Origin of the sequence: Marinitoga sp. 1135 (assembly GCF_013363245.1) — a bacterium.
Lineage (GTDB): Bacteria > Thermotogota > Thermotogae > Petrotogales > Petrotogaceae > Marinitoga > Marinitoga piezophila.
Genome location: NZ_LBEZ01000001.1, coordinates 1 through 57,671, shown reverse-complemented (window position 1 = coordinate 57,671; position 57,671 = coordinate 1). Strand labels below are relative to the sequence as shown.

The following is a 57,671-nucleotide window of genomic DNA, read 5'->3' as shown; positions in this document are numbered from 1 at the left end:
TCGCAAATCATATAATCCTTTTGCAGTGGCTGAATAACCTAAAATGGCAACCTTATCTTTAAAATCATAATTGTCATATTTATTGGTATACACTAAATCATAAAAAGAAATAGTATCAAAAACTTGAGGACCTTTTCCATAAAAACTTAAAAGAAAAAAACCATTTTTATCTGTTTTAATCTTTTCATTTTCAATTTCAATTGTATAATTTTTTGGATCATAAATAAAATTTTGAAGATTATAACCTTTATAATTTGCGTACAACATTAGATCCATATGCGGAAATAATCCTGTATTAAACCCATTATCTGCAGCCCATTCTTCTTTAAATAATAATGGAAGACTTCTTGCAACTCCGTCAGGATCGAGCTGCCCAATTTCATATGTTGAAGCAGGTACCAATGAAGAAAATTCTGGAATAGGAGGTATTATCTTATATGCAGTTAACGGAAAAAACAATGATAAATACTCTGGATTTTTTAATTTAAATGAATATTTTAAATAAAATTTATTTTCTTCTAATTGCTTTTTAAATTCAGGATTATATTCATCAAAATTGCTTTTTTCTACCGTTAAATACGTTCCTAAAACAACTTTATTGTATCTTCTTAAGATTGCTGCAAGCAACATATCGTCCTTAGATTTTCCATTACTCATTATATTACTTTCTGAAGGAGTAGTAAAAGACACATCAAATCCTATAGTTTTTATTCCAAGTTTAAAAAGTTTAGCTATCATTCTTGCATAATGTTCTCTATTCCAGGGCCATTCATCATTAAATCTTGTAGACATATTTACAAGAGAATTTTCATCTATAGCTATTACAACAACCTTTGGAGTTGTTTTTTCAATTCCTCTTATTCTATATCTTAAATCCAATGTTTTTAGTTCAAAAATTTCTATCCAGGGATTGTTTAAACTGTATGTAATAAAATATATCGCCAGAAAAAACAGTACTAATAAAAAGGTAATTCTTATTTTTATTTTTTTCATTGTATTAATCACCTTCATAAAAATAGTTTATTTATAGTTTAATTATAACATATTTTCATCATTTTTTACAACCAAATTAATAATAAACAAACAACTATGTTAATAAAAACTCCCTTCAAGAATTGAAGGGAGTTTTATGTTTGATGACTATACCCGTCTTTTATATATAATTATTTGTATTCTATCGGAAACATCTTCGGATGTATCGGATATATCAGCTATTCTGTGAACTAATTTTTTTAACTGCATTTTATGCGCTAGGCTAATATCAAGATCATAAATCTTCCTTATTGTATCTCTTTCTATTTCATCAGTTTCATGCTCAAAATGCTCTGTTTGAATTATTAAATCATTGGCCTTTTCAAAATTTTCAAACATTTCTTTTGCTGCACCTTTTACAGCAAGATAGGTATTATATGCCTTTTCACATAATCTAACAAGATTTTCTCTTATTTCTTCTGGCACTTCAAGACGCTGCAATTCAATTTCATCAGCTACACTTTCCGCTTTGTTTGCTATTCTATCCATAGCTTCTACCGTTCCCAATAAATCACCTCTAAAATTTGGTAAAAAAGCTCCTGAATACATTTCGGATTCAACATTTCTTCTTATGTTGTCTGCATAAGATTCTGAATTTCTTACATCATCTGCCAATTTTAAAACAATTGATGTATCTTTATCAAGATTTTTTATTAATTCTTTTAGTTTCTGGATAGTTGTATCCACAGCATCCAGATGTTGATTAAATAATTCTATTATTTTCTTTTCTTTTCTTCCAAAAAAAAGACCCATATTTTCACCCCCATTATATTAATTATACTATAAAATTATTATTATTTTTAAAGATTTATTTTAAATATCCCCTTTAAAATAAAATATATTAAAGCTGTTATTATTCCTGAGGAAACAGGGGTGTTTACCCATGCGCCAACTATTTTAAATAAAATTTTTTTATTAGTTAATCTTGAGCCTCTTGCATATCCTGCCCCTATAACCGCTCCAACTATAGCCTGAGATGTAGAAACAGGAATTCCTAATATTGCATAAATCCATACTGTTATAGATTCACCTAAAACAGCAATTGCAGCTGAAAAATAATCTAATTCCATTATTTGAGTACCAACAGTCATCATAACCTTATAACTATATGTTAATACACCAAATGATATGGCCAATCCTCCAACCAATGCCGCTGTATTTACTCCTATTGTACTTGCAAATACTCCTGTAATATTTGCAACATTATTTGCTCCTAATGAATAAGCTCCATAAGCTCCAATTAAAAGCGTTGCAATTTGGACCGTTCTTTCTTTTGCATAAATAGAATTAATTTTATTAAAAGGTATTGCTAACAATTTATAAGATAAAAAGCCAAATATTGCACCGCCAATAGGCGTTCCAACCCATGCTAAAACTAATTTTAAAATTATTGCCCAATTAACTCCACCTTCTATTAATCCCACAGCCATAATTGAACCAACTATGGCCTGCGAAGAAGATACCGGAACTCCTAAATATGTCATAACAGTCATTGTTAAAGCCGCTGAAAAAACGGAAATAGAACCTGAAATTAAACTTTGCGCAGTTACGCTACTTATAGTCTCAATTCCTTTTGCTCCACCAGTTAAAGCACCTATTAAAATGAAAATAGCTGAAATAATTGTCGCGGTTCTGTATTTTACTATCCTATTTGAAACAGCAGTACCAAAAATATTAGCAGCATCATTTGCACCAAGAGACCACCCAAAGAATATAGCTGGCAACAAGTATATAAACATATAACCCCTCCACTACTATAATATAATAAAAAAGACGTATCATTGATTGTACTACAAAATACGTCTTTTTTAAAATTCAATAATATGTAATCTAAAATAATTAAATTGTAATAGATTTAATTACTTTCTATTATTGCTTTAAATTAAAAAAAAGAGGATTTAAATCCTCTTTTAAAAACCTTTTATATCCGGAAGATCTTCTTTTCTATTGAAAAATTCTTTTAAATTTCTTAATTCGCTGTCTATAACATCGGGATTTGCAGCAACTTTAAAACTTAATCCTATTAAGAATGTTTTCATTAATTCTGCAGTGTTATCAATATTATTCATTCCAATTTCGTGCAATTTAAGAAATTCTTTTATAGTATTGGTAAACTGCATATCCAAAAATCTAGCTTTTTTTGATACCTCTTTTTGTCTATACGGATATGTCAAAATCTGTGAAAAGGCTATCATATATTTTGGAGGTGTAAAAATTTTTCTTATTTTTTCTTCTGCAGTCATTGTTTTCTTTTTAAATATTTCATTTATCCATTCTTCCAATATCCCTTCGCCTGTAGCAACAAGCGCTTCATCTTTAGATCCAAAGTAATAATGCAAAGAAGCAATAGTTAAATTTGACATTTCACATATATGTCTTGTTGTTGCTTCAGAAATAGATTCTTCATTAATTATTTTTATTATAGAATCCATTAAATTTTCTTTTCTTTTTGCTCTTAAGGTTGGATTCGGTCTTCTTGCCATAAAATTTAACCTCCTTTTTATCAACTCATACTTGAATTATATCATCATTTTACCTTATTGTCAAATCATTGATATAATAAAAAGGTTAATTTTTTGTAAAGCACATTTGTGTATAAAAAAGGTGGGCGATTTTAAATCACCCACCCTTAAAATTTTAATTATTTTGAATATTCTTCATTTTCCATTAAGAGATTTTTCATTTCATTAACCATTCTATTATATGCTTCTTCTGCTGTTATTTTATCGTATAAGAAATCAGCTGTTATAGTTCCTAATGCTTTTCTTATATCATACCATGCTGCTGGTTTTGGATCAGGAACAGCTGTTTTTAATGAATCTAATGCAATTGCCGGTTTATCATCATTTGCAACATATGCTTTCCATTGTGCTGTTTCAACTACGTCTTTTCTAACAGGTACATATCCTGTATTTACTGCCCAATATGCCTGATTTACTTTTGTTAATAAGAAGTTCATGAACATCCATGCTGCCTGCTTTTGTGCTGGTGATGCCCAAGCAAACATAATTAAATCAGTACCAGCAATTGGTGAATGTGGAACACCATCTACTGAAGGTAATGGAGCCCATGACCATTCATATTTTCCTTTAATTGATTTTTCTACATATGGTTTTCCTGCAATTGTTCCCATATACATTGCAATTTGTCCATTTCCAAATGGATCATTTAAGTATCCACCCTGAACAAATGCAACTTCATCTGATTTTAATTTATGCATATATTCTAAAGTTTTTATTGTTAAATCTTTGTCGAGAACAATTTTCCATTTTCCATTTCCAGCATAATCAAGAATTTTACCATTCATTGCATATAAGAATACCTGGAAATCATCTACTGTAGTTCTATAACCCAATCCATACTGATCAATCTGACCGTCACCATCAATATCATCTGTTAATTCTTTTGCTACTTCTGATAATTCATCTAATGTTTTTGGTGGTTCTACACCGTATAAATCAAATATATCTACATTGTAATATGTTGTATATACACTTTTGTTGAAAGGAATTGAGTAAATTTTATCTCCCCATGTACATAATTTCTTGAAAACATCATATATTTGATTATCCCAAACATTTTTAAATTCTGGATCACCGTAGATAAATTTGTTTAAAGGTTCAACTATTCCCTCACTCTGTAAGTACTTTGATGTCCAGTTTGAGTATGCCTGTGCTAATACAGGAAGATTATCTCTTGTACCTTCGTTGTATGCAACAACTGTACTCAATAATTTTCTTGATAATGCACCATAATTACCTACATATACAGGAACTACTTCAATTTCGGGATTTTCCCTGTTAAATGCAGCTACTAATTCTTCTAATGCCTTTCCATGGCCCCCACCCATAGCATGCCAGAATTCAACTTTGATCTTTTCACCAAAAGAAAAAACCATAAGTGATAATACCAATAATACTAATAAAAGCTTTTTCACAAAAGACACCTCCCATTAAGATTATTAAAAAACTTCAGCATTACATTATACTATAATTCACTTAGAAAAATCAAATTAAAAAATTTTAAGTATTTGAAATAATTCGTCTTTAATTGCATTTAGTTCCTTTTCTGTGTTGATTTTGTAATGATAATTTAATTTTAAACTTTTTTGAGCATTAATAATATTTTTAGCTTTTTCTGGATCCATTTTTCGAAATTCAGTTAATCTTTTAAAGCGTTCTTTATCAGAAGCTTCTACTAATAAAATTATATCACATATTTCATTTAAACCTATTTGATCAATTAAAGCACCATCTATTATTACATATTCATACTTATCCTTTTTATATTTCTCTATTAATTCTGAAACAAATTCTTTAATTTTTGGATGAACCACAGAATTTAAATAATCTAAATTTTTTTTATTTGTAAAAACTATCTGAGCTAATTTGCTCCTTTGAATTTCATTATTTTCTAAAATTTTATCACCAAATTTTTTTACCAGTTTTTCTTTTATATCTTTTTCAAACAACGCTTTATGACCAAGCTTGTCAAGATCAATTATTGGATATCCCTTTTCCTTTAAAAGACTGGCAATGGTACTTTTACCACTGCCAGCCAATCCTGTAATTCCTATTATTTTCATAATTCGAATTTTTCCTTTTTTGAAACTTTTTCATTTACTTCTTTTGCAAATTCTTCATATCCTTCTCTACCCATTAATGCGTATGTAACCTTCTTACCAAGTTCAACCCCTGGTTGATCATATGCGTTTATTTCAAGTAATTTTGCCATAATTGCTGTTTGGAATTCATAAAGGAAGAAGAATTCACCAACATTAAATGAATTTATTTCAGGGAATATAACCTTCATATTTGGTTTTCCGTGTTCTGTTAACGCATATTCAGTTCCAAATAATTCTGTATTCAACAATTCTGATAATGTTTTCCCACCTAAATAGGATAATGCGGAATATTCTTCATGCACTTTTGGTATTTTTATATCTCTTTCAAACTTTTCAAGTTTTAAGAATGTTACTACTTTATCATCTGGGCCTTCATTATATAATTGAACCTGTGAATGCTGATCAGTTGCTCCCAATGCCTTTACAGGAGTTTGACCAACATTTACAATTTCTCCATTTATATTATATTTCTTTCCCAAACTTTCTGCCCAGAGCTGTCTATACCAATCAGCAAGTAATAGTAGTTTATTTGAATATGGCATCATAACAGAAATATTATATCCTTTTTTATAATATAAGAAGTGTAAAAGTGCATTTAACGCTGCTGGATTTTCTTTTAAATTTTTATTTATCACTTTATCCAGCATGGATTTTGCACCATTTAATAAATCTATAATATCAATACCACCCGCTAATGCTGAAAGCAATCCAACTGGTGTTAATACACTAAATCTTCCGCCAACTTCTGGTGGAATTTCCAATGTTTTTATACCTTCTTCTTTGGAAATTTTTCTTAAAATTCCATTTTCAGGATCTGTTGTAAATATTATATGTTCTTTAGGATCAAGCCCATAACTCTCTATTATTCCTCTTGCTATAAGATAATTTGACATTGCTTCAGCTGTTGTTCCGGATTTTGATATAACATTAAATAATGTTGTATGAGGATCTATTTGATCTAAAATAGATGCAACAAAATCGGGATCTACATTATCAATAATAAATATTTTTGGTGTTTTTCTATTTTTCATATAATTATAATTTAATGGATTTAATGTTGTTTGTAAAGCAATATTTCCTAATGCTGAACCACCTATCCCAAGAACCACAAAACTTTCAAATGATTGTATCCAATCCTGTAAATCAAGAATTTTATCAAGAAATTTGGTATCTTGAGGAAGTTTTACAAACCCTGGCTTTTCATTTAATATCTCATCTATGATTTCAGCTATTTTTCCCTCATATTCAATCAACTCTTCTTGTTTTATACCTTTTTCAATATTAGGAAAAAACATATTTGTAAAATCAAATTTTAATCCTTTCATTTTACCCCTCCCATAATAAAATTTATAAAGATTTTAATATTTCAAAATACTTTCTACTCTAACATTATCTAACTTTTCTCTTGGATTTAAAAATTCTAATTCAATTAAACAAATAATCCCTGAAACTTCAGCTTCTAATTTTTCTACCAATGTTTGAATTGCTTTTATTGTTCCGCCAGTTGCTAAAACATCATCAACAATTAAAACCTTTTCTCCTTTTTCAAGTGCATCTTTATGCATTTGAATCTTAGCTTCACCATATTCTAACGCATATGAAACTTCAACTACTTCATAAGGTAATTTCCCAGGTTTTCTAACAGGAACTAATTTTTTTCCTAATTTATATGCTAATGCTGAACCAAATAAAAATCCTCTTGCTTCTGGAACAAGAATTGCATCAAATTCTATATCTTTAACTTTTTCAGCCATTTCATCTATTACACCTTTAAAAGCTTCTGGGTCTGCCAATAATGGTGTAATATCTTTAAAAATTATCCCCGGCTTTGGAAAATCTGGAATGTCTCTAATAAATTTTTCAAAGTTCATAATCAATTCCTCCTTAATTAATATAAAATATTGACAGCATTATTTTACCATATTTTTTTTAAAATACAACATCATTTTTTATATAAAATTAATCATGCCCCTTTTATGGGGCATGATTATTGTTTATACCTACTATTATATTTATATGAATAATTTAATAATATTGATATTTTCTTTTCTAATTCTATCAAAGTAACTTTATTTCCTTCTTTTAGAGTTTCAAACGCCGCTTTTATTACAAGAATTCTTGGATATTTATCTAAAGTGACCTTAATCGGGTCAACAATTTTAAAGTTTTTTTTACTTTCAACATCTAATGTTTTCATTTTTTTATCACTCCCTTCAAAAAAAATACTTGACAAAAATAATTTTAGATGTTATAATCTAAACGCATTAAGTGAGAAGGGCTCGTAGCTCAGTTGGTGAGAGCTTCCGGCTCATAACCGGGAGGTCGGTGGTTCGAATCCACCCGAGCCCACCAGATGCGAGGTTTTTAACCTCGCTTTTTTTTATACCTATATTAATTTTAATATATTTTATTTTTTTTGTCAAGTTTTTTTGTTTTTCAGGTTAATTTTTTAATCTTCCAATTTTCTTTTATATACATCGTTCCAGAACGTTACTTTTTGTTAATGAATTCTTATCATTTTCTTTTCACTTTTTTGATATTTTTTATTTTTTGTAATGAGTACTTTTATGATATAATAATTAATGTATCACTTGATATATTAATAGAATGAGGTGTTTTTATGAAAAAAATGTTAACTTTTTTATTTCTTATGTTTTATTCCCTGATATTTTCCATTACAATTGATACACTTGATAATCAAAATTATACAGGTACATTTCTTTCTATGAATCGGGCTCTTGTTTTTATAAAAGATCATAATAATAAGATTCAAAAAATTTCATTATCCATGATTAAAGATATGAATTTCACACGCGAAGAAAAAGAAAATATGTATTTTTCCCTTAATAACACCTATACTTTTAAGGGTGCTTTTGAAAGAATCGATGGGGATTATTTTATTTTTAAAAATGATAATGCTATTTTTTATATAAAGAACAGCGATTTAAAAATCGTCGTCGTTAAAAAAAGAGTTTTATCTTCTTATGTTGCCACGATATTCGGTGAATTTAGATTTAATTCTATAAAGATCATTTCTGATAAATTATGGAAGGTTTCTACAAATTATGGAATTATTGAAATTCCTTCAAATTATATTCTTTCTTATTTCAGACCCAATTTAAGTAGCAAAAATAAAAATATTGTATATTTTAAAAACGGGGATTTTCTTTTTTATGAAAATATAGAAATAAAAAATGGTCTTTTCATTTTTAAAGCTCTTGATTTTTCTTTTTATGCCTCTGCAGAAGATATTATTTTTCTAAAATCTAAGAATTACATTCCTCAAATTGATTCTTTTAAAGAGATGTATAAATTAACTATTAATGAAAAAGAGTTTTACACAAAAAGCTTTAAGATAGTGAATAATTCTCTGGTTTTTGATAATTATTCTTTTAAAAATCCAAAGATTGATTTTATTTCCAGGTCTATAGTTAATTTATTTGTTTCAGAAGATTCTTTTATTGGTGGTATTTCAGTAAACAATAACAGGATTTATGTTTCTGCACAATCAGGTTTATTTTATATTTTCGATTTTTATGGTAATTTAATTAAGAAATTTTCTTTAAAATCCTTTGCAGTTGATCCTCCAGTAATCTATAAAAATAAGGTTTTTGTTTCAACAATTAGAAAAAGTTTGTATGTTATATCCAATGATTCAACCATAACTAAATTTGATTTTGATACAATTAGTGCAGGAGTATCTATAAAATCTCAAAATACATTATTATTACCAACGTGGTACAGAGGTTTTTTTATATTGGATCAAAATCTCAAAGTGTTAAAATCTTTTGATACTAAAATGTCAAAATTTTCATCTATTATTGATCATGAAGGAAATATTATTTTTCTTGATGCTTATTCTAATATTATGAAATTGGATAAAGGTTTTAATATCCTTTTTTCAAAACAATTTGGCGACGAAGCATTAACAACATATTTTAATATTGATAAAGATAATAATATTTATGTTAACGGTCCATATGTCACTTTTACTGTATTTGACAAAAACGGCAATATTTTATGGAAAGTTGATTTGGATGATTTACCTTATTCATATCCATTAATTGATAAAGATAAAACCGTTTATGTTTCAAGTAAAGGAAAATATTTATATGCTTTAAAAAATGGAAAAATTTTATGGAAGAAATATATTGGTTATATTCCCGGAACAGGAATTCTAACAAAAAATATGATTATTCTAAATGCTCTTGATCATAATGTATATTTTATTGACAAAAAAACAGGAAATATTATTAAAAAATATCATTTAGGGTATTCAAAAATGCTATGTTCTGATGATAATAATAATATTTTCTTTGCCGGTTCAAATGGAGTTATTGCAATTTTATATTTAAATGAAGATATAATTTCACAATACAAGTTTTCTTGCAAACATACTAATAATCCTTATATAAAATAATTAAAAGCCCTGATTTTCAGGGCTTTTGTATTTACAAATTAATAATATTTTCTGCCATTTCAGAAAAAGTGCCATCATGTGTAACTATAAAAGCTTGCTCAATATTTTTTAACATTTTCTTCAAATTCTCTGCTAATAGATTTTTTCTTTCCTCATCTAAATTACTTGTAGGTTCGTCTAATATATAGAAATTTGCATTTGACAAAAAGGTTGCCAATGCTATCCTGATTGAAATAGCTACACTTACCTGTTCTCCGCCTGATAATATTGAAAAATCTCTATCTCCTTTTATCTCGTCACGTAATATGACTAAATAATCCCTCGATGAATCCCAGATTATTACTTCATTTTTTCCAGTAATTTCTCTATAGTTATTAGTTGCATATGTAGAGATAATATTTGTAACCCTCTCACTAACATACTTTCCCATAGCTTTTATATTTTCTCTAAATTCCTTTGTTAATTTTAATTTTTTCTTAAAATACTGAACTTTATCTATATATTCCTTTCTTTCTTTTTCTTTTTTATTCAACTCGTTTAAAATATTTATTAGATTTTCTCTTTCATTTCTTTTTCCACCAAGTATTTTATTCATTTCCGATATATCAGTATATAATATTTTTATTTTTTGATTTAACTCTTTTAATTCCGCTTCTAACTTCTCATCTTTTTCAAAAGATAGTATTTTTTCTTTTACTTCTTGTATTGTATTTTTTAAATTTTCTAAATTTTCTTCTTCTATTTGTTTTGCTACTTTTAATTCTTCAATTTTATTTGATAATTCTTTATTTTTCAAATAATTATCATAATCTATTTTGTATCTTTTTCTCTCTGTTTTTAATCTCTCTATTATTTCCCTAATTTCTTCTATTTCTATTTCAATATCACCATATGCTTTCAATTCGTCTATCAATGAAATCCTTTTTGATTTTATATTTAATATTTTACTTTTATACTCTTCTGTTTTTCTAGTTATTTCCAGTATAAAATTCTGTTTTTCATTAATTTCATTTCTATATTTTTTTATATTTTTAAAAATGTTATTGAGTTCATTTTTTAATTCCGCATTTTTAGCTGAAATTTCATTTATTTCAGCAGTAATTTTTCCTCTTTTTTCACGTATATCGCCATATTTTTCCTTTATTTCATTTATCTGATTTTCTATTGTTTTGTTTTCTAATTCAATATTTTCAATATTTTCAATCTCTTTTTTTATTGCAGAAATATTCGATTTTATTTCTATTACATTACCATCATTTTCAGCTATTTCATTTTCTATATTTTTATGTAATTCTAATTGTTTAACATATTCATTCACTGTTTTATTTAATCTTTCAATTTCAACATCAAAATAATTATTACCTTCTTTTTTTTGTTCCAAATTTAGACACTTTTCATTTAATATTGGACAAATTCCATCTTTCAATTCTTCTTTTGAATTTTTTAGATTTTCAATTTTTATTTGAATTTCCCTAATTTTATTTTTTAGTTCTTCCTTTTCTTTTAGCTTATTTGTCAGATATTCTTTATTTTTTTCATATTCTAATAATTTTACTTTTAACTCTTCTAATTTTTGTAATTTCTTTTCCTTCTCAGTAATAATTTCTAAATTATTCTTTCTTTTTTCCAATAATATATTGTAACTATCATATTCATTATCTATTTTTTCCTTTATGTTCATTTGTTCCTTTAATTGTTTCTCTGTTTCTACCAACTCAACATTTATCTTTTGATATATTTCATTTAATTTTTCTAATTCATCTTTTTTATTATTAATGATCTCTTTTTCTTCTCCAACTCTTTTTTCTGCAGTTTTTAATTTTTCAGATAACAGCTCTTCAGAACTTTCCAACCTTTTTATTTTCTCTTGAATTTCTCTTTTTTTCTTTTCTCTCAGTATTAACTCTTTTTCCTTTTGTGAGTTATTTTCTATTTCATATTCTAATTCTTTATACTTCCTATAGCCTTCTTCACTTTTCATTACTATTTCCTTTGCTTTTAAAGATTGATCAATATCTTTTTCCAACTTTAAAATTTTTTCTTGCAAAACTTCTTCTTTTAATTTTAATGAATCCAACTTATGTTCATATTCTTTCAGTCTATTGATTTTTTCTTCAAGAGATTTCTTTTTTTCGTCATATCGAGCCGCTTTTTCTTTCAATTTTGATAATTCATTTTCCAAATTTTCTATTTCCTTTTTTACTTTTTCCAATTCCAAATCTTTTCCTGCATATTCTTCTATTTGCTTTTCCAATATTTCTACTTTACTTTCAAAAGACAATATTTGTTCATTATATTTTTTTTCTGAAAGCTGCAAAATCGAATACAATTGCTCATAAACTTCCGTATCAAAGATTTTATTAAACAACTCCTTTCTCGATGATGGTGTTTCATTAAAAACTCCTATAATATCATTTTGATTTGCACTAATTACATTTCTGAATATCTCTTTTATATTTTTACCTTTTATTCCTGCAAGAACACCTATTTTTCTAATTACATCATCTTTTCTTTCCGAAAGAACCATCCCATTTTTCTCTTTCAAAATCACTTTGCTTTGTCCGCCTATCTTGCGTTCTACAATATATTCATTATCATCATTACCAATAAATTCAACTGTAATTGTAGCTGTTTTAGCCCCTTTATTTACCGCATTTTTAAGACTTTTATCCCTCGGTTCTATATCAAACATAGCTATCCCCAATGCTTCAAATATTGAGCTTTTCCCCGTTCCGTTTTTACCCAACAATAGATTTATTCCTTCCCTGAACTCAACGATTTTTTCTCTATGATTTCTATAATTTTTTAATTGTATTCTATTTATTTTCATTATTTTCACCTTCTAAAATACCGCTTAAAAAATTATCAAATATTTCGTTTATAAATTCCTGATTACCTAAATTTTCTTTCATTAAACCTATATTTTTAATCACCTTATCGCTATTTGAAGAAAAAATATTCCCCCAGGATTCTATAACCCTTTTTTCTATTTCCTCTTTGTTTATATTTTTTATATTATCTACTCCACTGATATAAGATGTATATTCAACATTTATAAATACCTTTAAAACGCCCTTGTTTTCAAGTATTTTCTCTATTTTTTCGGTATCCACTATTTTATTGTTCAAATTCTTGATCTTTAATTTTACAATATCTCCCTCATTTATTTGAATATTTTCTAATTCATCATATATTTCATCTGACATATCAAATGCATATGTTTTAACTTCACGCTTATTGGAAGGAAAAAATTCATATTTATTTGTTTCAGTATCAAATATAATAAATCCTTTTTCATCTCCTTCACCAAAATCCCAGTATTCTGGTGAACCAGGAACAAAGAAATATGGATTTTCTTTTGGAAACTTTCTATATGTATGCAAATGCCCACCAGCCATATACAATACTTTTCCTTTAAACTTTTCTATTGTTTCAGCTTTTACACAACCAGGAAGTATCTCTCCACCTATTCCAGTATGAACAATCACTATATTTTTTTTGTTGCTATCAAGCTTTTGGGCTAAATCATCTAAAATTTCATCTATTATAACTCCTTGATATGGAATACCATAAAAATTAATATCTTCAATTGTTATGGGATTACATATACATTCTCCATCTTTTCTTTCAAATTCCGGAATTTTTACCAATTTTCTCTTTTCAAAATATTTTATCCATGAATCATTATCGGAATATATCCTGTCGTGATTACCCTCTATTAAAAAAGTAACTATATTATTTTCTTTCAATTTTTCTAATAACTTTTCAGTTTTATATAAAATAGCCGGTAATAAAGAACTTCTATCAAAAATATCTCCAGCTATTATAAATACATCAACATTTTTTTCTATTCCCTGTTCTATTATATATTCTGCTGCTTTAAAATAATCATCATACCTAACCTTTGAAAAATTTCCAATTCCTCCTGCCGGTCTTCTTCCAAGATGCCAATCAGCTGTGTGTAATATTTTCATATTCCATTCCCCCTAAAACTCTTTGCTTAATTGATTTATAAGTTGAAAAAATTCTGGAAAGGATATTTCAACATCTTTTTCGTTTTCAATGTATATACCCTCTTCGCTAATTAATCCCGCTATACCAAACATCATAGCTATTCTGTGGTCGCCAAATGTTTCAATCTTTCCACCTTTTATTCTCTGTTTTCCAGATATTTCAAAACCGTCAGGATATTCTTTAATTCTAATTCCTAAATTCTTGAAATTATCAACTATTGATTTTATCCTATCGCTTTCTTTTACCCTCAACTCTGTTGCATTTCTTAAAATTATTTTCCCATCAACATTTGTTCCAACCAAAGCTAAAAGTGGCAATTCATCTATTGCCGCAGGAATTAATTCTTTAGAAACTTCAATTCCTCGCAATTTTTTTGATGTTTCAACATAAATATTTCCATATGGTTCCGGTTCATTTTCAATAATTTCATATTCAATATTAGCCCCCATTGATTTTAATATTTCAATATATCCCATTCTTGTATTATTTAATCCAACATTTTCTATTGTGATTTTAGCATTTTCATGCAATATTCCAAGGGTTATAAAAAATGCTGCTGAAGATATATCACCAGGAATATAAAAATTTTTTAATGGATATAATTCCGATTTTTGAATTTCTACATAATTCTTACTAACCTTTATATTAGCTCCCATATATTCTAACATTCTTTCAGTATGATCCCTTGAACTCTTATCTCCTCTAATTATTGTTTTTCCTTCCGCATCTAATCCTGCTATTATTATCGCTGATTTAACCTGAGCACTTGGAATAGGTAAAGTATAATCTATCCCTTTTAATTTTCCTCCTATTATTTTTAATGGCAATTTATTATTCCGAGTCTCAATATTCGCTCCCATTTGTCTTAATGGTTCTACAACTCGTTTCATAGGCCTTTTGGAAAGGGATTGATCCCCAGTTAACAAAAACAGCCCGTTTTTTGACGTAAAGTATCCACTCAGCAAACGGGCTGTTGTTCCTGAATTACCACAATATAATTCATATTTATCTTCTTTTATTTTTTGAGGTATTATCTTAAGTTTATTAAAATCTCCTGAAAAACGCATTCCTATTTTCTTCAATATTTCAAATGTCCTTTTTGTATCCTCTGATAATAATAAATTATTGATAATACTTTCATCTTTTGCCAGTGAAGATAATATCAACGCTCTATGTGTAATGGACTTATCAGCTGGCATACTCAATTTAGCCCTTATCTTTTTTATTGGCATTATCCTCATATAATTTCAACTCCGAAAGCCTTTGATAATTCTCTTAATTCTTTCACAACCTCTTCAAATTCTTTGAAAGTTAAACTTTGCTTCCCATCGGAAAGGGCTTTTTCTGGTTTAGGATGTACTTCAACCATTATTCCCATTGCTCCAACAGCAAGTGAAGCTCTTATGAGATCAGGAATTATATCCCTTCTTCCAGCCGCATGGCTTGGATCAATTATAATTGGTAAAAAAGTTTCGTTTTTCAATACTGGCACAGCAGATATATCCAGAGTATTTCTTGTCTGTGTTTCAAAGGTTCTAATACCTCTTTCGCACAATATTATATTTTTATTTCCTTCAAGGGCTATATATTCCGCAGAATATAGAAACTCTTTAATTGTCATCATAAAACCACGTTTTAACAACACCGGCTTAGACATTTGACCAACTTTTTTTAAAAGTCCATAATTCTGAGAATTTCTTGAGCCTATTTGAATTATATCTGCGCATTTATTTACAATTTCAAGACTCTCTTCCTCAAGAGCTTCTGTTATTATTTTCAAATTATATTTTTCAGAGGCAGACTTTAAATATTCCAATCCTTTTTTGCCAAGCCCCTGAAAAGAATATGGAGAAGTCCTTGGTTTGAAAACTCCTCCACGCATTATTTTTATTTCCAGTTCTGAAAGGAAATGCGCAGTTTCTTCAACAATCTCCTTGCTTTCTACAGAACATGGTCCAGCAATTATTGTAAAATAACCTTTTCCAAAAAATACATCTTCTGATATATTTACTTTATAATCATCCAAGATATTCTCTTTTGAAATTATTTTTATGTCCATATCTTCCTCCTGGAATCTATTTAATACTGCTTATAATTAATTATAACATTTTTTGTTGAATTTTCTGATATATTGCGTATTAAAAATCTTTCATAATACTTAATATATTAATTTAAAAAAGGGCATATTTAAATGCCCTTTACTTATTTTTGAGAATATCAATTACTTCATCTAATGTTATATCAAATATATTTTCAGCCAGATTATTTAATTCATCTAGATTCATGTTTTCAAGTTTATCCAGATAAATTTTTATATCTTCTCCAAATTTTTTTAACAATTGAACCCGTAATAGCGTTATCGCTTTTCTTCTTTCACCTTCTAATATTCCCTGTTGAATTCCCTGTTGAATTCCCTGTTGAATTCCCTGTTGAATTCCTTCTTGAATTCCTTCTTGAATTCCTTGTTGAAATCCATCTTTTTTACCTTTTTCCATTCCTTCTTCATATCCCTTTTCTAGAGCATCATGAATCGCTTCATTTACCGCTTTTACAAAATTCTCAAACATATTTTCCACCTCCTCTTCAAAAACTTCTTCAGGAAGTTCCAATTCCCCATTCCTTTTGACGAGAGTTTTTATCACTCCGTTCACATAATTTCTAAATTTTTCCTTTTCTTTATCAGGCAATTTTTCCAACTCTTCTTTTATTTCATATATTATTTTCTGAATTTTATTTCGTTCTGCTTTATTTAAAGCTAATAATAAACCTAATGCATTTTTTATATTTATTAATTGTTCCTCAGAAATTTGGCTTAAATCAATTACTTCATATTTGAATTTTGGCGTATATTCATCAAACATTTCCCAATTTTCTACTTTTTTCATAAACCAATTTTCAGCCGTCCATTTTCTTTTTCCTGTATAAAATACTATAGGCATTATTGGTATTAATTTAAATCCTTTTGTTCTTGATTCTTTTTTATGTTCATTTATATAATTTTTCCATATTCGTACCATATATTCGAGTATTCTAAATTGCATTAAATAATCTACAGTTGATTGATGTTCTATCAATAAATATAGATATACTTCATTTTCAAAATATTTTACTTTAAATAGTAAATCACTTTCCTTATCTCCGTATTTTATATCTGTAAATTTTGTATGTTCTATTGTTATATCTTCTACTGAAATCCCATAACTTTTTAATTTAGGAATAAACATATTTATAAATTCAAGTACCATTTCTTTATCGGAAAATATTTCCTTGAATAATTGATCGTATATTCCCATCTTTCCTTTTCCCCCTTATTCTTTCATATATATTATATCATAATCAGATTTTTGGATTAAATTTATTATGTTATAGATTCCTTAATGCTTGTTTTTATAATTTTTTCAAGTGCCTTTACTATATTTTCCAATGACATACTTGGAAGATTTCCTTTTTTATCAATAATTTGTTCAGGAAGATAAGGAACATGAATAAATCCACCTAAAGTTTTTTTAAAATCCCTTTCAATATAATACATCAATCCATACAATAAATGGTTGCAAACAAAGGTTCCTGCGCTGTTTGATATCTCTGCTGGAATACCTATACCTTCCAACTCCTTTTTTATCTTTTTTATAGGAAGATTGGAAAAATATGCATTTTCACCATCAAAGAATATAGGCTTATCCTCTGGTTTTTGCCCTTCATTATCCGGAATTTTGGCATCATCGATATTTATTGCCACTCTTTCTATTGATATTCTTGCCCTTCCACCAGCTTGACCAACACATATTACTATATCCGGTTTCTCCTCACACATTTTACTTCTTAATGTTTCTATGGATTTATAAAATACCGTTGGGATTTCTAACCTTATTATCTCAGCACCATAAATACTGCTTGATAATCGCTTTACCGCTTCAAAAGATGGATTAATCTTTTCACCATCAAATGGTTCAAAACCTGTCACTAATACTTTCATTATTTCACCCTTCCTTTAAATTATTCATTAAATTATATCATAACAATATCCCCTTCCAGAAAAACGGAAGGGGATATTAACTAAAAATGGCTGTCTTGTGGTATTTTAAATATTTATTTTACCTTTAATATACTTTGAGGTTGTAATGTTTTGTCTATTCTTTTTACAAGGCCTGTCAAAACCTTTCCAGGTCCAACTTCATATACTTTTTCAACACCTATTTCCTTCATCTTCTTTATTGATTCAACCCATCTTACAGTACCGGTTATCTGTTTTATGAGATTCTCCTTTATTTTTTCCGGATCTTCCTCAACCTCTGCGGAATAATTCTGAATCACCTTATACTTTGGTGTTTTGAACTCTATTTTTGCCAATTCATCTGCCATTTTTTCCTGGGCTGGTGCAACTAATTTTGAATGGAAAGGACCACTAACATTTAATTCAACTACCTTTTTCGCACCTTTTTCTTTCATTAATTCTAAAGCCTTTTGTACTTCCTTTTTATCTCCGCTTATTACTATCTGTTCAGGAGAATTATGATTTGCTACATTTATATTTTCAAATTCCTTTAAAACTTCATTTATTTTTTCTATATCAAGTCCTATTATTGCCCCCATACCTCCTACACCTGGAGGACATGCTTCACTCATGTATTTTCCTCTCAACCTAACCAATTTTACTGCATCCTCAAAAGATAATACTCCAGCTCCTGCTAACGCTGTCCATTCCCCTAACGAATGTCCAGCTACTACATCTGGAACAATATTTAATTTTTCAATTGCATATAAATACATTATATAAGATATAGTTAATAATGAAGGTTGAGTATTTTCTGTCAAAGTTAATAATTGTTCATCATCACCAAATATTATCCCTTTTAAATCAACACTTATGCTTTCTGATGCTATATCTAAATATTTCTCATATTCAGGATATTTTTCAAGTATTTCTTTTCCCATTCCAAGTGTTTGTGAACCCTGGCCAGGAAATACAAATGCTATCATTTTTCAGCACCTCTCTCTTTTAAAATTTTCTCAAATTCCATACCAAATTCTTCTACAATTTCTTTTACACTTCTTATTTCATTTATTAATCCAGCACTTTGCCCAGCCATGAAAGAACCATTTTCTAAATCCCCATCAACAAATGCTTTTCTTAAACTACCAACCATCAATTCTTCTGCTTCCTCCGGTGATGCAACTTCAAGTTTCTTTATTTTCTTTGCAAACTTTGTTTTTAAAACTCTTGCTGGATGTCCCATTGTCGCACCTGTTACAATAGCATCTCTAATTCCAGCTTTTAAAATAAGATTTTTGTAATTTTCATGTGCCTCACATTCATGAGTAGCGACAAAACGTGTCCCCATTTGTATTCCTTCGGCACCAAGTTCTATTACGGCCTTCATTCCCCTAATATCCGCTATTCCGCCAGCTGCAACTACAGGAATATCAAGAACTTCAACTAATTTTGGTATAAGAACCATCGTAGTAACATCACCTATATGGCCACCACATTCCATTCCTTCTCCAATTATTATGTCCACACCAGCTTTTTGAAGTCTCAAAGCGAGGTTTTCAGAAGAAACTACAGCCATAACCTTTATATTGTTTTCTTTTAATTCTGGAATATATTTCCCTGGATTTCCAGCACCGAAAACCAATACAGGTACTTTCTTTTTTATTGCTATTTCAACTAATTGATCAGCATATGGATTAACGAGAATTATATTAACCGCATATGTTTTATCGGTTAATGTATTTATTTCATCTATTGCTTTTTCCAATATTTCCGGTGTCATACTTCCTGCACCAATAGTTCCCAAACCACCTGCATTTGATACAGCTGCTGCAAGTTTTGGCGTTCCTACCCAGGCCATACCGCCTTCAAAAATTGGATATTTTATATTTAGTATTTCTGTAACTCTATTCATTACCACACCTCCATGCAATTCCTGATGCCGTCATCCCACCACCAACCGATATAAATAAATAATCCTTTAACGATATTTCATTATTGCCATATTTTACAAATAAAGATACCGGTATACTGGCTGCTCCCGTATTTCCATAACCTTCTATTATATCTATAAATTCAGTGTTTTTATAATATTTTTTTACACTTTCCAGTATCCTTTTGTTTGCCTGATGAGGAACTACTATCTTTTCTCCATATTCCTTAAAATACGCATCTATCATTTTTCTCATATTATTGACTGCAAATTTATATACCCTTTTACCATCCATTTTTATCTTTTTATTTTCATTTATATTTAATGCATCAAGATATTCTGGATCATAATGAACCCTATGATCACATACACAATTGTCATGATTTTCCAAAATCATGGCTACAGCCGCATCAGAAAATAAGATGGCAGTATTTATATCATCAGGTTCAACAAGATCCGACAATTTTTCCGATATAATCATCAATATTTTATTGGCTATATTTTCTCTAAACATTGAATTTGCAATATGCAAAGAAGTAATGAAACCAACAAATCCGTTTGATATATCTATTCCGTATCTTGGCGTTGCTATTTTCAATTCTTCAAATGCTCTTACATAATAAGGAACATAATGTGCTCCTACTGAAGATACAAATAATACAGTATCAACACCATTTAAATTTAAACCTTCTGTTGCCTTCATTCCCATTTGAAATATATCCAGTTCGGATACAAACCTTTTTTTTATTCCTGTTCTTTTATATATCCATTCTTCAGAAACATTAAACCTTTCTGCAAGTTCTTTATTATCCAACACTCTTTCAGGAATATATGCATTAATTTCTTTAATTTTCATGTTATCCCTTCTTTATTCCAACAAGTATTTCAGCACTTGTTACTACTTTTCCATTCACCTTTCCTTTTCCACTTAATTTATACATACCCATTTTCTCCTGAATCAATTCAACTTCATATACAAGCTTATCTCCAGGACGAACCTCTTTTTTAAATCTTGCCTTGTCTATACCTAAAAACAATGGTATTGCATCATCTTTTAAATCCTTCATCAATAATAATCCGGAAGTTTGTGCGAGGCCTTCTATAATAAGTACCCCCGGCATTATTGGATATTGTGGAAAATGCCCCTGAAAAAACGGTTCATTTACCGACACATTTTTATATGCAATTATTTTATTTTCTGAAACTTCTTCCACACCATCAACCAACAAAAAAGGATATCTATGTGGTAATATTTTCATTATTTCATCAATATTCATTACTCCCATTGTGTTATCACCCCTACCGCTTCAGGTCCTAAATGAGTTCCTATTACTGTATCCAACATTGAATAAACTATATCTTCATCTTTTATTCCCCTGTTTCTTAATTCTTCTAACAATTGGCCACCATATTTTAAATTGCCAGTATGAATCACTGCCAATCTCTTTAATCTCATGGAATCAATTCTTTCAAGTCCTAAATTTGCCAATTCCTTTACCATCTTACCAATACCTCTCACATTTTTTACAGGTATAATTTCCCCTTCAGTCAATGAAAGGACTGGCTTCATATTAAGCAATCCACCCATTAATGCCTTTGCTTTACCAATTCTACCACCCTTGTATAAATAATCTAAATTGGTAACGCTAAAATATATTCTTGTAGACTTGTAAAATTCCCTTGCATATTCAACAAGTTGTTCGACGCTATACATTCCACTTTTTATTCTTTCCATTAATTCCAAAACAAGAAAACCTAAACCGTAACTGGTTAATTTTGAATCCAGTAAAAATATTCTTTTTTCATCAACCATAGAAGCTGCTAATCTTGCAGAATTTAATGTCCCACTTAATTTTTCAGAAATTGTAACTGTAATAAGATAATCATATCTTTTTAACATATCCCTGTATACCTCTTCAAAATCCTTTACAGAAGGTTGAGAGGTTAAAGGTACGTATGATCCAACTTTTAAGTCCTCATAAAAAGTTGTCTGGCATAAATCAATTGCTTTTACATGATTTCCGTTTCTTAAAATATATAATGAAGCATATCCAATATCGTTTTTTTCCATAAATTCCTGTGTTAAATTACACGTATTATCGGTAACTATACCTATTTTCATATAAAATCACTCCTCTTACAAACTTTTATACACTATCGATGCATTATGTCCTCCAAATCCAAATGAATTCTTTATGGCATATTCTACCTTTTCTTCTATAGTTTCTTTTGGGAAATTCAAATCTTTTAATTCATCATTGGGTTCAAATAAACTTGGCATTCCATGAATAAATCCTTCTTTCATCTGCAATACCATACCTATAAATTCTATTGCTGCTGCTGCACCTAATCCATGTCCTACCAATGATTTTGTTCCCTGGATATATATTTTTTTAGCATGTTCTCCAAATGCACTTCTTAGAGCTCGTGTTTCAGCAATATCTCCAGCAGGTGTTGAAGTAGCATGACAATTTGCAAGTTTTACCTTTTCTGGATCAACCTTTGCATCTTCAAGAGCTAATTCCACAGCTTTAGCTGCACCAGTCCCATTTTCATCAGGAGCACTTATATGATAAGCATCACCTGTCATACCAAATCCTTCTACATATCCATAAATATTTGCATTTCTCTTTTTAGCGTGTTCTTCAGATTCAAGCACAATAACCCCTGCACCTTCAGCCATTACAAAACCATCTCTATCTTTATCAAATGGTCTTGATGCAGTCTTAGGATCATCATTTCTTGTTGATAATGCCATCATATTAGCAAATGCAGCTATTGGCATTGGATCTATTGTTGCTTCAGTTCCTCCAACTATTGCAACATCTACATAACCATGTCTTATTAACATACTTCCCATAATTATTGCATGTAATGATGATGCACAGGCACTTACTGTATTAAAATTAGGACCTTTTAATCCAAATTCTATTGAAACAACACCTGAAGCCATATCAGAAATCATCATTGGTATCAAGAAAGGACTAACAACTCTTGGACCTTTCTTTTCCATTTTCAAAAATTCCTTATATAATGTTTTAAATCCACCTATTCCTGATGCAACAATTACTGCTGCATTTTCCTTCCAATCTTCTCCTTCAAGATTACTATCTTCCAATGCTTCTTTTGTTGCTGCAATTGCAAACTGTAAAAATCTGTCATATCTTCTTGCAAGCTTTTTATCCATATATAACGTTGGTTCAAAATCTTTAACCTCTGCTGCAATCTTTACCTTATGATCTGTTGTGTCAAATTGAGTTATGTGATCAATACCTATAGTCATCTTTTTTAATTCTTCCTTAAATTCCTTTGTGTTTTTTGCTATTGAATTAATAGTTCCTAATCCTGTTACTGCTACTTTTCTCATTTTCATACCTCCCACTGTATTTTTTATTCCATTATTATTATTAGCAACACCGTGCCAACTTATTTTTATACGAACATTTGTTTGCAGTTTTAAAAATTTTTATACCCTGAATACATAAACTATATAAAACATATACAAATCTTATACCCTTTTATAAAAAAATCCCTTCCGAAAAATTCGGAAGGGATTTGTTCATATACTAATTATTTTCCCATGTAAGGAAATGTAGTTTATAAGTTCATCAAATAGTGGATAATTTTTCAGTGTTGAGATATCACCTATTATTATCAGTTTTTTACGGGCTCTGGTTATTGCTACATTTAATCTTCTTTCGTCTTTTAAGAATCCTATTGTTCCTTCATCGTTGCTTCTGGTTAACGAAAGGATTATTACGTCATTTTCTCTTCCCTGAAAACCATCGACGGTATTGACATAAAAATCTGTCTTTTCTTTTAAATATTTCATCTGGTCTTTGTAAGGTGTGATTATTCCAAAATCGACATTTTGTTCTTTTAATATGGTTGCCAGTTCAATTACTATTTTTGCTTCCAATGGATTGTATTTTGATTTTGAACCTTTTTTATATATTTCAAACCTTTCTGGATTTGAGGAGGTATCTACAAAAACAATTGGTGTTGTATCAAGAATTTCCTTTGTTTTTTCATCATTTACTTCTGAAAGATCAAGAGTTAAGGTTTGATTATAGACATTATCTGCACTTCTTAATATTCCGTTATAGAACTTTTGATTTGAGAATTGCATTATTTTGTCATTCATCCTATATTGAACCTTTAATATCGCGGAATGCGATGGATATTTGTTAATCATTCTTTCAAAAAGCGTTTTTGAAAGAATATTTTCTACATCTTTATTTAATATTGTTGGTGGCAATTGTCTGTGGTCTCCGCCCATAATTACTTTTTTACCATGTGTAATTGCTATATAACATGAAGGTTCTGTTGATTGGGATGCTTCATCTATTACCACAACATCAAAGGTTATATTTTCTAACTCATCTATTCCTGATGTACTGTTTGTGCTTACTATAATTTGATATTCTTCAATTATTTTTTTTATTAACTCTTCTTCCATTTCCCTGGCTTTGTCAAAGAGTTTTTGAACTTCATTGTTTATTTTTATCCATTCGTACATTTTTTTCATTACATCTGGAAATATTCCTCTTGTTCCTCTGTCTTTTAAAGCATATTTTTCAATTTGTTCATCTGTTAACCCCCTTCTGTTTTGTGGAGTTGGTTTTATTCCTGTTTTGTCTCTTTTTTCAGATAATTGCATAGCTTCATCTCTGATTTTTACAATTTCTTTGTATTCTTCATGGTTTTCTGCTATGTAATATAATGAATGTTTTTTTAAGTCTTCGTCTACACGCCCTGGATGTCCAAGCCGGCAGATTTTAAAGGTTTCATATTTTATTAGATTTCCAAGTATATTATCTGTTGCAGCGTTTGAGTCAGCAGTTACAAGCACTTTCTTTTCTTTTTTAGCTTCCTGGACTATAATTTCTGTTAATGTTCTTGTTTTTCCTGTTCCAGGTGGTCCATGAATTAAAAATATTTCTTTGCTTCCAATTGCTTTTTCTACTGCTTCTTTCTGAGATTTGTTCAATGAGTTATCAAAAAACTTTATTTTTTCTTTTTTAATGGGTGTTGGTTTATATTTCCCGGTAAATATGTTTTTTAATATTTTTAATTCATTTTCAGCATAATTCATTTTTAAAATGGCTTTTTGCATTCTTTTAAAGGTTATTTCATTTAAGAATAAATCAAGTCTTATGTTTTTGCTTTTATATACCCAAACAGGAATTTTTTCAGAAAAGGATACGATAATATACTTTTTCCCAACTTCTGTAACCGTCGCTGTTAAATCACTTTTTAATGGATCGCCTTTACTTACCAATACAATATCTCCAGAAGAAATCTCTGTTTTTATATCCTTTTTTCTGCCAAATTTTACTATGTATAAGTTACCTATTTCCCTTCCAAGATATTTTCCAGAAAGGCCTGTTATAGCCCTTCCCATTTTTTCCCTTTCTTTTTTGTACAATTTTATTTCATTTTTCATAGCCTGTATTTCTGCTTCTTTTTCCAGTTCTATTGCTTCATACAGTTTTTCAAAAAAGTTCATCGCATCACCTCATAATTGATTATATATTTAAATTTTATGTTATAATATTTCTGAAAAAAATAAAGGAGTTGAAATTTTGATTGGTGAATATCCTGAAAAGTCATGGTCTCTTTCAAAACATAAAATTTTGAATAAATGCCCTCGTGAATTCTATTTCACAAAGTTTTATAAATGGCGTGGTTGGGAAGATACTGTTGAGTACAGAAAAAAACTTGCGTATAGGCTGGATAAAATCACTACAATTGAAAAATATCTTGGTAATGTAGTTCATGATTTTATCACAATAAATATTACTACATCTTCTTTAAATAACAAAAGAGATGCTGTTAATTTCATAGGAAATAAATTTAATATTGCCATAAAAGATTCGTATAAACATAAAAAGCAATGGTTTGAAAGACCTAAGGATTATGTTATGTTCCATTCTGTTTATTATAACACGAGAAAATTATTTGATGATAATTTTGGAAGAAATTTAAAAGAAAAAACTGAAAAAATAATTAATAATTACTTTTCTTCTGATACTTATCAGCGATTAAAAGAGGAACATATTAAATATGAAGTTGATGAAACTAATTTCCCTCATTTTTTTATAAATGATTATAAGATTTACAGCATTATCGATTTAATGTTCGAACAAAATGGAAAGATTTATATTGTTGATTGGAAAACAGGAAAGCCTTCTAAAGATGATGAATTTCAATTAAGGTTATATGCATTATATGCTTCTTTAAAGTATGGATTCCCACTTGAGGACATTATCTTGATTAATGAATATCTTCTTTATGGTTATGCAGAAGAAAGAGTATTTAAAAATGAGGATATTATAGAAGTTGAAGAGTTTATAAAAGAACAGATAAAGGTTTTAGAAGGTTATCTTAAGGATTCATATTTAAATATTCCAAAAGATGAAGAATATTTTGTAGCAAATCCATCTATAAATAATTGTAAATGGTGTAATTTCAAAGAAATATGTCCTGCATATAAGGAAATGAGGGAAAAGAACAAAATTTAAAATGGATTTCTTGACAATTTAAACTTTATATTATATAATAATTTGTGATGTGGGGTCGTGGCGCAGCTGGGAGCGCGCTACCATGGCACGGTAGAGGTCGTGGGTTCAAGTCCCATCGACTCCACCAGAAAATGGGGAATTTATCCCCATTTTTTTGTTTTTTTGTTAAATGTATGATATAATTTAAGGGGTGAGAAACTTGCATAATAAAACATTTATCTTCGATCTTGATGGAACATTATTAAATTCAAATGAGTCCATTTCCCAAAGAACTGTTGAAAGTATTAAAAAAATATTTGAAATGGGAAGTTTTATAATTATTGCAAGTGGTCGAATGTATAAATCTACAAGATTAATTGTAGAAAAATATATGCCTTTTTTACATAATAACATCCCTATTGTTTCATATAATGGTGCATATGTTGTAAGTCATACAGGGGAAGTTGTTTTTGAATCTGATATTTTAAAGGATTTAGCTATTAAGGTTATTGAGGATTTAAAAAAACACGATACACATGTGCAAATATATTTAAATGATGATTTAATTACCGATAAAGACAATGATGAAATAAAACAATATGCCAAACATTCAGGTGTTGAATATAAGATTGTAAAAGATATTGTTGAGCATATAAAACAACATGGAGAACCAACAAAAATTCTCGCTATAAATCAACCAGAGAAACTTGATATTATTCAAAAATCCATGACAGAAAAATATGGAAATACCTTAAATATAGTTAGATCATTTAGTATTTATCTTGATTTTTTAAATAAGGATTCATCCAAAGGTCTTGCTTTAAAGAAATTAAAGGAAATTTACAGATTTAATCTGGAAGAAGCATATATATTCGGAGATAGTGAAAATGATATATCTATGCTTTCTCTGTCAAAGAATTCTTATGCAATGGCCAATGCAAATGAACATGTTAAAGAATCTGCAAGAAATATAACCCTATCAAATGATGAAGAGGGTGTTGCTATTGTCCTTGAAAAGATTATTTCTAATTTTAGTAATAGTAATTAATTTTATTTATGTTTTTTCTGAAAAAATACCAATTGAAAAAGAAAAAGTAATAATAGGTTATTTAAATACCTCTTTAGAAGATTCAGTCAATAAAGAGGCTTTTTATGGTTATTTGCTAAATTTACATGAATTAGATAAAGAATTGGATTATTTTGTTTTAGGCACATTAAACTCTTATGACTTGATATTTGAATTTTCAAAAAGTATAGGCTCTTTTTTAAAAAGAAAAGGATATGATTTTGTTGTATTTGGTAATTTAGCCACATTAAAAAAAGGAACAGAAAATTTTTTAGAATATATTGCAAGCTCCCCATATATAGTATCCCAGGTTCTTTATACTATGATACGCGGGTTTGAAACATCAGGCATTTTTCCTGTTATCTACCTCAGACAGGATTTTGATTCAGATGTAAAGAATTCCTTAGAACAAAAGGCTGGAAAAGTTTTTTATTATTCTAATACATATGATAAAACCTTTATGTTTTATGATAAAATAGAAAAAAAGGTATTTTTAAATAATGATATTTATCCAGAATTAAACTGGGAAATTTTTAATTCTGAAAATTATAAAGAAATAATAAAAGAAATATATGAAAATTCTATTATTGTTACAGGCTGGATAGGAAAAAACTATAAAAAATACTATAGAAAACTTCCTGAAAACAGTAAAGAAAAAAGTATAGTTTATTTTTCAAAAAGCGTTGAAAATCTTATAAACGATTTTATCAACAATAAAACTCCTATATATTCTGCAAAGAAAAATTGGAGTTGGTAAAAAATAAGGGGGGAATAAAATGGATTTTGAAAATAAGGTAAATCAATTAGAAAAAGAGAATAATCAATTGAAGGAAAAAGTTGATCAACTTGAAAGTACAATTGATAATATGAATAAACTTATTGAAGAATATAATACTTTTACTAAAGAAGAGATAGATGCATATAGTGATTTTGTAGATGATATTATCACACGTGATTTTATTGATCCATCAACAAGGGTATATTCAAGAAAATTTTTTGATAAGATTTTTTACCTGTTACTTGAAAAGGCTTTCGAAAGCCAGAAAAATTATGGTCTTATTATTCTAAAATTACCGGAATTAGCTGAAATAAAATACGAAGGTGAATTGTATAAAGGTCCTGAAATGGAAATAGGAAAAATATTAAGAAGCAATGTAAGATTGCCGTTGGACTTAGTGTTGAGATATTCAAAAACAACATTTGCCATAATTATACCAGACATTACAGAAGATGTATTGTTTAAAGTTTCCGACAGAATAAAAAGTCAAATTGAAAAACTTGATTTTATAAACAATTTAGAGATATACAAATTTTATTTACCTCAAGATTTAACATCTACGGGAGATTTAATAAAATATTTTGAATAGCGCTATTCATATGAATGGAGGAAATAGAATGAAACATAGATTGGAGATTGAAACCATGGGTAAAATGAAAGTTGCCGGACCTCAATATGCAAACGGTGAAATCACCATATCCGGTTCAAAAAATTCGGCATTACCTATATTAGCTGCAACAATTCTAACCGATGAAAAGGTTATATTGCATAATATACCAAATCTTGCTGACGTTAATACAATGATTGAAATATTAGAAAACACAGGTAAAAAGGTTACGTGGGAAAACTCAACATTAGTTATAGAAAAAGGCGAAGAAAAAATCAATTCTATTTTACCCTATGGTCCTGTAAGAAAAATGCGAGCTTCATTTAACGTACTTGGCCCACTTACCATAAGAAATGGTTATGCAAAAGTTGCATTACCTGGAGGTTGTTCAATAGGTGTAAGACCTGTTAATTTTCATTTAGAAGGTTTAAAAAAATTAGGAATTGAATCAAAAATCGAACATGGTTATACAAATTCAAAATTTACAGAAAATAATCATCAGAAAAAAATACATATTTCATTGCCTTTCCCAAGTGTTGGTGCAACTGAACATTTAATTACAACAGCAGTAATGTTAAAAGATACTGAAACAATATTGACCAATTGTGCCCAAGAACCCGAAATTGTAGATTTATGTAATTTCCTAATTTCAATGGGAGCTAGAATCGAAGGTCAGGGATCATCTAATATCAAAATTTATGGCACCGATAGATTATACGGAACAGAATATACTATTATTCCAGATAGAATTGAAGCTGGAACTTATGCTATATTAGGAGCTATACTCGGGGGAAAAGTTACTTTAAACAATGTAATAGAAGATCATCTTTTCTCCTTACTTGATATTTTTGAAAAACTCGGAATTCATTATGAATTTAAAAATAATACGTTAATTGTTAGCGGTATTTCAAAAATGGAATTAACTCCTGTTGATGTTGAAACCTCGACATTCCCTGGATTTCCAACAGATTTACAACCTCAACTAATGGTATTGCTTAGCTTAATTCCTGGAAGATCATCTATAACAGAAAATGTTTTTAAAACAAGATTTAATCATGTTGATGAACTTAACAGAATGGGTGCAAAAATTTTTGTTGAAAGTAATACGGCAATTATTACAGGAGTAACAAAGTTATCAGGCGCTCCACTTGAAGCAACAGATTTAAGAGCATCAGCAGCATTATTAATTGCTGCGTTAGCAGCTGAAGGGGAAACTGTAATTAATAATGTTGATCATATATTTAGAGGATATGAAAAATTATTTGACAAATTAGAAAAACTAAATTTAAGTGTTGAATACTTTGAATAAGGCAGTTCTTTTAAAGAACTGCCTTATTTTTAATTTATAAGATTAATGGAAAATAAATGAGTATAATTATCATCTTGCCATTTTCTTAACATAAATACAGCATAATTGATATTGAAATTTTTTTCATAAAGCGTTAGAATACAAATGACACAATATTTTATTTTGGAGGGATTATTTTGATATCAAAAATTATAAAAAGTATTCAACCATCTATTACTCTAGAATTAAATGCAAAAGCTATAGAGCTTGAAAAAAGTGGAGAAGATGTAGTTAAATTAACTGCTGGAGAACCGGATTTTATAACTCCTAAAGAAATTATTGAAAGTGCTTATAAAGCTATGCTTGAAGGAAAAACAAAATATACTGACTCAGCTGGTATTTTGGAATTGAGAGAAAAAATTGCTGATTTTATTAATAGTAGAAGAAACACAACATATACTCCAGATAATATTGTTGTATCCAATGGCGGAAAACAGGCATTGTACAATACGTTATTGGCATTATTAAACCCTGCAGATGAAGTTATAATGCTTGATCCTGCATGGGTAAGTTATGAAGCTCAAATAAAAATGGCCCGTGGAATTCCTGTTCATGTTCCATTAAAATTCAAAAATAATTTTATTCCAAAAGCTTCTGATATAGAACCTTATTTAAGCGAAAGAACAAAAGCTATAATTATTAATTCTCCAAATAATCCAACTGGTGCCGTATATCCCGAAGAAACATTTAAAGAAATTTATGAATTAATAAAAGATAGAGAAATTTATATTATAAGTGATGAAGTATATGAAAAATTAGTATTTGAAGGTGATTTTTTCTCACCTACACAATTAGAAGAATTAAGAGAAAGAACTATAATAATTAATGCTTTTTCAAAAACATGGTCAATGACAGGGTGGAGAGTTGGTTACTCAGTAGCTCCAAAAGAAATTTCAAAAGAAATTAAGAAAATACAGAGTCATCTTTCTTCAAATATCAATACTCCTGCTCAATATGGTGCATTATCAGCATTTGATGTAGATATTGATTATTATATAGAAAAATTTGATGAAAGAAGAAAATTTGTTTTGAACAAATTCAATCAAACAGATTTACCTTATGTTTATCCAAAAGGAGCATTTTATCTATTTATAGATGTTTCAAAATACGATACTAATGACTTAAATTTCTGTAATCAACTATTAAAAACAAAAAAATTAGCTGTTATACCTGGTAGTGGTTTTGGAGCTAAAGGGTTCATAAGAATTTCTTATGCAAACTCTATAGAAAATCTTGAAAAAGGAATCAATAGACTTATTGAATATATCAATGAGGTGAGATAATGAAAATTGATTTAGTTACTGCAGAAATTGGCAGTACAACAACTATAGTAACCTTATTTGATAAAATAGATACTAAAAAGCCTATTATTCTTTCTCAAGGAGAACATTACACAACTATTAATGAAGGGGATATAACAATAGGTATAGAACGAGCATTGAAAATTGCCGAGGAGCGTTTAGGAGAAAAGGTTGAATGGAATAAATTCCTTGCAACGTCCTCAGCCGCCGGCGGTTTGAAGATGACCGTTCATGGACTTGTATATGATATGACTGTAAAAGCTTCAAGAGAAGCTGCTCTTGGCGCTGGTGGTGTAATAAAATATATCACCGCTGGCAAAATGAGAAAATCTCATTTAAAAAAGATTCTTGAAATAAAACCAAATGTAATTTTTCTTGCTGGTGGTGTTGATTATGGTGAAGAAGAAACTGTATTACATAATGCCGAATTATTAAGGAATTTACCTATAAATGTTCCTGTAATTTACGCAGGAAATGTTGCTGTTGTTGATGAAATTAGAGAAATTTTCGAAGGTAGCGGAAAAAAATTATATATTACCGAAAACGTATATCCAAAGGTTGATCAATTAAATGTTGAACCGGCAAGAAAGGTAATTCAAGAGGTTTTTTCTGAACATATTATCCACGCGCCAGGAATGGAAAAAATAGAGAAATATGTAGATGAAAAAATTATTCCTACACCTGCAGCTGTAATGAGAACTACACAACTATTAAGTGAATTATATAAAGATGTTTTAACAGTAGATATTGGAGGAGCAACTACAGACGTTGACTCTGTTACTGAAGGCGATCCAGAAATTCAAAGTATTATGATTAATCCTGAACCAGTTGCCAAAAGAACCGTAGAAGGGGATATGGGAGTATTTGTGAATGCACATACAGTAATAGAACTTATTGGCGAAAAAGAATTAAGAAAAAGATTTGAAAATTTTGATAAACTTGTTGAAGAAATTTCTCCATACCCCAAAACCATTGAAAATGAAAAGTTTATGGCAGCATTAGCTGAATATTGTTTTGTTGAAGGAATAAGAAGACACGCTGGAAGGAAAAAACATATCTATACACCTTTAGGGAGAAAAACTATTGCTCAGGGAAAGGATTTAACAGCTATAAAATATATTTTTGGAACTGGTGGTGTTCTTACAAGATCAAAATTCAATAAAACTATAATAAAATCAATTATCGGCCAACATAAACATCATCCTGATGAATTGTTGCCAAAAGAAATCAAAAAAATTGGTTATGATAAAAATTATATTTTCGCTCCTATTGGAGTAATTTCAACTATTGACAAAGAAATTGCTATTAATATATTAAAAGAAGATATAGAATTTTTTAATATTGATTGAAAAAACGCAAATACCCTGATATAATATAAATATAATAAAAATTCTATCAGGGGGCGAAATTATGAAGAAATTTCTTTTCTTATTTTTTGTTTTTGTATTATCGTTATTAGTATTTTCCGAAAAATTCTATCTTTTAAATGGTAAAGTTATTGAAGGTAAATTAGTACACTATTACAATGGTATATACGATGTGCAATTGAAAGATTCTTTAATTCAACTTAATGAAAAAGATATCGTAAAAATTATAATTCCAAAGCACATTGAAAAATATGTTTATCCTTTTATTGAAAAATCAAATGAATGGAAAATAGGAGGAAGAAGACAGGGCGGTAGCTTAATATATGTAGATACTGTGGATGGTAAAAAATGGTTAAGAATACATAAAGACGGTTTTTCTGAAAACAATTTATATAAAGATTTCAAACTTCCATATGGAAATAGAACACATGTTAATTTATCTGTTGATATGATGGGATTCACTTCAAGTACAAAAAGTACTGATGAAAAAGAATATTCTTTAGCAGGATTATTAATTGTTTTTATGGATAAAGATGGATATGAAGTTGGAAAAACATCATATGTATGGGGAAATAATTCCTATCCTTTTGAAAAACATAAATGGATTAATCGATTATATGCTACAATGTATACGCCATTTGAATTAAACTTTGATGTATCTAAATTTGCAAATGAAAAAGCTGATAAAATGAGAATTGTATTCTGGACATATTGTAGTAGTAATAAAAAGGATTTGGTTGCCGATTTATGGATTAAAAATTTCAACTTGATTTTATCGTATCCAACATTTGAAAAATAATCTCAAGTCTCCCTAACGGGAGGCTTTATTTTTAGAATATTATATTGAAGGGGGATAATATGAAAAATATCGAAAAATTTTTTAACACCATAAAAATTAACTTTGACATTAATAGATTACTTAAAAATGAAAATCAAAAAATAGCTGTAATGTGTTATGCTGAAAATGAATATGGTGAAGTTTTAATGCTTGAAAGATATAAAGAACCATTTGCAGGAAAATTAGTTCCGCCTGGTGGAAAAGTAAAGGATAATGAAGAGATTATTGAAGCAATGAAAAGAGAGTATATGGAAGAAACAGGTTTTAATTTAGAAAATATTGAACTAAAAGCATTTACTTCCGAAGAAGGTCCAGAACATTATAACTGGATATTATTTATATTTTTAGCGAAAATAAAGAAAGAACCTCTGCCAGAATGTAATGAAGGTATTTTAAAATGGATAAATAAAAAGCATTTTCAAAAAGAAAACTTAACGGATATAGATAAAAAGATTATTCCATATCTTTATGATGAAAAAGACTTTATTTATTTCTTTGAAATCAATTATGATGAAAATAAAAAAGCTCAAATAATAAATATTCAGGAAATAAAAAAGCCTTATTCTCCTTAGCTCTGGAATAAGGCTTTTTTTTTATTTTCCATATTTTTTAAATAAATAATTCATTATTATCCCGCTAAAAAACGCAAATAATATTATAAAGAAGTTTAACAACAAGACATATTTTACATCTAATAAGCTCAATGCAAGCGGCATCCATTGAATCTTAACTGACCATGCAGCAATTGTTGCTGCAACTACCCCAACACTTGCTCCTTCTTTTATTAGTTCAGCAAAGAAAGGATAAAATGCAAATGCTGGTCCAACCATCATTGTTCCAAAAACTACTCCTAATGACATTCCTTTTAATCCACTTTCATGGCCAATAAACTTTGATATAGTTTTCTTGGTTACTACTTCTGAAATGTATCCAGTTAAAAATGCAACACCAATTATTACCAATGAAAGATTTAATAATGTTTTTAACGCATAAATAACTCCATTTATCGCTTTATCTGGATTAATTATTATAAGAACAATTGCAATTATTAAAAGAATAAATTCCATCATGAAATTTTTTATAAATTGCTTCATATTATCATCTCCATAATAATGGAAATTATAATAATAGAAATAACTGCAAGAGTATTTCTAATCAATGTAAATTTTTTACCCAAATATTGAAATTCATAAGTTATAAACATTATCCCAAGCATAACCCAGGATAATAAAAACGCTGTTACAAGAGATACAGTTGCATTATTCTGGAAAAGATATTGGGCTATTGGATAGCCGCTGGCAGGTGGCCCCATCATAATTGAACCTGTAATTAATCCTGCTACTACTCCTTTTATACCTGAAAAATTCAATAAAAATTGTCCAACTTTGTCTGGAGCAAGAAAATTCTGCAACATTCCTATAATCAAAAATATTATGAATAACCTTAAAACATTTTGAATTAAGTTCTTCTTACCTTTCTTCAATGCCTTTTTAAACTTTTGTTTTTCATTTTTCCTCAATAAAGAAATATATAACCCCATAACAAATAAAACAAAAATTCCACCACTAATTATTGTACTCATACTATCATAACCCCTTAAAATATTTATTTATTATATCTATAGTTTTATCTATATCCTCTTTTTTAATCCAATAATGGGTTACAAACCTCCATATTCCCTCTTCTGGAGGATTAATTTTTATACCGTTTTTTCTCATATAATCAATAAAATCTATATTTTCAAAATCCCTGTTAATTTTAAAAAAGGCCATGTTAATATGAACCTCTTCAACTATATTGATAAAATCAAATTCTTCAAGCTTTGATTTTAAATATTTGGCATTTTCATGATCTTCATCCAGTCTTAATCGCATTTTTTCAAGTGCAACAATTCCTGCTGCAGCAAGAATCCCCGCCTGTCTTAATCCACCACCCATAATTTTTCTTCTTTTTTTAGCTTTTTCAATAAAATCTTTGCTTCCAACTACTACAGATCCAACTGGAGCACATAATCCTTTAGAAAGGCAAAAGCTAACAGAATCGGCATATTTGGCAATTTCTGACGCTTCGACTTTTAAATAGGTCGCTGCATTAAAAATCCTTGCACCATCAAGATGAATGGGAATACTATATTCATCAGCTATTTTCCTTATTTCTTTAAAATTTTCCAGAAGTATTACTCTTCCATTGGAATGTGCATTCTCAAGACATATTAAACCCGTTTTTGGATAATGTATATCTTCTTCTTTTCTAATCTTTCTTAAAACCTCTTCAGGTGGTAAAGCACCTTTATCAGAATTCACAGTTCTTAACTGAACTCCTGCTATTATAGATGCTGCACCTGCTTCGTGCTGAACAATATGACAATCATCACCAACAATTACTTCATTACCGCGTTCACAATGTGTAAATAAAGAAAGTTGATTTCCAAAAGTACCGCTTGGCACAAAAAGCCCTGCTTCTTTTCCTAATATATGCGCTGCCATTTCTTCTAATTTTTTTATTGTAGGATCTTCTTCGTAAACATCGTCACCAACCTCAGCTTTACACATTGCTTCTCTCATTTCTTCTGTTGGTTCAGTTACTGTATCGCTCCTTAAATCTATAAACTTCACAAAAATTCCCCCTCAAAGTTATAAATGATTAACTAAATTATACTATAATTCTTATTGAAATGTCAAAAAATGGAGGTAATGGATTATGGTCGAAACACCGCCAATTGAAATAATTGAATATTTTAATGCTCCAATAGAAAAAGTATGGAATGTTTTTGTTAATGAAAATGGTTGGAGTCCATGGTTTACTGATAAAATGTATATGGAATTAAGAAATGAAGGTAAAATCACATTTTTATGGAAGCAATTAACCCTTGGTGAAATTGTGGAAGATGAAGGATATATTGAAGAAATAATAGATAAGCGGTTAATAATATTCTGGTGGTATAAAGAAGAAAGAGGATATCGTTCAAAGGTTGAAATGTCTTTTTCTAAAGACGAAAATAACGGAACCTGGCTTAAAATAATTGATTATACACAGGTATATACTCTCGATGAATTACAAATAAAATATGGTTGTGCATTAGGTTGGGGGCAAATGCTAACCCTTGCAAAATTATGGATAGAAAAAGGAATTACAATTATATAAGAAATTCCAGCTGAATTCTCAGCCAGAATTATTAAATTTTAAATATTAAGTTTAATTCCCTTTCCAGTCCTTCCACAAAATTTTTAATAATTTTATTTTTTTCTTCTGCCATTTTTTTAGCGGTTTTTGTGTGCATTAAATCTCCTAACTTTAGTATTTTTTCATAAAAATGGTTTAATCTTTCCTTCATATCGCCACCATTTTTATGCATAAATACCCTTGCTATACCGATATTGCCTAAAGCATCAAGTCTATCTGCATCCTGTAAAATTTTTGCTTCAAGTGTTTCAGGAATTAAACCTTTGCTAAATCTGTGAACTTCTATACAATATTTTACTTCATTAACATATGGATAATTTATTTCTTTTAAAAACCTTTCTGCTCTCAAGGCCCCTTCTATTGCATGATCTTCAATTAATCCTTTTAATTCATCTGCTCTTGCAATATCATGTAAAAGAGCAGAAATTATCACAATTTCTTTATTGGCATTTTCATTTTCTGCTATAATTTCAGCATTTTTCGTTACCCTTAATATATGCCCAAAATCATGCGAATGTTCGTGCTCTAAGTTTAATACATATTCATATATCTTTTTTATATAATCCATTTATCTTCCTCCATAATATCTAACTCTTTTTTATAGATTATCCATTCATCTTGAAATTCAAACAATAACGGATGAACTTTTACCCCTTTATTAATTGCTTTATAGAATGTTTTAGCAAATAATTTATCGGTTTTAAAATTTGGAGAAAAAACTTCTGCTTTTGAAAATACTAAAATATAAACTTCTGTTTCATAGCCTTTTTCTTTTAATTCAATTAATTCATTTAGATGTTTAGTTCCTCTTTTTGTTGGAGCATCTGGGAATAATGCAATTCCATTTATAGATAAAGTACATCCTTTTACTTCAATCCATGTTTTCTCATTACCTAAAAAATCTATTCTGCTATTATTGTACTTTACTTCTGCCTGTAATTTCTCAAACCTTTTTTCAAGCATTTTTTGAGCAATATATCTATGATACATTGAATTAACAAGTACATATTTATTATCTTTTTTAGCAGCAATTAAATCCCACTTTGTTTTTCTTTTTTTATTTGAGACAGATTTTATCAAAACCTCATTTCCAGAATATAATAACTCCTTTAATCTTCCTGGATCATGAACGTGAACTTCATGAATTTCATTGTTAATTTCAATTTTTGCAAGATACCTATTTGGTCTGTCAATAAAAGTTCCTGTTTGAAGATTTTCTATTTTTATTACTTTCATAAATTCCTCCTAACCGCTTTTTATAATATTATATCAAGAAAATATTTTTGTCCAAAATTAATATATTCATATTAATAAAAAAACACTATTTTATTAATAATCAAGAAAAGAAATTTTTTTATTATTATTGTAGAATGAATATGAAAACATATAGAAAGTGAGATGATTAAAAATGTCTAAAAAATTAACTCTTCACGAACTCTTTAAAACTATTTCAAATCAAACAAGAATTGAAATATTAATATCTATCCTTGATAATCATTTAACTACTTCAGATATAGCCAATAGGTTAGGCTATGATATTTCGACAGTGTATAGACATCTCACACATATGAAAAAAATTGGAATTCTAACTTCTTCAAGAAAAAAAGGTATTGAATATTTTGATTTTGCATCAACTAAAATATTTCGTATTTTAGAGTATGCCATTGAATTTGTTTCCGAAATAAATGGAACGGGAATAATTGATTGTTCTGATTCTACAATATGTCCATTTGATCAAAATAAATTAAATATAAAACCTGATATTATTCTTGATATGCGTGGAGAAATATGCCCTATCCCTGACATAAAAACAAGAAAAGTGCTTGAAAATATGGATAAAGATAAAATCTTATTGGTAATTGTAGATTATCCATTATCTGCAGAAAGGATTCCTATTTCGGTAACTAAAGAGGGCAATACTGTTTTGGGAAAAATTAGTGAATTTCCTGGTGAAATAAAGATATATATAAAAAAGTCCTGACAACCTTTAAATATATGTCAGGACTTTTTATTATTGGATATCTTTAAATATGTAAAGCCATTCCTTCAGCGTCTTCAAATGCTCCAAGTATTGTTTCTGTTAGAGTTGGATGTGGATGTATATCATTTTCAATTTCTTCAACAGTCAATCCATGTTTAACAGCAAGCACACCTTCCATTATCATATCAGTTGCTGATGGCGATACCACTGCAAAACCAAGTACTTTACCTGTTTCTTTATCGGCAATAACCTTTGCAAATCCTTCCCTTTCTTCCATTGTTCTTGCTCTTCCATTTGCAGAAACAGGGAATTTCCCTATAACGATTTTTTCTGGATCGAGATCTTTTTCTTTTAAACCTGTTGAGGCTACTTCTGGTGATGAGAAGATTATTGATGGAACTGCTGAATAATCCATTTTCATTTCTTCGTCAGCTATATTATGAGCAGCAACAATTCCTTCAAACATTGCAACATGTGCAAGCATTATCTGTGCTCTTATATCTCCAATTGCATATACATTTTCTATATTTGTTCTCATTCTTTTGTCTGTAACAACACCTTTTTCTATTTTAACTCCAAGTGCTTTTACATCTTCTGGAATATATGGTCTTCTTCCAACTGCAAGTAATACTTTTTCACCTTCGATGATTTCCTCGCCTTTTTCTGATTCTATTGTTACTTTATATATTTCTTCTTTTGAAACTCCCTTTACCTTTGTCTTTTCAAGAACTTTTACACCTTTTTTGGTTAAAGCTTTTTTTACTTCCTGTGCAATATCTGCATCTTCAAATGGCAATATATGGTCTGCAAGTTCAACAATATATACCTTTTTTCCAAGCGAAGAGAAGAATGTAGCAAATTCAACACCAATAACTCCTCCACCAACAATAACTATACTTTCTGGCAATTCTTTCATATTATTAAATACATCATCACTTGTCCATATTCCTTCAACTTCGCTAAATGGTGGAAATATAGCTGGTACTGAACCATGGGCTAATACTAAATTTTTTCCTTCAATAACTTCTCCACTTTCTTCGATTTCTACATGATTTTTATCTTTTATAATAGCATTTCCTTTCATTACATCTATATTATTCTTTTTCATAAGATATTCTATACCTTTTCTTGACATTGTAATGGATTTATTCATGTGTTTTAGAATTCCTGCAAGATCATAAGACACATTATCTACTTTTATACCAAACTTTTTTGATTTACCTATAATATCTGAATAAAGATGTGCAGCAGTCAATATAGCTTTTGTAGGAATACACCCCTGATTTGTACATGTTCCCCCAAGATTATTTTTCTCAATAAGGGCAACCTTTTTCTCAAGTTGTGCCAATCTAATTGCTGCAACATATCCTCCTGGTCCTCCACCTATTACAATTGCATCATACATCCTTACCCCTCCTAACCTTTTATATTCAGATATAATTTTATCCTTTTAAAAAAAATACTTATTAACCTTTAGATTAACAAAAAATAAACTCTTAAAAAAATAGGGGAGTTATTAGCTCCCCAAAAATTACTTTACTTATCCAATAAACTTTTCCTGTTTTTCTATAACTTCAATCAAACCGTTATAATCTACCAGCTTTACATTTGCATCTTCATCAGAATATCCTCTCGCATTAAAATCTTCTTTTAATAATACTACTTCTGCATCTGTTAATTTTTTTAAATTTTCAAAATTCCAGTATATTCCGTTTTGTATTAAAACTATTGTATCATCGTTTTTTGCACTTTGAATCTTAAGTCTTTCTACAGGATGATCTATACCATATTTAACCATAATTAAGGCCACAATAACCACCTCACATAAATATTACGTAATCAAAATCATGAAGGAAATCAGATAAATCTTTTTCTGATATCATTTGAACCTGATAATTTTCATCTATATTTTTCACATGATATCTTTCAACATCTTCTTTTAATGCATATACAGGTGTTTCATATCTTTTTATAAATCGTTGAACAATTTTTATTGGCAATAACCCCAGTGATTCTGGTTTAGTGTCGGCAGATATACCTGTTACTGCTTCTTTCATAACCATTACAGCTGGTTCTATATCTTCACCATACATACCAAATGCTGTTCTAAATGCTTCGTTTATCCATATACTTCCTACAGGAGATTGATAGACTACAAACAATACTTTTTTATCCATTATTTTCACCTCACGCCATAAAGCTTATGAATCTATCGCTTTCATATATTAATTCAGCAAGTTCTGGCAATCCACTTGGATTAGAACCTTCAACAATCATATCCTTTGTAATGCCTCTATAATCCATACAAATTCCACAAATTTCAACTCTTCCACCCATATCTACAACTTCTTTTAATAATGAAGGTATTTTCCTATCACTTCTAACGGGTTTTATTTTATCGTTTGAAGCTATTGCAGAATCACAGAATAAGAAAATTGTCACCTCATGCCCTTTATTCAAAGCAGCTTTTGCTATATTTATAGCAGAATCTATATCCTGATAAGTATATGGTTGAACCATAACCTGTATAGCTATTTTCATATTATTGCCTCCTATATCTATATTCTTATAATCAAGAGCAGCCTCCACCAGTTGTTCCAGGTAATCCTCTTCTAATTGGATATCTTTTGTTTTTCCATGCAGTAAATCCACCTGAAACGCTTAATACATTGTATCCCATTTCTTTCAATGTTTTAGCTGCTAAAATTGACCTTCCTCCGGATTTACAATATACAACTATAATCTTATCTTCTGTATTTTTCACAAGCGATGCAATTTTAAATTCCAATAATCCTCTAGGTATCCAATGTGCATTTGGAATATGTCCAGCTTCAACTTCATTTGCTTCTCTAACATCAAGGAATATATATTTTGAATCTTTTGATTTATATATCTTAAATGCTTCTTCAACACTTATTTCCTTTACAACAGCTTTTGCATCAGCAATAAAATCTTTAGCTGTTTTTACCTTAATTTCTGCTGTTAATGTTGTTATCAATAATATCAATACCAATAATGCCAATAAACCCTTTCTTAATTTCATAATTCCACCTCCATAGATTTATAATAATTTATAAAAATAATTAATCCCTTTCATAAAGCCAGTAATAACCAGCCCAGTTTCCAAGAAAAAAGAATATTGTTGTTAAAATAGAACCTATAGCAAGGTGTGAAAATCCTGTAAGGAAATGTCCAATATTACAGCCACCTGCCAAAACAGCTCCAAATCCCATTAAAATTCCACCAAGAGCTACCTGTCCAAACACTTTTGGATCTCTTGGTGCTCTAAATTTGAATTCTTTGCGAATTAATGCGCTTACTAAAGAACCAAAAATAATTCCAAGAATAAACATTCCAGACCAGCCTATATATTTACCGCCTATAAGATAATTCATTAAACTTACCCAGCCACCAGTAATTCCAAGACCATATGTTTGTTTTGTTAAATATCCTAATGCAGAAACAATTACTGTAAGGATACCCAACAATTTCCAGTTCCATGCTGAATCTGGCCTTTCAGTAGTTTTTGTTTTCCAGAGAATATACCATACAATTACCGCAAAAATTATTGCTGGTATCCATGGATTCACCTTTAAAACAGTTGCAATTGTTGGTCCAACAGCGTCATATGCATAATATTTCCCATCACCTTCAACAGTATATACCGGACCTTTTAATAACGAAATTAAAGGTTTTAAAAAGCTTGCTTTAGATGCTGATGCAAATATTGCATAAAATAATGCAGCAATCCACGCGCTTATCATTCCTTCTCCGGTTCTATATGTAACACCACTTGCACATCCACCTGCTAAAACCATTCCAAACCCAAAAATTAAACCTCCAAGTATATTTCCAAGTGGTGCAAATGCGAGCGGATGTAATTGTATTAAACCAAATTGAGCCATTGCAACAAACACAAGTGAATTAATAGAAATTGCCAAAAAAATAGCTTTCATCAAATAATTGTCACCAAAAAACTTAACATCTCTAATTGCTGAGTTAAAACATAAACGCCCTCTTTGTAAAATATAACCAAATAAAAGTCCTACTCCCAATCCAAAATAAATTTCATATTGATAAAGAATATCAAGGAATCCGTCCATTTTTAATCATCCTCCTATAAGGAATTATTTCACTTTTATATAAATTTTCCATTCGCTATTACCAGCTTCTTTAACCTCTAATACTTCATGCCCTAGTTTTTTCACAGTTTCCGGAATCCTTTCAACTGACATTGCATAATCAATTAAAACCTCTAAAATTTCACCTGATTTCATTTTTTTTAATGCCCTTTTTGTTTCTACATCTGGCACCGGACAAACTTCTCCTCTTACATCAATTGTTTTTGTTACTTCATAATTTGCCATAGTAACTCCCTCCTTATTTTTAGTGATTTTATTCACTTTATATATAAAATACACTTTCATTTTTTACCAAATTTTAAAATTACTTTTTTCACATTTATTATATCTATTTATTGTTAAATAAAAATTTCTATTTTTTTACAAGTTGGTAATAATGAAAAATATTATTTAGATATCTTATTTATCCTTCCTAATTTTTTATTTTTATTTTTCCTTCATTTTACATTAACATTATTAATTTATAATATATCCGGATATCCGGATATTTGGAAAGAGGTGTTTTAATGTTAGAAGAGTTAATGAAAATTCTTGCCGATAAAACCCGTTTACGTATTTTAAATCTTTTATTTTATAGGCCACATTGCGTTTGTGAATTAACTAAAATTCTTGATTTACCTCAATCTACTGTTTCAAGGCATATTTCAAAGATGCGACTAATTGGAATTATTATGCCAGAAAAAATGGGAACTCTTACAAAGTATTCTATTAATGATAAAATAGCAAATAAATTCATTTTTTTTAATTACTTAAAACATGATCTTTTTAACGAATACTCTGAAGATATAGAAAGAAGTAAAGAATATGTTGTCTTAGATAATAATTGCAATCTTTAATATTTCAAGGAGGTAGTTATATGAAAGCTAAAGAATTTCAACCATCATGGTTTGCTGGCATTATGGGAACAGGTATTTTTTCTATCACTTCTTTGATTTTTTCACAATACTTTTCCTTTCTAAGATCGTTTTCTTATTTCCTTTTCTATCTCAATATTCTCTTGTTTATCATTTTTTTATCTTTATGGATTGTGAAATTTTTTATTTTTAAAAAGGATTTTTTAAAAGATTTTTATCATCCGCTTGTTTCCAACTTTTTCTCAGCTTTTGGTGCTGCAATGCTTGTTATATCAGCAAATATACAAATGTTGTTTAATAATTCTTTTTCATTTTCGTTTGGATTCTGGATTGCAGGTACATTTTTTACTATTTTATTCGGCATCATAACTCCATTTATTATGTTTAAAGAAAACCATATAAAACTTGATCACATTTGTCCTGCGTTTTTTATTCCGCCAGTTGCTTTTATTGTTATTCCAATTCCAGGAAGTTTTTTTATTAATCATTTTCAGGGTTGGGTAAATGATTTTATTATTTTTATCAATTACTTTAGCTGGGGAACAGGTTTTTTTCTATTTTTAATAATGTCTGCAATTTCAATGTACAGATTTATTTTACATCATCCATTACCAAATATTATGGCACCAACTATATGGGTTAATCTTGGTCCTATCGGTGCTGGAACAACAGCGTTAATTAAACTAACAAAAGCATCTAATTTTATTATTTCAAAAGATGTTTTTTATGGATTTTCATTTTTATTGTGGGGTTACGGTATCTGGTGGTTGCTAATGGCTATTTCTTTAACTATATATTATTCTAAAAAAATGAAGATACCTTTTACTTTATCCTGGTTTGCTTTTATCTTCCCTACTGGGGCTTACATAACAGCAACTCATACAATATCATTAATATTTAAATTTAAATTTATAGATTATTTTGGATTTATTATTTATTTCCTTTTAGTATTTTTCTGGTTTGCAACTTTCTTTAATTTATTGAACAAAAAAACGGGCAATTCATAACGAATTGCCCGTTTTTTTTATTATATTTCGTGAATTAATAATCCTGATCTTAGTTTTGGTTCAAACCATGTTGATTTGGGTGGCATTGTTTTATTATCATCAGCAACAGCCATTAATTCTTCTATTGATGTTGGATACATGGAGAATGCAATTTTCCAATTTTTACCGTCAATCCAATCTTCTAAAGCTTTTACTCCTCTAATTCCACCAAGGAAGTGAATTCTTGGATCTTTTCTTGGATTTTCAATTCCAAGTATTGGATCTAATAAATAATTTTGAAGAATATAAACATCTAACTGTTCCACAGGATCATTTTCATTAACTATTTCTGGTTTTGCTTTTAATACATACCATTTTTTATTAATATACATTCCAAATTCGTGTCTTGATTTTGGTTTATATGGTGATTCTGGTGCTTCTGAAATTTCGAATTTTTCTTCTACTTTTTTCATAAATTCTTCGTCATTTAATCCGTTCAAATCTTTAACTACTCTATTATAATCAAGGATTTTTAATTCGTCATGCGGGAATACAACAGCCATAAAGAAGTTGTATTCTTCATTTCCTGTATGCGCAGGATTTTTTGATTTTAATATTTCCTTTGTTCTTGAAGCTGCAGCTGCTCTGTGATGACCATCAGCAATATATAATGCTTCAACGCTTTCAAATGCTTTTTGTAATTTTTCTATTAATTCTTCATCTGTTAATACCCATAATTCATGATGAACTTCCTTTTCATCTGTAAAGTCATATATTTTTCTTGCTGCTTCAATCCCTTTGTTTATTAAATCCTTTATTTCTTCTTTTGATTTAAATGTAAGGAATACTGGACCTGTTTGTGCTTCTAAAATCATTATGTGCTTTGTTCTATCGTCTTCTTTATCCTGTCTTGTTAATTCATGCTTTTTAATTAAACCTTTTTGATATTCATCAACAGAAAATGTTGCAAAAATTCCTGTTTGAGAATGCCCCTGCCATGTTTCTCTGTATAAATATAATGCAGGTTTTTCTTCTTCCATTAAAACTCCTGTTTCTTTAAATTTATCAAGATTTTCTTTTGCTTTTTTATACACAACTTCACTGTGTGGATCTATATCTTCATTGAATTCTACTTCTGCCCTTGTAACTCTTAAAAAACTGTTTGGATGTTTTGAAACTATTTCTTTTACTTCTTCTTCTTCTAAAACATCATATGGGGGACAGGAAAATTCCTCTACCATATTTTCTACAGGTCTTAAACCTTTAAATGGTCTAATCACTGACATTTTGACTCCTCCTTTAATAAATTTTGTTTTAAAATCGTCTTTATTATAACAATTCTAATGATTATAAACAACCTGATTATTTTAAAAAACGCTATTTTAAAGAAGGAATATGGGGAATTATTAACTAAAATCTTTCAGTTGCATAAGTATGAAAAATTTTTCAATTAGATAATTCCTTTTTCTTTCAACTCTTGAAAATATTTATCCTGTTTTGGAAACATTATTTTTTTATCTTCTTCATTTATATGATCATATCCACATATGTGCAATATTCCATGAACTAAAATATAAAAAAATTCTTCTTCAAAGGTATTATTAAAGTCTGGAGCCTGTTCTTCAATCCTTTCAACAGATATCATTATATCTCCAATTATTTCTTCATCTAATCCATATTCAAAGGATAATACATCTGTTGGTCCTTTCTTGTTTCTATATTCTTCATTATACTTAGCAATTTCATTATTATCTGTAATTACTATATTTAATTCATAATCTCCTTCGCCTATTTCCTTTAATAATACATATTTTGACACTTCTTCAACTTTTTTTTCATCAATTTTTTTTAAATCTTGATTGTTAATTACATTAATTTTCATTTTTATTCCCTTCCTTCAATAATTCCTGCGGAATTTCCGGATAACTAATTCTGGAATGATTCATATTCAGTATTGTTTCTATCATTGAGTCCTTTATTTTGTTTATTTCAGACAAGGTTAAACCGCAATCATCAAGTTGCCCTTCAAAAAAGAGGTCCTGTATCAGTTTATCAAACCTTTCCGATAAAGTCTTTTTATTTAACTCTTTCATGCTTCTTGTAATTGCTTCTATATTATCCGCAATCATTAAAATAGCAGATTCTTTAAATTGTGGAATTGGTCCTGGATATCTGAACTCCTCTGCTGGAATACTCAATTCCTGTTCAAGATTCTTATGGAAGAAATATCTTTTTATTCTTGTTCCGTGATGTTGTGCTATTAAATCTTCAATGAGTATAGGTAATCTATATTTTCTTGCCAGTTCAATTCCATCTGTAACATGTTTATTCAAGATAATAGCACTAAGTTTCGGATTTATTTTATCATGCGGGTTTATACCTTTTTGATTTTCGGTAAAAAACAATGGTCTTAAAGATTTACCTATATCGTGAAAATATGATCCAACTCTTAACAAAACAGGATTTGCATTTATCGATTCAGAAGCACTTTCAACAAGATTTGCAATAATCAAACTATGATAATATGTTCCTGACGCATTAAATGATAATTTTCTTAATAATGGATGATTCAAATTCCCCAATTCCAACAATCCAATATCGGAATATATTCTTGTTATATATTCAAGATATGGCAACACTCCAAGAATTAATAACATTTGTATAAAATTAGAAAAACTTATTACAGGAATAGCCTCATAGTCAAATTGATAATATAACAGATAAGAAATGATCTGGACTATTATAGCCGAAAAAGCGGGAATTATAATCCTTACCCTCGAATAAAGATTTTTGCTAAAATATGCTGCTACATTCCCTGTAATAAATAGAATAATAAATAACTTAAACGATGAACCAAGTAAAAGTGCAAAATAAAAAGAAAAACCTAAAGATATTAATAATCCCATATAAAAATCCATCATCAAGGTTATCATTACAGTAACAAAAACAGGTGAAATTGCCGGATCCGAATAATATTTTAAAGCTATTATATTTAACACTATACCTATATCAAGTACAGTTAAAAATGTTGCCCAATAATTTTTAGGATGTAATTTGAATTTTTTATTTTTATTCATAAAAAACTCTATTATCCCAAACCAGAAAGGGATAAGTATCAAAAGGGAATTATACAAAAATTCTATGGATACATTTTTCCATAAAAATATTTCAGAAAATATAGATAATATTGAAAAATTAAGTACTATTATCACTATTTTTAACTTATTAAATTTTTTCATTTTTCTTCACCTTGATTTTCTCAAAATTATCATAGGCTTTTATAATTTCTTTAACCAATGGATTTCTAACAACATCATTTTCAGTTAATTCTATAAATGAAATCCCATTTATATTTTTTAATATTTTTTGAACAGCTAAAAGTCCTGAATCCTTTTTGTTTTCAAGATCTATTTGTGTAATATCTCCTGTAATAACAGCTTTTGAATTAAATCCTATCCTGGTCAAAAACATTTTCATTTGATAATATGTAGTATTCTGCGCTTCATCAAGAATAATATATGCATTATTCAAAGTTCTTCCTCTCATATATGCCAATGGTACCACTTCTATAATTCCTTTTTCTTTATATTCAACTATTCTATCTGCTGGCATAAAATCCATTAACGAATCATAAAGCGGCCTTAAATAAGGATCAACTTTTTCGTATAACGTTCCTGGCAAAAAACCTAATTTTTCACCTGCTTCAACTGCAGGTCTTGTTAATATAATTCTCTGTATTTGACCTGTTTTTAAAAATTCAACCGCCATAGCTACTGCAAGATATGTTTTCCCCGTTCCGGCTGGTCCTATACAAAAGACTATATCATTTTTTTTCATTGTGTTTATATATAACGACTGTCCGTGTGTTTTTGCCTGAACTCTCATTCCACTTACTGTAGTATTTACAACACTTTTATATGATTTAGATTCATTTTTTTGAATTGTATTTTTATTATTTTCATATAATGAAGTTATATATTGAAATTCTGTCCAATCAAGCAAATGTCCATTTGAGGTTATATCTATTATTTCCTTTAAAATGCTTTTTACCCTTTCAATATTGTTTTTTTTATTTCCTACTATAACAATTCGATTATTTAAATAGCTAATCTCAACATCAAATTTGTTCTTTAAATATTTTACCCTATTATTATAAGTACCGAAAAGTTCTATAATTTCTATGTCATCCGGTATATTAATAAACTCTTTAATAAAATATCACCTCACAATTAGCTTAATATTTATGTTCATAATCAACTATTGACAATGGTTTTCCTGTTTTCAAATATGATTTAATACTTTCAATAGTATAATCTATACCTGCTGTTGTTGCATGAAATGAATAGCCACCTACATGCGGAGATAAAACAACATTATCAAATTCCCATATAGGATATTTTGAAGGATACACATTTTTATTTTCTTTTGTTGGATAATTAAACCATACATCCAAAGCTACACCTTTTAAAATTCCTTCTTTAAGAGATAAATATAACCCTTCTTCATCAATTAATTTCCCTCTTCCAATATTTATTATATACTTATCTTTCATTTTCATAATCCGTTCCTTGCTCAAAATATTAAATGTTTTTTCAGTTAACGGAAGAGTTAAAAACAACATTTCGCTTTGTTCAATTATTTCATCAACATCATAATAAACTTTATCAACATTTTCTGGAATATAATCAATCTTTTTGTTTTTTAATATATGAATTTCAGTATCAAAAGGTTTTAAAAACCTGGCTATATTTTTACCAATTTCTCCAAATCCAAGTATTCCTATTTTCATTCCTTGAATTGAGTGCCATGATTCAAAAATCGATTCTCCAACTGTAAAACCATGCCATACTCCATTTTTTAAATCTTCATGAAATGGAATAACTTTTCCAAGAAGAGCTAAAGCTAAGGCTACAGCTCTTTCAGCGACATATTTCCCATTCCCATGAGCATTTGAAACAATAATATTCTTTTCTTTTAATATTTCCAAAGGTAATTGTTCAACACCAGCAAAAGGAACAAAAATTATTTTAAGCTTTTCTGCTATTTCTAATTCTGTTTCATTTATAAATCCACCTATTATTGCTTCAGCATTTTTTAATAATATTTCTTTATTTTTTTGAGGAAATATTATTTCTATTTCCGGGAATTCCTTTTTTAATTCTTTCAATTTTTCATCCCAGTAACTATTAAATTGATGCAAAAACAGGATTTTCAAAAGAATTCCTCCTTTTTTAGAAGTACTTTATTCTTTTTCCAATAATATTTTCTATATCCTTTTTATATATTCTTATAACAACCCATGCCATTCCTTCATTCATATCAAATCCCTGATTTATTTCCTGGGCACCTTTTATTAAACCATATAATTTTGATTCAATTTCTTTGTTTTGCATAACGAAATCTTTTACAGTTGTACTGGAATCAATATATGTCCCATAAACATATTCCACTGCTTTTGTATATGCATCCTGCCTTGCAGCCTCAAGAGCTGCAAGTTTTGCCTGTGCTTCATGAGGAAAAGTTTTGTAATCAATAATTCCAAATCCTTTAAAATCATGATATGAAGTATTCTTTTCCATATCAGGTTGAGCAAATATACCACTATTCGTAGCTCCACATGAATTAAATGTAATTACTATAATAAATAATGCCAGAATAAAATATAATCTTCTTTTCATACCAACACCTCCCATTTTCCATATACAGTACATATTATACCATATATTTTTCATATAAAAATGGCTAATCTCAGACGAGATTAGCCATTTTATTATTCTTTTAACTTTTCAATTTCCTCTTCAACCTCTTTGGCACCCTCTTCATAATACTTTTCTTCATCAGGTGCAAGTTCTTTCAATAACCTTAAAAATTCTCCTGCGTGTACTCTTTCTTCATTGGCAATATCAATAAGAACTTCTTTTGCCAATTTGTTATCTATAGATTCTGCAAGCTGCATATACATTTGAACTGCTTCATATTCAGCCGCAACCATGAATCTAATAGCCCTTACCAATTCTTCATGAGATAATTTCTTATCCTTTTTTAATCCAGAAAATGGATTTGCAAATTCAGGCATATTATCCCCCCCATCATGTAATAACCCATAGATTTTTCTATAAAAATCATTTATAATAATTCACTATTTTTTCAATATCATCTGTAATTACAGCATCTATATAACCATCTAAATTTTCTAATGTTTTAATATCATTTAATGTCCATATTACAATATGCAACCCAATCTCAGAATATTTTGATATTAATGTTTTAAAATTATCTAACCCCAACATTTCAATTCCTTCAACTGGAAGGTTTAAAGAATAAAAATTAAGCTCTTTGTGTAAGTCCATTATTTTTTCTATTCTCTCTTTATCTTCAATTAATAGTCCAAGATCTATATCTTTATCAAGATTTCTTAAACGTCTCAAACTTTCAATTTCAAATGAAGAAAATAGAACTCTATCAAACGCATTAAAACTTTTAACAACATTATATGCAAGCTCAGAGGCATCTGGATCTTTTATTTCAACATTAATATATGCATATTCTGGTAATTTTACAAAAACCTCTTCAAGCGTAGGAACTGGCTCTCCGTCTATTTTTATTTTCATTATTTCTTTCGAAGTCATTTCTCTAATTTTTCTTTTATCACCTGTGATCTTTTCAAAGTTATCATCATGATGAATTATTAAAACATTATCTGAAGAAAGGTGAACATCAAGCTCCACACCATCTCCACCATATTCTATAGCTTTTAAATAAGCTAAAATTGTGTTTTCTGGATATTTACTCCTATATCCTCTATGACCAAGTATTACAGGTCTATCTTTCATCTTTCTTCCTCCTTTAATTTTATGTGTTGCTTTATATTTTTCAATATCTGAAAATATTTTATTATAATTAATTTCATCGTTAAATTTATCATATACCATTGATAATGAAATAATTATAGAAAAAACAATAGTTATGATCTTTAAAAATCTCACAATTTCACATCCTCATATATATTATACTATATATTACTTGATTTTTAATGAAGATTTATTGTAAAATAGAATATATAAATATTTTTATATGAAATAATCAAATAAAATAGATTGAGGAGGAATAAAAATGATTTATAAGCTAGAAGTTACAAGAAACAAGCTCTTAAACCTTATGGATATGGCATCAAAAGCTGTGGCTAAAAAAACAACAAACCCTGTATTATCTGGATTTAAGTTTTCTGTTAAGGATAACAATTTACACCTTTACGCAACAGATTTACAAACTTCTTTTCATGGTGTTTTAAGTAACATATTATTTGAAGAGGTTGAAAAAATAGACAATGAATTATTCGGAGAAGAAAGCGTTTCAGCTGATGCTGTTGAAAATGAAAATTTTGAAGTTATTGAAACCGAAGAAGAAAACAACACATTATTTTCCCCTGAAGAAATAAAGACTGATTCAACTTCTTTAAAACCTGAATTTGTAGTTGATGCTACAAACTTTGTAGATATTATAAGAAATTTAAATTATGAAAATATTAATATCTATATTGAAGGAAAAAACATTAAAATTATTGCTGGAAAATCTGAATTTGTAGTTCCAACAATGGATCCTGAAGATTTTCCGGAAATAGTACCAAATAAAGTTGAAGAAGGAATATTTACATTTGAAAAAACTAAATTATTAGCTATGATTGAAAAGGTTATTTTTTGTGCATTAAAAAGCTCTGAAAATATTTCAAAAAATTTAAATGGTGTTTATTGGGACTTTAGAGAAGGTGGTTATTTAACTCTTGTTGCTGCAGATGGTTATAGATTAGCACTTGCTGAACTTTCATTAGATACAGTAAATATGCCACCATCATTTTTATTATCTCTAAAAAGTATGGAAGAACTCGTAAATGTTTTAAAGAGCTCAAAAACCGAAAACATAGAACTTTTCTTTGATGGTTCCAGGGTTCTAATATTCCTAGAAGACGATAAGGTAGAAATAATCTTAAATGTCGTTGATGCACCTTTCCCGGATTATATAAATATAATTCCTCAGGCATTTAAAACAAAAGTTATTGCGTCAACAGATTTATTCCTTAATGTTTTAAAAAGAGTTTCAATTGCTGCAAAAAATGATCAGGTAAAAATAGAAATAAAAGATAGTATTATGGAATTATCAGCGAAATCACCTGATGTAGGTCTTGCTGTTGAAGAATTAGAAGTTGATAAAGAAGGTGAAGATATATTAATAGCTTATTCTCCAAAATATCTAAGAGAGGCTATTGACCATATTGCAACCGCTGAGGTTGAATTTAATATTACAAGTGAAAGCTCACAAACAATGATAAAACCTGTTGGCGATGATTCATACATGTATATAGTTATGCCAGTGAGGTTACAATAATGTTCAGAGTTGGTTTTGGATATGATGTACATCCTTTTGAAAAAGGCAAAAAATTATATCTTGGCGGCATTGAGATAAATTCTGATTTAGGATTAAAAGGGCATTCCGATGGGGATGTCCTTATTCATTCTATAATTGATGCATTACTTGGTGCATGTGGATATGAAAATATAGGAGAGCTTTTCCCTGAAACTGAAGAATATAAAAATATAGACAGCAAAATTCTATTAAAAAAAACTATGGAAAAACTTTCAAATATCAAAATAATCAATATAGATACCACCGTTGTTACTTCTTATGTAAAGATAAACAAATATAAAACGGAAATGAAAGAGCTTTTATCAAAATTAATGAGAATTTCACCTTCCCAAGTTAATATAAAAGGAAAATCAGGAAATTCGCTTGGAATCGGCGGCAAAAATGAAGGTATAGAAGCTTATTGTGTTGTATTAATTGAGTGTGGTGAATAAATTGGATTATAATCATATTCATGATTTTATAGATTTAGATTATAAAAAGTGCATAAATATACAAAAATCTTTAATAAATCAAATTTCACTAATTCCTTTGTCAAAGGAAGTTAATGTGGTTGCAGGAGTCGATCTTTCGTTTTATAAAGAATTTGGATTGGCAATTATAGTAATAATAGATAAAAATTTCAATGAGTTAGAAGTAAAATATCATTATCAGGAAATTGAATTTCCATATATACCTGGATTATTGGCTTTTAGAGAATTACCTGTCTTTTTAAACGCATGGAAAAAAGTCACTATAAGACCTGATATTGTTTTTTTTGACGGTCATGGAATTGCTCACCCAAGAAAAATGGGAATTGCTACTCACGCTTCATTTTTTATAGAAATTCCGACTATTGGTATAGCAAAATCAAAATTATATGGTAACTTTGATGAACCTGGAAATAATAAAGGTGATTATTCATATATTTATGATAAAAAAGACAAAAAAATTGGCTGTGTTATTAGAACGCGTGAAAAAACAAAACCTGTTTTTGTTTCACCGGGGAATTTCATTACAATAGATGAAGCCAGATATTTTGCTTTAAAATTTTCTACAAGGTATAAACTCCCTGAACCAACAAGATTAGCACATTATTACTCTCAAAAAATTAAAAATGAAATCTTTCCAAGGAGGAATGCAAATGGAAAAATTTGAACTTGAAGTGCTTGAAGTAAAAGGTGAAAAAATTGAAACATGGAAATTCAAAGTTAATACTGACGATAAAGAGTCAATTTCTGCTTTAAAAGAAATTGTGAATTATATAAATGGGACTGATAAAAAAATGGTTATAGACCCTATTGATACAGTATGGACTTATATCTATTTATATCCAACCAATGTATTTACCAAAGAAGATAAAGACTTCTTTAAAGAAAAAATAAATGTAATAGTAAAATAGCAGCCGTTTCAGGCTGCTATTTTTATTAAATTTTACCTATTGGTGCAAGATAAACCACAAACTCATCTTTACCATCTACTTCAATTAATTTATCCATTAAATCCTGATCATACGCAGCAACTGCACATGTCCCACAATTTATTGATTCAGCAAGTAAATATAAATTTTGACATACATGTCCTGCATCAATAGAAATTGTCTTATGAGCCTCATTTTTGTACTTCCATTCTGTTCTATAAGGGATTGCACTCCAAACAAATACAACAGCACTCTCTCCTATAAACCTTTGGCCTAATGTAGCTTCTATAATCTCTTCTCTTAAGTTTCCAGATTTTATTGGAAGCAATTTATGTTCTGTTGGTATATATCTATAAATTCCTTTTTCTAATCCTTTAACATTAAACACAACAATATATGTTTCAAGAGGATGTGTAGCTCCTGCAGATGGAACAGTTCTAAAGGTTACTTTATCCTTTACCACTTTTTTTACACCTTGCGTATAAAACAACATATAGGATAATTCTTCCAAACTAATAGGTTTATCTTTATATCTTCTGCGACTCTGCCTATTAAACAATAAAGAAATGAAATCATTATTTATCGGTTTAAAGCCTTTTATGTCTGGTAAATTTATTAATTCCGTATCCTGAGGATATGGTTTTATATATGGAGGATTTTTAATTCCCTTTTTTCTATCTGGCAAATCCACTTCAAGATTCTTCCAATTCGATTTTAAAACCTCTCTTCCGCATTTCATCTTTCTTCCCTCCCTTAACAAATTCATTGTTGTTATTTATATTATATCAGATTATTATAATATAAAAAAGTTGTTTGTTTTCCTAATTTTATGGTAAAATAATATATATACATTTTCTGGAGGTGAAAATATGAAAAAAACAATTTATCTTGCTGCTGGTTGCTTTTGGGGAGTAGAAGATTTATTTAAAAAATTAGATGGTGTAATGGATACTGAGGTTGGATATATGGGTGGAAAAACAGAAAATCCCACATATGAAGAAGTATGTACAGGAAGAACAGGACATGCAGAAACTGTAAAAGTTATATATGATAATGAAATTATCTCAACAGAAGAATTATTAAAATATTTTTTTGAAATACATGATTTCACTGAAATAAATAGGCAAGGACCTGACATCGGGACACAATATAGAAGTGTTATATTTTACACCGAAGATGAACAAAGGGAATTGGCTGAAAAAATTATATCTATTTTACAGTCAAAATATGATGTAGCTACAAAAATAGAACAGGCGAAAGAATTTTATCCTGCTGAAGATTACCATCAGGACTATTATGAAAAAACAGGGAAAAAACCTTATTGTCATTATAAAAGAGAAGAAATTACAAAATTTTTTATTTCTTTATAATAAATAAAAAACTGTACCCTGAAATATAAGGGTACAGTTTAACTTGCTGTTTGATCATGAATCTTTTCTGCTTCTTCAAAAACTCTTCTTATATCATCAATTCTTCTTTTTAAGACAAGATTCCCTGTAGTTAATTCCTTTTCTATTTTCTTTATAGCCTGACTTACAGTGGAATGATTCTTACCAACAAAAGACGAAATTTCCTTTACTTTCATCTTTCCATAATTTTTTAATAAAAAGGTTAAAACCTGACGCGCTTCAGATATTTCCTTTTTTCTGGTAGTGCTAAACAATTGATCTCTTGTAAGATTATATTCTTTTAATACAGACTCCAAAATAAGATTTTTCTTTAATACAGCCAAACTCTCTTTATTTTCCATAGCAATTTTCTTATGTCTTTTTAATGAGCTATACAATTTCTTCACAGTTTCAACATTTATAGGCTCCCCAGTAACCTTGCTATGGAAAAAGAGATTTAAAATTAAACCTCTTAATTTTCTTAAATTATTATCTATGTTATCTACCAAATATGTAACAACATCATCGGAAATATATAAAGAACTCATCTCTGCCATTTTCTTAGCAATTCTTAACTTTGTTTTTTTATCAGGCTCATTTACATTAACAACCAATCCCATTTCAAATCTACTTATTAACCTTGGATGAAAGGTTGCCAATTCTTCAGGCGTTCTATCAGAACAGATAATAATTTGTTTTCCGAGATTAAATAATGTATTAAATGTATGGAAGAGTTCTCCCTGAGCCATGTCCTTTCCTATTAAAAATTGAACATCATCAATTAATAAGATATCAACCTTTTTTCTATAACGTTCTCTAAAATCATCCATCTGTTCTTCTCTTAAAGAACGCATCATATCATTCATAAACTCTTCTGCTGTTACATACATAACCTTTAAATTTGGAGATGTTTCCATAACTTTATTACCAATAGCATGTAATAAATGCGTTTTTCCTAAGGCAACATCGCCATATATAAACAATGGATTGTATTTCCCTGGATTATTCGCTACCTCTAACGCAGAATAATATGCCACTCTGTTAGATTCTCCAACAACAAAATTTTCAAATGTATATTCAGGATTAAAGTCGGATAATTTTAAAGGTCTTTCCTTGATTAATTTTCCAGCTGGTTTATTCTTATTTTGGTCAGCTGGTATAAATGTAAATTCAACCTTTACTTTTTTAGAAAGAATTTCAGAAAGCGTATCCGACACAAGATTACCATATTTCTTTGCTACGAAATCTTTTATAAAAAGATTTCCCATTCCTATTATTACCCTATCTCCCTGTATATCGAGAATCTTGGCAGAGGTAAACCATTGATCCCAGGTAAGTCTATTTATTTTCGATTTCAATTGCTCCAACAGTTCTTCCTTCGACACAACAATTACCCCCTGACCAAAAAATAAAAATAATAAAACGAGGTGCACTATATAGGATATCAGATTTAACATACTTAATCAAGAAAAAATTTCATGAACTTTGTTGAGATTTA

The 57,671-nt window shown here is 28.9% G+C and carries 63 protein-coding genes and 2 tRNA genes (1 of these 65 running past the window's edge); 21 read left to right on the top strand and 44 right to left on the bottom strand.

Annotated elements, in window-relative coordinates; translation table 11 throughout:
* The 9 genes from XO10_RS00325 to XO10_RS00285 all read right to left on the bottom strand — a co-directional run.
* On the bottom strand, nucleotides 1-993 hold the start of the coding sequence (locus XO10_RS00325; protein WP_175417945.1) for a CHASE2 domain-containing protein. It extends 1,017 nt beyond the left edge of the window; only the first 993 of its 2,010 coding nucleotides appear in the window; its start codon is at nucleotides 991-993; its stop codon lies off the left edge, out of view.
* Nucleotides 994-1,140: 147 nt separating this feature from the next.
* The gene (locus XO10_RS00320) at nucleotides 1,141-1,785 is read right to left on the bottom strand and encodes a TIGR00153 family protein (RefSeq protein WP_014295594.1); all 645 of its coding nucleotides are present in this window, start codon (nucleotides 1,783-1,785) and stop codon (nucleotides 1,141-1,143) included.
* Between the two features lie 47 nt (nucleotides 1,786-1,832).
* Nucleotides 1,833-2,765 (bottom strand): inorganic phosphate transporter, encoded by a 933-nt coding sequence (locus XO10_RS00315; RefSeq protein WP_050899171.1) that lies wholly within the window; start codon nucleotides 2,763-2,765, stop codon nucleotides 1,833-1,835.
* A 177-nt stretch (nucleotides 2,766-2,942) separates the two neighbouring features.
* Nucleotides 2,943-3,515 (bottom strand): TetR/AcrR family transcriptional regulator, encoded by a 573-nt coding sequence (locus tag XO10_RS00310; RefSeq protein WP_014295592.1) that lies wholly within the window; start codon nucleotides 3,513-3,515, stop codon nucleotides 2,943-2,945.
* Between the two features lie 158 nt (nucleotides 3,516-3,673).
* A complete protein-coding gene (locus XO10_RS00305; RefSeq protein ID WP_014295591.1) occupies nucleotides 3,674-4,969 on the bottom strand; it encodes an ABC transporter substrate-binding protein in 1,296 nt (431 codons plus the stop codon).
* Between the two features lie 75 nt (nucleotides 4,970-5,044).
* Nucleotides 5,045-5,617 carry a dephospho-CoA kinase gene (gene coaE, locus XO10_RS00300; protein WP_014295590.1) on the bottom strand — a complete coding sequence of 191 codons (573 nt, stop codon included), beginning with the start codon at nucleotides 5,615-5,617 and terminating at the stop codon, nucleotides 5,045-5,047.
* Nucleotides 5,614-6,981: a glucose-6-phosphate isomerase gene (locus XO10_RS00295; protein WP_014295589.1), complete on the bottom strand. Its 1,368-nt coding sequence runs from the start codon at nucleotides 6,979-6,981 to the stop codon at nucleotides 5,614-5,616. The genes coaE and XO10_RS00295 overlap by 4 nt, the downstream gene beginning before the upstream one ends.
* A gap of 33 nt (nucleotides 6,982-7,014) precedes the next feature.
* Complete coding sequence (locus tag XO10_RS00290; protein WP_014295588.1) at nucleotides 7,015-7,527, bottom strand: adenine phosphoribosyltransferase; 513 nt, start codon at nucleotides 7,525-7,527, stop codon at nucleotides 7,015-7,017.
* 116 nt (nucleotides 7,528-7,643) lie between these two features.
* The gene (locus XO10_RS00285) at nucleotides 7,644-7,853 is read right to left on the bottom strand and encodes a hypothetical protein (protein WP_014295587.1); all 210 of its coding nucleotides are present in this window, start codon (nucleotides 7,851-7,853) and stop codon (nucleotides 7,644-7,646) included.
* A 78-nt stretch (nucleotides 7,854-7,931) separates the two neighbouring features.
* Between XO10_RS00285 and XO10_RS00280 the strand changes: the two genes are divergently transcribed.
* Nucleotides 7,932-8,008: transfer RNA gene (locus tag XO10_RS00280), tRNA-Ile, on the top strand.
* A 268-nt stretch (nucleotides 8,009-8,276) separates the two neighbouring features.
* Nucleotides 8,277-10,076 (top strand): PQQ-binding-like beta-propeller repeat protein, encoded by a 1,800-nt coding sequence (locus XO10_RS00275; protein ID WP_014295586.1) that lies wholly within the window; start codon nucleotides 8,277-8,279, stop codon nucleotides 10,074-10,076.
* Between the two features lie 31 nt (nucleotides 10,077-10,107).
* Here XO10_RS00275 and XO10_RS00270 read toward each other — a convergent pair whose 3' ends face one another.
* The 13 genes from XO10_RS00270 to XO10_RS00210 all read right to left on the bottom strand — a co-directional run bounded on the left by XO10_RS00270 (nucleotide 10,108) and on the right by XO10_RS00210 (nucleotide 25,523).
* Nucleotides 10,108-12,906 carry an AAA family ATPase gene (locus tag XO10_RS00270; protein ID WP_175420965.1) on the bottom strand — a complete coding sequence of 933 codons (2,799 nt, stop codon included), beginning with the start codon at nucleotides 12,904-12,906 and terminating at the stop codon, nucleotides 10,108-10,110.
* Entirely contained in the window at nucleotides 12,893-14,050 is a 1,158-nt protein-coding gene (locus XO10_RS00265) for an exonuclease SbcCD subunit D (protein ID WP_175420964.1), read from the bottom strand. Before XO10_RS00265 ends, XO10_RS00270 begins: the two co-directional genes overlap by 14 nt.
* Nucleotides 14,051-14,062: 12 nt before the next feature.
* Entirely contained in the window at nucleotides 14,063-15,331 is a 1,269-nt protein-coding gene (gene aroA, locus XO10_RS00260; RefSeq protein ID WP_175417940.1) for a 3-phosphoshikimate 1-carboxyvinyltransferase, read from the bottom strand.
* Nucleotides 15,328-16,149: a 3-deoxy-7-phosphoheptulonate synthase gene (gene aroF / locus XO10_RS00255; RefSeq protein WP_014295582.1), complete on the bottom strand. Its 822-nt coding sequence runs from the start codon at nucleotides 16,147-16,149 to the stop codon at nucleotides 15,328-15,330. Before aroF ends, aroA begins: the two co-directional genes overlap by 4 nt.
* A 139-nt stretch (nucleotides 16,150-16,288) precedes the next feature.
* Entirely contained in the window at nucleotides 16,289-17,383 is a 1,095-nt protein-coding gene (locus XO10_RS00250) for an Rpn family recombination-promoting nuclease/putative transposase (RefSeq protein ID WP_175420963.1), read from the bottom strand.
* 65 nt (nucleotides 17,384-17,448) lie between these two features.
* A complete protein-coding gene (gene pcp / locus XO10_RS00245; protein ID WP_175420962.1) occupies nucleotides 17,449-18,066 on the bottom strand; it encodes a pyroglutamyl-peptidase I in 618 nt (205 codons plus the stop codon).
* 113 nt (nucleotides 18,067-18,179) lie between these two features.
* Nucleotides 18,180-19,070 carry an ACP S-malonyltransferase gene (gene fabD / locus XO10_RS00240; RefSeq protein WP_175420961.1) on the bottom strand — a complete coding sequence of 297 codons (891 nt, stop codon included), beginning with the start codon at nucleotides 19,068-19,070 and terminating at the stop codon, nucleotides 18,180-18,182.
* Nucleotides 19,067-19,996: a nitronate monooxygenase gene (locus XO10_RS00235; protein ID WP_014295578.1), complete on the bottom strand. Its 930-nt coding sequence runs from the start codon at nucleotides 19,994-19,996 to the stop codon at nucleotides 19,067-19,069. Before XO10_RS00235 ends, fabD begins: the two co-directional genes overlap by 4 nt.
* The gene (locus XO10_RS00230) at nucleotides 19,989-20,870 is read right to left on the bottom strand and encodes a 3-oxoacyl-ACP synthase III family protein (RefSeq protein WP_014295577.1); all 882 of its coding nucleotides are present in this window, start codon (nucleotides 20,868-20,870) and stop codon (nucleotides 19,989-19,991) included. The genes XO10_RS00235 and XO10_RS00230 overlap by 8 nt, the downstream gene beginning before the upstream one ends.
* Before the next feature lies 1 nt (nucleotide 20,871).
* Nucleotides 20,872-21,291: a 3-hydroxyacyl-ACP dehydratase FabZ gene (gene fabZ / locus XO10_RS00225; protein ID WP_175421041.1), complete on the bottom strand. Its 420-nt coding sequence runs from the start codon at nucleotides 21,289-21,291 to the stop codon at nucleotides 20,872-20,874.
* Nucleotides 21,291-22,136 carry a DegV family protein gene (locus XO10_RS00220; protein ID WP_075780039.1) on the bottom strand — a complete coding sequence of 282 codons (846 nt, stop codon included), beginning with the start codon at nucleotides 22,134-22,136 and terminating at the stop codon, nucleotides 21,291-21,293. The genes fabZ and XO10_RS00220 overlap by 1 nt, the downstream gene beginning before the upstream one ends.
* Nucleotides 22,137-22,151: 15 nt before the next feature.
* Complete coding sequence (gene fabF / locus XO10_RS00215) at nucleotides 22,152-23,381, bottom strand: beta-ketoacyl-ACP synthase II (protein ID WP_014295574.1); 1,230 nt, start codon at nucleotides 23,379-23,381, stop codon at nucleotides 22,152-22,154.
* Between the two features lie 192 nt (nucleotides 23,382-23,573).
* Nucleotides 23,574-25,523, bottom strand: a complete 1,950-nt coding sequence (locus XO10_RS00210) for an IGHMBP2 family helicase (protein WP_075780038.1) — start codon at nucleotides 25,521-25,523, stop codon at nucleotides 23,574-23,576.
* Nucleotides 25,524-25,599: 76 nt separating this feature from the next.
* On the opposite strand from XO10_RS00210, the gene XO10_RS00205 reads away from it, so the two are divergent.
* The 10 genes from XO10_RS00205 (at nucleotide 25,600) to XO10_RS00160 (ending at nucleotide 34,394) form a co-directional block, all read left to right on the top strand.
* Nucleotides 25,600-26,538 carry a PD-(D/E)XK nuclease family protein gene (locus XO10_RS00205; RefSeq protein ID WP_014295572.1) on the top strand — a complete coding sequence of 313 codons (939 nt, stop codon included), beginning with the start codon at nucleotides 25,600-25,602 and terminating at the stop codon, nucleotides 26,536-26,538.
* Nucleotides 26,539-26,589: 51 nt separating this feature from the next.
* Nucleotides 26,590-26,665, top strand: a tRNA-Ala gene (locus XO10_RS00200).
* Nucleotides 26,666-26,737: 72 nt separating this feature from the next.
* The gene (locus XO10_RS00195) at nucleotides 26,738-27,565 is read left to right on the top strand and encodes a Cof-type HAD-IIB family hydrolase (protein WP_014295571.1); all 828 of its coding nucleotides are present in this window, start codon (nucleotides 26,738-26,740) and stop codon (nucleotides 27,563-27,565) included.
* Nucleotides 27,528-28,340: a hypothetical protein gene (locus XO10_RS00190; protein WP_148265113.1), complete on the top strand. Its 813-nt coding sequence runs from the start codon at nucleotides 27,528-27,530 to the stop codon at nucleotides 28,338-28,340. The genes XO10_RS00195 and XO10_RS00190 overlap by 38 nt, the downstream gene beginning before the upstream one ends.
* 19 nt (nucleotides 28,341-28,359) lie before the next feature.
* A complete protein-coding gene (locus tag XO10_RS00185) occupies nucleotides 28,360-28,950 on the top strand; it encodes a diguanylate cyclase (protein WP_014295569.1) in 591 nt (196 codons plus the stop codon).
* Between the two features lie 55 nt (nucleotides 28,951-29,005).
* Nucleotides 29,006-30,277 (top strand): UDP-N-acetylglucosamine 1-carboxyvinyltransferase, encoded by a 1,272-nt coding sequence (gene murA, locus XO10_RS00180; RefSeq protein WP_041638655.1) that lies wholly within the window; start codon nucleotides 29,006-29,008, stop codon nucleotides 30,275-30,277.
* Between the two features lie 176 nt (nucleotides 30,278-30,453).
* Nucleotides 30,454-31,599: an aspartate aminotransferase gene (gene aspC, locus XO10_RS00175; RefSeq protein WP_014295567.1), complete on the top strand. Its 1,146-nt coding sequence runs from the start codon at nucleotides 30,454-30,456 to the stop codon at nucleotides 31,597-31,599.
* Nucleotides 31,599-32,966: a GlmL-related ornithine degradation protein gene (locus XO10_RS00170; protein WP_075780037.1), complete on the top strand. Its 1,368-nt coding sequence runs from the start codon at nucleotides 31,599-31,601 to the stop codon at nucleotides 32,964-32,966. The genes aspC and XO10_RS00170 overlap by 1 nt, the downstream gene beginning before the upstream one ends.
* A gap of 61 nt (nucleotides 32,967-33,027) precedes the next feature.
* Nucleotides 33,028-33,783: a hypothetical protein gene (locus XO10_RS00165; RefSeq protein ID WP_075780036.1), complete on the top strand. Its 756-nt coding sequence runs from the start codon at nucleotides 33,028-33,030 to the stop codon at nucleotides 33,781-33,783.
* A gap of 59 nt (nucleotides 33,784-33,842) precedes the next feature.
* Nucleotides 33,843-34,394, top strand: a complete 552-nt coding sequence (locus XO10_RS00160) for an NUDIX domain-containing protein (protein WP_014295564.1) — start codon at nucleotides 33,843-33,845, stop codon at nucleotides 34,392-34,394.
* 21 nt (nucleotides 34,395-34,415) lie between these two features.
* Here the strand turns inward: XO10_RS00160 and XO10_RS00155 are convergent, their stop codons facing one another.
* Genes XO10_RS00155 through ltaE form a run of 3 tightly spaced genes read right to left on the bottom strand, consistent with a single transcriptional unit; the run spans nucleotide 34,416 to nucleotide 36,437 of the window.
* Nucleotides 34,416-34,916 carry a hypothetical protein gene (locus XO10_RS00155; RefSeq protein WP_075780035.1) on the bottom strand — a complete coding sequence of 167 codons (501 nt, stop codon included), beginning with the start codon at nucleotides 34,914-34,916 and terminating at the stop codon, nucleotides 34,416-34,418.
* Nucleotides 34,913-35,404, bottom strand: a complete 492-nt coding sequence (locus tag XO10_RS00150; RefSeq protein ID WP_014295562.1) for a permease — start codon at nucleotides 35,402-35,404, stop codon at nucleotides 34,913-34,915. Before XO10_RS00150 ends, XO10_RS00155 begins: the two co-directional genes overlap by 4 nt.
* 4 nt (nucleotides 35,405-35,408) lie before the next feature.
* Entirely contained in the window at nucleotides 35,409-36,437 is a 1,029-nt protein-coding gene (gene ltaE, locus XO10_RS00145) for a low-specificity L-threonine aldolase (protein ID WP_175420960.1), read from the bottom strand.
* A gap of 85 nt (nucleotides 36,438-36,522) precedes the next feature.
* Here ltaE and XO10_RS00140 point away from each other — a divergent pair, with 85 nt between their 5' ends.
* A complete protein-coding gene (locus XO10_RS00140; RefSeq protein WP_075780034.1) occupies nucleotides 36,523-36,966 on the top strand; it encodes an SRPBCC domain-containing protein in 444 nt (147 codons plus the stop codon).
* Between the two features lie 31 nt (nucleotides 36,967-36,997).
* Here XO10_RS00140 and XO10_RS00135 read toward each other — a convergent pair whose 3' ends face one another.
* Together XO10_RS00135 and sfsA are read right to left on the bottom strand one after the other, a co-directional pair.
* Complete coding sequence (locus XO10_RS00135; protein WP_175420959.1) at nucleotides 36,998-37,573, bottom strand: HD domain-containing protein; 576 nt, start codon at nucleotides 37,571-37,573, stop codon at nucleotides 36,998-37,000.
* Entirely contained in the window at nucleotides 37,561-38,241 is a 681-nt protein-coding gene (gene sfsA, locus XO10_RS00130) for a DNA/RNA nuclease SfsA (RefSeq protein WP_075780033.1), read from the bottom strand. The genes XO10_RS00135 and sfsA overlap by 13 nt, the downstream gene beginning before the upstream one ends.
* Nucleotides 38,242-38,413: 172 nt before the next feature.
* Here sfsA and XO10_RS00125 point away from each other — a divergent pair, with 172 nt between their 5' ends.
* A complete protein-coding gene (locus tag XO10_RS00125; protein WP_014295557.1) occupies nucleotides 38,414-38,986 on the top strand; it encodes a sulfurtransferase TusA family protein in 573 nt (190 codons plus the stop codon).
* Between the two features lie 43 nt (nucleotides 38,987-39,029).
* On the opposite strand, the gene lpdA is transcribed toward XO10_RS00125, so the two are convergent.
* The 7 genes from lpdA to XO10_RS00090 all read right to left on the bottom strand — a co-directional run bounded on the left by lpdA (nucleotide 39,030) and on the right by XO10_RS00090 (nucleotide 43,353).
* A complete protein-coding gene (lpdA, locus tag XO10_RS00120) occupies nucleotides 39,030-40,391 on the bottom strand; it encodes a dihydrolipoyl dehydrogenase (RefSeq protein WP_175420958.1) in 1,362 nt (453 codons plus the stop codon).
* A 135-nt stretch (nucleotides 40,392-40,526) separates the two neighbouring features.
* Nucleotides 40,527-40,796, bottom strand: coding sequence for a sulfurtransferase complex subunit TusB (gene tusB / locus XO10_RS00115; RefSeq protein ID WP_014295555.1), 270 nt, complete (start codon nucleotides 40,794-40,796; stop codon nucleotides 40,527-40,529).
* Between the two features lie 10 nt (nucleotides 40,797-40,806).
* Nucleotides 40,807-41,163 (bottom strand): intracellular sulfur oxidation protein, encoded by a 357-nt coding sequence (locus XO10_RS00110; RefSeq protein ID WP_075780032.1) that lies wholly within the window; start codon nucleotides 41,161-41,163, stop codon nucleotides 40,807-40,809.
* Between the two features lie 10 nt (nucleotides 41,164-41,173).
* A complete protein-coding gene (locus XO10_RS00105) occupies nucleotides 41,174-41,527 on the bottom strand; it encodes a DsrE/DsrF/TusD sulfur relay family protein (RefSeq protein WP_041638396.1) in 354 nt (117 codons plus the stop codon).
* Between the two features lie 31 nt (nucleotides 41,528-41,558).
* Nucleotides 41,559-42,029 (bottom strand): rhodanese-like domain-containing protein, encoded by a 471-nt coding sequence (locus tag XO10_RS00100; protein WP_014295552.1) that lies wholly within the window; start codon nucleotides 42,027-42,029, stop codon nucleotides 41,559-41,561.
* Between the two features lie 40 nt (nucleotides 42,030-42,069).
* Nucleotides 42,070-43,089 carry a YeeE/YedE family protein gene (locus XO10_RS00095; protein WP_014295551.1) on the bottom strand — a complete coding sequence of 340 codons (1,020 nt, stop codon included), beginning with the start codon at nucleotides 43,087-43,089 and terminating at the stop codon, nucleotides 42,070-42,072.
* Between the two features lie 24 nt (nucleotides 43,090-43,113).
* Nucleotides 43,114-43,353 carry a sulfurtransferase TusA family protein gene (locus XO10_RS00090; protein ID WP_014295550.1) on the bottom strand — a complete coding sequence of 80 codons (240 nt, stop codon included), beginning with the start codon at nucleotides 43,351-43,353 and terminating at the stop codon, nucleotides 43,114-43,116.
* A 281-nt stretch (nucleotides 43,354-43,634) separates the two neighbouring features.
* On the opposite strand from XO10_RS00090, the gene XO10_RS00085 reads away from it, so the two are divergent.
* Both XO10_RS00085 and tdt read left to right on the top strand, forming a co-directional pair.
* Nucleotides 43,635-43,964, top strand: a complete 330-nt coding sequence (locus XO10_RS00085) for a helix-turn-helix transcriptional regulator (RefSeq protein WP_075780031.1) — start codon at nucleotides 43,635-43,637, stop codon at nucleotides 43,962-43,964.
* A gap of 20 nt (nucleotides 43,965-43,984) precedes the next feature.
* Nucleotides 43,985-44,989, top strand: a complete 1,005-nt coding sequence (gene tdt / locus XO10_RS00080; RefSeq protein ID WP_075780030.1) for a tellurite-resistance/dicarboxylate transporter — start codon at nucleotides 43,985-43,987, stop codon at nucleotides 44,987-44,989.
* 20 nt (nucleotides 44,990-45,009) lie between these two features.
* On the opposite strand, the gene XO10_RS00075 is transcribed toward tdt, so the two are convergent.
* The 8 genes from XO10_RS00075 to XO10_RS00040 all read right to left on the bottom strand — a co-directional run bounded on the left by XO10_RS00075 (nucleotide 45,010) and on the right by XO10_RS00040 (nucleotide 51,954).
* Complete coding sequence (locus XO10_RS00075; RefSeq protein WP_175420957.1) at nucleotides 45,010-46,254, bottom strand: DUF1015 domain-containing protein; 1,245 nt, start codon at nucleotides 46,252-46,254, stop codon at nucleotides 45,010-45,012.
* Nucleotides 46,255-46,418: 164 nt separating this feature from the next.
* Nucleotides 46,419-46,850, bottom strand: coding sequence for an rRNA maturation RNase YbeY (gene ybeY / locus XO10_RS00070; protein WP_014295546.1), 432 nt, complete (start codon nucleotides 46,848-46,850; stop codon nucleotides 46,419-46,421).
* Complete coding sequence (locus XO10_RS00065) at nucleotides 46,840-48,207, bottom strand: HDIG domain-containing metalloprotein (RefSeq protein ID WP_175417931.1); 1,368 nt, start codon at nucleotides 48,205-48,207, stop codon at nucleotides 46,840-46,842. The genes ybeY and XO10_RS00065 overlap by 11 nt, the downstream gene beginning before the upstream one ends.
* Complete coding sequence (locus XO10_RS00060) at nucleotides 48,194-49,180, bottom strand: PhoH family protein (RefSeq protein WP_075780027.1); 987 nt, start codon at nucleotides 49,178-49,180, stop codon at nucleotides 48,194-48,196. The genes XO10_RS00065 and XO10_RS00060 overlap by 14 nt, the downstream gene beginning before the upstream one ends.
* A gap of 22 nt (nucleotides 49,181-49,202) precedes the next feature.
* Entirely contained in the window at nucleotides 49,203-50,183 is a 981-nt protein-coding gene (locus XO10_RS00055; protein WP_075780026.1) for a 2-hydroxyacid dehydrogenase, read from the bottom strand.
* Between the two features lie 16 nt (nucleotides 50,184-50,199).
* The gene (locus tag XO10_RS00050) at nucleotides 50,200-50,646 is read right to left on the bottom strand and encodes an LPP20 family lipoprotein (protein ID WP_014295542.1); all 447 of its coding nucleotides are present in this window, start codon (nucleotides 50,644-50,646) and stop codon (nucleotides 50,200-50,202) included.
* A 92-nt stretch (nucleotides 50,647-50,738) separates the two neighbouring features.
* A complete protein-coding gene (locus XO10_RS00045; protein WP_175420956.1) occupies nucleotides 50,739-51,044 on the bottom strand; it encodes a ferritin family protein in 306 nt (101 codons plus the stop codon).
* Between the two features lie 46 nt (nucleotides 51,045-51,090).
* Complete coding sequence (locus XO10_RS00040) at nucleotides 51,091-51,954, bottom strand: glycerophosphodiester phosphodiesterase family protein (RefSeq protein ID WP_083635604.1); 864 nt, start codon at nucleotides 51,952-51,954, stop codon at nucleotides 51,091-51,093.
* Nucleotides 51,955-52,081: 127 nt separating this feature from the next.
* Between XO10_RS00040 and dnaN the strand changes: the two genes are divergently transcribed.
* Genes dnaN through XO10_RS00020 form a run of 4 tightly spaced genes read left to right on the top strand, consistent with a single transcriptional unit; the run spans nucleotide 52,082 to nucleotide 54,767 of the window.
* On the top strand, nucleotides 52,082-53,350 hold the full coding sequence (gene dnaN / locus XO10_RS00035) for a DNA polymerase III subunit beta (RefSeq protein WP_014295539.1): 1,269 nt from the start codon (nucleotides 52,082-52,084) through the stop codon (nucleotides 53,348-53,350).
* Nucleotides 53,350-53,820 carry a 2-C-methyl-D-erythritol 2,4-cyclodiphosphate synthase gene (ispF, locus tag XO10_RS00030; RefSeq protein WP_075780025.1) on the top strand — a complete coding sequence of 157 codons (471 nt, stop codon included), beginning with the start codon at nucleotides 53,350-53,352 and terminating at the stop codon, nucleotides 53,818-53,820. Before dnaN ends, ispF begins: the two co-directional genes overlap by 1 nt.
* A 1-nt stretch (nucleotide 53,821) precedes the next feature.
* Complete coding sequence (nfi, locus tag XO10_RS00025; protein WP_041638394.1) at nucleotides 53,822-54,523, top strand: endonuclease V; 702 nt, start codon at nucleotides 53,822-53,824, stop codon at nucleotides 54,521-54,523.
* The gene (locus XO10_RS00020) at nucleotides 54,510-54,767 is read left to right on the top strand and encodes a hypothetical protein (protein WP_175420955.1); all 258 of its coding nucleotides are present in this window, start codon (nucleotides 54,510-54,512) and stop codon (nucleotides 54,765-54,767) included. Before nfi ends, XO10_RS00020 begins: the two co-directional genes overlap by 14 nt.
* Before the next feature lie 25 nt (nucleotides 54,768-54,792).
* Here XO10_RS00020 and XO10_RS00015 read toward each other — a convergent pair whose 3' ends face one another.
* Entirely contained in the window at nucleotides 54,793-55,524 is a 732-nt protein-coding gene (locus XO10_RS00015; RefSeq protein ID WP_175417929.1) for a SagB/ThcOx family dehydrogenase, read from the bottom strand.
* Nucleotides 55,525-55,654: 130 nt separating this feature from the next.
* Here XO10_RS00015 and msrA point away from each other — a divergent pair, with 130 nt between their 5' ends.
* On the top strand, nucleotides 55,655-56,155 hold the full coding sequence (gene msrA / locus XO10_RS00010; protein WP_175417928.1) for a peptide-methionine (S)-S-oxide reductase MsrA: 501 nt from the start codon (nucleotides 55,655-55,657) through the stop codon (nucleotides 56,153-56,155).
* A 38-nt stretch (nucleotides 56,156-56,193) separates the two neighbouring features.
* Here msrA and dnaA read toward each other — a convergent pair whose 3' ends face one another.
* Complete coding sequence (gene dnaA, locus XO10_RS00005) at nucleotides 56,194-57,558, bottom strand: chromosomal replication initiator protein DnaA (RefSeq protein WP_014295533.1); 1,365 nt, start codon at nucleotides 57,556-57,558, stop codon at nucleotides 56,194-56,196.
* Nucleotides 57,559-57,671: the final 113 nt, after the last annotated feature.

Bases quoted from the DNA above. Each gene is read 5' to 3' on its own strand.
- aroF (WP_014295582.1), bottom strand. From the start codon at position 16,149: ATGGACATAAAAATAATTTCAAAAGAGAATATCTTGGATGATTATAAA.
- aroA (WP_175417940.1), bottom strand. From the start codon at position 15,331: ATGAGGATAATGCCAATAAAAAAGATAAGGGCTAAATTGAGTATGCCA.
- XO10_RS00110 (WP_075780032.1), bottom strand. From the start codon at position 41,163: ATGGATAAAAAAGTATTGTTTGTAGTCTATCAATCTCCTGTAGGAAGT.
- XO10_RS00220 (WP_075780039.1), bottom strand. From the start codon at position 22,136: ATGAAAATAGGTATAGTTACCGATAATACGTGTAATTTAACACAGGAA.
- XO10_RS00310 (WP_014295592.1), bottom strand. From the start codon at position 3,515: ATGGCAAGAAGACCGAATCCAACCTTAAGAGCAAAAAGAAAAGAAAAT.
- XO10_RS00105 (WP_041638396.1), bottom strand. From the start codon at position 41,527: ATGAAAATAGCTATACAGGTTATGGTTCAACCATATACTTATCAGGAT.
- msrA (WP_175417928.1), top strand. From the start codon at position 55,655: ATGAAAAAAACAATTTATCTTGCTGCTGGTTGCTTTTGGGGAGTAGAA.
- XO10_RS00100 (WP_014295552.1), bottom strand. From the start codon at position 42,029: ATGAAATTAAGAAAGGGTTTATTGGCATTATTGGTATTGATATTATTG.
- XO10_RS00095 (WP_014295551.1), bottom strand. From the start codon at position 43,089: ATGGACGGATTCCTTGATATTCTTTATCAATATGAAATTTATTTTGGA.
- XO10_RS00275 (WP_014295586.1), top strand. From the start codon at position 8,277: ATGAAAAAAATGTTAACTTTTTTATTTCTTATGTTTTATTCCCTGATA.
- XO10_RS00090 (WP_014295550.1), bottom strand. From the start codon at position 43,353: ATGGCAAATTATGAAGTAACAAAAACAATTGATGTAAGAGGAGAAGTT.
- XO10_RS00045 (WP_175420956.1), bottom strand. From the start codon at position 51,044: ATGCCTGAATTTGCAAATCCATTTTCTGGATTAAAAAAGGATAAGAAA.
- XO10_RS00185 (WP_014295569.1), top strand. From the start codon at position 28,360: ATGGATTTTGAAAATAAGGTAAATCAATTAGAAAAAGAGAATAATCAA.
- XO10_RS00125 (WP_014295557.1), top strand. From the start codon at position 38,414: ATGTCTAAAAAATTAACTCTTCACGAACTCTTTAAAACTATTTCAAAT.
- coaE (WP_014295590.1), bottom strand. From the start codon at position 5,617: ATGAAAATAATAGGAATTACAGGATTGGCTGGCAGTGGTAAAAGTACC.
- XO10_RS00050 (WP_014295542.1), bottom strand. From the start codon at position 50,646: ATGAAAAGAAGATTATATTTTATTCTGGCATTATTTATTATAGTAATT.
- XO10_RS00295 (WP_014295589.1), bottom strand. From the start codon at position 6,981: ATGAAAGGATTAAAATTTGATTTTACAAATATGTTTTTTCCTAATATT.
- XO10_RS00270 (WP_175420965.1), bottom strand. From the start codon at position 12,906: ATGAAAATAAATAGAATACAATTAAAAAATTATAGAAATCATAGAGAA.
- ispF (WP_075780025.1), top strand. From the start codon at position 53,350: ATGTTCAGAGTTGGTTTTGGATATGATGTACATCCTTTTGAAAAAGGC.
- XO10_RS00170 (WP_075780037.1), top strand. From the start codon at position 31,599: ATGAAAATTGATTTAGTTACTGCAGAAATTGGCAGTACAACAACTATA.
- XO10_RS00140 (WP_075780034.1), top strand. From the start codon at position 36,523: ATGGTCGAAACACCGCCAATTGAAATAATTGAATATTTTAATGCTCCA.
- XO10_RS00085 (WP_075780031.1), top strand. From the start codon at position 43,635: ATGTTAGAAGAGTTAATGAAAATTCTTGCCGATAAAACCCGTTTACGT.
- XO10_RS00160 (WP_014295564.1), top strand. From the start codon at position 33,843: ATGAAAAATATCGAAAAATTTTTTAACACCATAAAAATTAACTTTGAC.
- XO10_RS00150 (WP_014295562.1), bottom strand. From the start codon at position 35,404: ATGAGTACAATAATTAGTGGTGGAATTTTTGTTTTATTTGTTATGGGG.
- ybeY (WP_014295546.1), bottom strand. From the start codon at position 46,850: ATGAAAATTAATGTAATTAACAATCAAGATTTAAAAAAAATTGATGAA.
- fabF (WP_014295574.1), bottom strand. From the start codon at position 23,381: ATGAGAAAAGTAGCAGTAACAGGATTAGGAACTATTAATTCAATAGCA.
- sfsA (WP_075780033.1), bottom strand. From the start codon at position 38,241: ATGAAAGTAATAAAAATAGAAAATCTTCAAACAGGAACTTTTATTGAC.
- XO10_RS00320 (WP_014295594.1), bottom strand. From the start codon at position 1,785: ATGGGTCTTTTTTTTGGAAGAAAAGAAAAGAAAATAATAGAATTATTT.
- XO10_RS00020 (WP_175420955.1), top strand. From the start codon at position 54,510: ATGGAAAAATTTGAACTTGAAGTGCTTGAAGTAAAAGGTGAAAAAATT.
- murA (WP_041638655.1), top strand. From the start codon at position 29,006: ATGGGTAAAATGAAAGTTGCCGGACCTCAATATGCAAACGGTGAAATC.
- XO10_RS00155 (WP_075780035.1), bottom strand. From the start codon at position 34,916: ATGAAGCAATTTATAAAAAATTTCATGATGGAATTTATTCTTTTAATA.
- dnaN (WP_014295539.1), top strand. From the start codon at position 52,082: ATGATTTATAAGCTAGAAGTTACAAGAAACAAGCTCTTAAACCTTATG.
- XO10_RS00265 (WP_175420964.1), bottom strand. From the start codon at position 14,050: ATGAAAATATTACACACAGCTGATTGGCATCTTGGAAGAAGACCGGCA.
- pcp (WP_175420962.1), bottom strand. From the start codon at position 18,066: ATGAAAGTATTAGTGACAGGTTTTGAACCATTTGATGGTGAAAAGATT.
- XO10_RS00230 (WP_014295577.1), bottom strand. From the start codon at position 20,870: ATGAAAATTAAAGAAATTAATGCATATATTCCTGAAAGAGTGTTGGAT.
- fabD (WP_175420961.1), bottom strand. From the start codon at position 19,070: ATGATAGCATTTGTATTTCCTGGCCAGGGTTCACAAACACTTGGAATG.
- lpdA (WP_175420958.1), bottom strand. From the start codon at position 40,391: ATGTATGATGCAATTGTAATAGGTGGAGGACCAGGAGGATATGTTGCA.
- XO10_RS00065 (WP_175417931.1), bottom strand. From the start codon at position 48,207: ATGAAAAAATTTAATAAGTTAAAAATAGTGATAATAGTACTTAATTTT.
- XO10_RS00235 (WP_014295578.1), bottom strand. From the start codon at position 19,996: ATGAATAGAGTTACAGAAATACTAAATATAAAATATCCAATTTTTGAA.
- XO10_RS00250 (WP_175420963.1), bottom strand. From the start codon at position 17,383: ATGGGAATATACGATCAATTATTCAAGGAAATATTTTCCGATAAAGAA.
- tdt (WP_075780030.1), top strand. From the start codon at position 43,985: ATGAAAGCTAAAGAATTTCAACCATCATGGTTTGCTGGCATTATGGGA.
- fabZ (WP_175421041.1), bottom strand. From the start codon at position 21,291: ATGAATATTGATGAAATAATGAAAATATTACCACATAGATATCCTTTT.
- XO10_RS00210 (WP_075780038.1), bottom strand. From the start codon at position 25,523: ATGAACTTTTTTGAAAAACTGTATGAAGCAATAGAACTGGAAAAAGAA.
- XO10_RS00075 (WP_175420957.1), bottom strand. From the start codon at position 46,254: ATGTCAGTGATTAGACCATTTAAAGGTTTAAGACCTGTAGAAAATATG.
- XO10_RS00015 (WP_175417929.1), bottom strand. From the start codon at position 55,524: ATGAAATGCGGAAGAGAGGTTTTAAAATCGAATTGGAAGAATCTTGAA.
- XO10_RS00285 (WP_014295587.1), bottom strand. From the start codon at position 7,853: ATGAAAACATTAGATGTTGAAAGTAAAAAAAACTTTAAAATTGTTGAC.
- XO10_RS00290 (WP_014295588.1), bottom strand. From the start codon at position 7,527: ATGAACTTTGAAAAATTTATTAGAGACATTCCAGATTTTCCAAAGCCG.
- XO10_RS00165 (WP_075780036.1), top strand. From the start codon at position 33,028: ATGAAGAAATTTCTTTTCTTATTTTTTGTTTTTGTATTATCGTTATTA.
- XO10_RS00135 (WP_175420959.1), bottom strand. From the start codon at position 37,573: ATGGATTATATAAAAAAGATATATGAATATGTATTAAACTTAGAGCAC.